The following is a 57671-nucleotide window of genomic DNA, read 5'->3' on the forward strand; positions in this document are numbered from 1 at the left end:
GTGCCGAGACCACGGAGTACAGCCGCCGCTTCGCGACCCCGGTGCGCGAGTACGTGCTCCAGGTGCACTTCGACCCGGCGAAGGTGCCGGCGCACTGCGAGCGGTACGACCGCGACCCGGGTGCGGACGTCGACCGCCGCCGCGAGCAGCTCTGGATCGGCGCGTCGGCCAGCGCCCACGTGCTCGCCCCCGACCAGCAGCCGGGCCACATCGGCATCCGCTGGGAGTGGGAGTAGCCCCTCCGCCGCCGCCCGGCGCCGACTGCCCGCTCCACCCGACCCCTCTATTGTCATGGACCCGCCATGGCCGCCACGCCTAACCACTTCACCTCCCGATACCGGTTGACGACCTCCAGTCTAACCATTACTGTCGTTCACAACGGTTAGCCAGTGGCGCCCCAAGGCGCCCTGACCAGGGGAGTCAGGCATGTCCGGCACCATCAGCAGCACCCTTCAGACCGGCCACGTGGGCCTGAACGTCACCGACCTCGTCCGCTCGACGGCCTTCTACCGGCGCGTGCTCGGCCTGGAGCTGCTCAAGGAGGGCACCGACCCCGAGCAGCGCTTCGCCTTCCTCGGCCGCGACGGCCGCCCCGTGCTCACCCTCTGGCAGCAGAGCGAGGGCACCTTCGCCACCGCCGCCCCCGGCCTGCACCACCTCTCCTTCCAGGTCGACTCGCTGGACGAGGTCCGTGCCGCCGAGGCACTGCTGCACGAGCTGGACGCCTCCTTCGCCTACGACGGCGTCGTCCCGCACGGCGAGGGCGCGGCCTCCGGCGGGATCTTCTTCACCGACCCGGACGGCATCCGACTGGAGATCTACACCCCGCAGGGCGTCGACGGAACGGGCGCCGAGGCCCCCGCCAAGTCCGCCCCGACCTGCGGCTTCTTCTAGACCGGACGAGCACCGGGAGGCGCGCCATGACCACCGCCACGCCCTACCACCCCGGCGAACGGGCCGCCCAGGCCCGGGCCGGCCGGCTGGACCGGGCCGACCACTCCGGACGCGCCATCGGCAGCACGATCCCGGCCGTGGCCGCCCGCTTCCTGACCGAGCGGCGGATGCTGGTGGTCGGCGCCGCCGACGCCGACGGCCGGCTCTGGGCCACCCAGCTCAGCGGCGCACCGGGCTTCCTCCGGGCCGCCGGCGAGCAGACCCTGACGGTGGCCGCCCGCCCGGCCGACGACGACCCGCTGGCCGCCGCCCTGGCCGGCCCCGCCGAGGTCGGCACCATCGCACTGGACCCGGCCGCCCGGCGCCGGATGCGGCTCAACGGCCGCTCCGCACCGGACGGCCGGGGCGGCCTGGTGATCACCGCCGACCAGGTCTACGCCAACTGCCCGAAGTACATCCAGCGCCGCAGCCCGGTGGACCGCCCGGACGCCGGCGCCCCCCGCCGGGTCGCCGCCGGCTCCGCGCTGAGCACCGCCCAGCAGCTGCTGGCCTCCACCGCCGACACCTTCTTCGTCACCACCGCCGGCCCGGACGGCCGGGTCGACGCCTCCCACCGGGGCGGCGACCCGGGCTTCCTCCGGGTGCTCGGACCGGACCGGCTGCGCTGGCCCGACTACGCGGGCAACAGCATGTTCATGACCCTGGGCAACCTGGAGCTCGACCCGCGCGCCGGACTGCTGATCCCGGACTGGGAGACCGGCGGGTCGCTGCTGGTCACCGGCGAGGCCCGGACCGACTGGTCCGACCCCGCCCGGGCCGGCCTGCCGGGCGCCGAGAGGGTGGTCGACCTGACCGTCACCGGCGTCCTCGAACTGGCCGACGCCACGCCGCTGACCTGGACCGACCCCGAGTACTCGCCGGCCAATCCGCGGGCCGGGAGCCGGCTCCCCGAAGGCTGACCGACCGTCGGGTCGTACCGGCACTACCGCCTCCCGCACCCCCGCGCCACGCCCGGGCCGCCGAACGGTCGTCACCCGGTCGGCGCAGCCCGCCGCGCCGACCGGCCGCCCGATTTGGGACTTTGGTCCCGATGACACGCGCTGTCGCCCTGGGAAGGACCGTCCTGTCACGCCGTCAGCGGTGACAGCCTGACCAGGAGAAAGAGGCGGAGTATGAGCCTGACCGACCGACCGGCCGCGTTGCTGGAGTTCGACGAGGTCGAACCGGACGACGACTGCATATGCGGGGGCTGCGCCGCCCGCCGCCGCGCCCGGCTGCACGCCGCACCGGTGCACGAGGGCGGACACGCCGCAGCCCGCAGCGTCCGCCGCCGGGCCGCCGTACTGATGGCCGCCGTCGGCACCGCCCTCGGCGGCGGCGCGGCCGGCGCCGCCGCGGCCCCCGCGCCGGGCCCCACCCCCGGCGGCTCCACCACCGCCCAGCCGAAGACCCCGCAGGGCGAGGTCGGCGGCCTCCACGGCACCTCGCCGTCCGCCCGCGGCCCCGCCTCCCCGCGCGCCGCCGCCCAGCCGCCCACCCGGGCGCAGATCATCGAGCGGGCGCAGCGCTGGGTCGACCAGAAGGTGCCGTACAGCATGAGCCGGTACTGGTCGGACGGCTACCGCCAGGACTGCTCCGGCTTCGTCTCGATGGCCTGGGGCCTGGGCAGCAGCCAGACCACCTGGACGCTGCCGGACTTCGCCGACCGGATCACCAAGGCCGACCTCCAGCCCGGCGACATCCTCGTCCACAACAACCCTGCGGACCCGCAGGCCGGTTCGCACGTCACCGTCTTCGGCGGCTGGACCGACTCCACCCGCACCCGCTACCTGGCGTACGAGCAGACCTCACCGGGCACCACCAAGCGGTCCACCCCGTACGCCTACTGGAACAACTCCGGCTCGTACGTCCCGTACCGCCACAAGGCGCTCTCCCCCGGCGGGAACGGCGGCGGGACCACCGGCGGCGGCAGCAGCGACGGCTCCTCCTCGACGGCCTTCCCCGGGGCCGACAAGTTCGGCCCCGGCGCGGACAACGCCTACGTCACCAAGCTCGGTCAGATGCTGGTGCAGCGCGGCGGCGGCCGGTTCTACAGCACGGGCCCCGGCCCGCGCTGGAGCGAGTCCGACCGGCGGGCCACCGAGGCGTTCCAGCTCGCCCAGGGCTGGCGCGGCAGCGAGGCGGACGGCATCCCCGGCAAGGACACCTGGGACCACCTGGTCAACGGCAAGGGCCGGAACATCGACGGCGGGACCCCGCTCCCGCCGCCCCCGGTCGGCCCGGGCACCGGTACCGGCACCGGGGTGCCGCCCTTCCCCGGCCGGGCCGCGTTCGGCGCGGGCGCCGTCAACGACGGCGTCCGGCAGCTCGGCGAGCAGCTGGTCCGCAAGGGCTACGGCCGCCACTACACGCAGGGCCCCGGCCCGCGCTGGACCGAGTCCGACCGGCGCAACGTCCAGGCCTTCCAGGAGGCCCAGGGCTGGCGCGGCGCCGAGGCGGACGGCTACCCGGGCCCGGACACCTGGAAGCGGCTCTTCTCCTAGGGCCCCGCCCTGGCCGGGGCGGGGCCCCACCGGGGCACGTCCCGGCTAGGGCACGTCCGGGCGCCCGCCCGGCAGGGGATCACCGGGCGGGCGCCCCGACATCCAGTGGAAGAGCCCCATCGCCACGCTGGTCGCCAGGTTGAAGCTGGAGACCCCGGGCCGCATCGGCACCGCGACCAGCCGGTCGGCGCGCGCCTTCAGCTCCGCCGAGACGCCGTGCCGCTCGGTGCCGAAGGCGAGCACCGCGTCGTCCGGGAAGGCGGTCGCCCGGATGTCCGCGCCCTCCGGGTCCAGCACGTACAGCGGGCCCGCGGGCAGCTCCGGCAGGGCCAGCCGCTCGACCGCGGTGGCGAAGTGCAGGCCGGCGCTACCCCGGAGCACGTTCGGGTGCCAGGGGTCGAGGTCCCCGGTGGTCACCACGCCGGCCGCGCCGAAGCCGGCCGCCAGCCGGATCACCGCGCCGACGTTGCCCAGGTTGCGCGGGTCCTCCAGCAGCACGACCGGCGCCGACCGCGGCCGGCGGGCCAGCGCGGCCCGGTTGGCCTCGGCGGTCGGCCGGGCGGCCAGCGCGATCACGCCGGTCGGGTGGAGCCGGGGCGCGAGCGTGCGCAGCGCCTTCTCCGGCAGTTCGGCGGCCAGTTCCTCCAGCGCGGGCGCGACGTCCGGGGCCAGCTCGGCGGCGAGCGCCAGCAGCCCGGCCCGGTCGGCGGTCAGCACCTGCCGGACGGCGCCGCCGAACCGCAGCGCGTGCTTCAGCGGGTGGAACCCGTCCAGCAGGACCGTCCCCGGCTCGTCGGCTCCGGCCCGCCAGGCGCGCAGCAGTTCCTCGTTCACGCCGCCCACTCTGCCACCCCGGGTTCGCCCGGCCGGCCGGGGCCGCAGGACACGCCCTACCGGCCCGTCGGCTCCGGTTCGCGCTGTGCGGCCGAGGTCGCCGTGCCGCCGCCGCGCAGCGCCCGCTCCAGGTCCTTCAGTGCCTGGAGCAGCAGCCGGGCCCCGGTCCGCAGCACGTCCCGCTGCACCCCGGCCGGCTCCTCCGCGAGCCGCCGCTCCAGCCGCTCCCGCGCCTCCCGGACGGCACCGAACTCCACCGGCTGCCCGGTCAGCAGCGCGCCCGCCGCCAGCGCCGTCGCCAGCCGCAGCTCGTCGGCGAACTCGATCGCCCCCGGTACCGGCTCGGCGTCGTCCGCGGGCAGGTGCGCCTCCAGCAGTACCGCGACCCGCCCGAGGTGGCCGACCGCCGCCCGGGCCCGGTCCAGCTGGCGGCGGCTCACCCCGGGCAGCCCGGAGGCGTGCCGGCCCGGTTCGGCGTCGGCCCGCTGCATCGCCTGGAGCAGCTCGGAGCGCGCCTCCCGGGAGTCCAGCAGCGCCGCCCGGACCGCCCGTCCGCGCGGCGCAGCCGGGCGCTCGTAGACCGCGATCACCTCGGCCGCGTACCGGCCGGCGGCGGCCAGCCACTCGGCCAGCCGTTCGCCGAGCCGGGCGGTCTGCCAGGTCGGGAAGAGCGCGTAGACGAACAGCGCGACCGACCCGCCGAGCAGGGTCAGCCCGACCCGTTCGAACGCGGTCGCCAGCGGGTTCCCGGCCTGCAGCCCCAGCAGGAAGACCACGTACGAGGAGATGCAGGCCGTGATGACCGCGTAGCCGGTGCGCAGGGTCAGGTAGGCGCCGCCGATGCTGAGCACCGCGAGGGCGGCGAGCACCCATTCGCCGGGCCTCGCCAGCTGCACCACGAGGGTGGAGACGGCGACCCCGGCCATGGTTCCGACCAGCCGGGCGACCCCCCGGCTGTAGGTCTGCGCGAAGTCCGGCCGCATCACCATCGCGGCGGTCATCGGCGCCCAGTAGCCGTGCTCGAAGCCGGCCAGCCGGGCCAGCAGGTAGGCGGCGGTGACCACCCCGGTCAGCCGGACGGCGTGCTGGAACACCGCCGAGCGCGGCTGGAACTGCCGCCGGACGGCGCGCAGCGCGGTGGGCAGCATCCGGAACAGCGGCGGCTTGCGCAGCGCCCCGCCGGCCTGCACCACGGGGGTGTCGATGGTGTCCTCGGCACCCCGGTCCAGCGCGTCGGCGGCCTTGCGGAGCAGCCCGGCCAGCCGGCGGGCGGAGCGCCGGGCGGCGCCGCGCAGCTCGGGGCCCTCGGTCCGGGCGGCGAGGGTGAGCGCGGGCGCCGAGCGCGGGAGCTGCAGCGGGTCGCCGGTGCGGATCGCCCGGGCCAGCGCGTCCATCGCCTCCGCGGCGGCGGCCAGCACCTCCCGGGCCCGGTCGCGTTCCGGTCCCTCCTCGGGGGCGCCGACCTTGGGGTCGGCGATCGCGGCCAGGGTCGGCCGGATCCGTTCGGCGAGGCCGCGCAGGCCCCGCAGCTCGGGCGGCCGGTTCCGGTCCTGCCAGGGGGTCAGCGCGGCGGCGTGCCGGGCGGTCATGAACGGCTCCGGGTCGACGTGCGCGGTCGGGTCCTGGCGCAGCCGGCGGGCGTAGTCGGCGAGTTCGGCGTAGGTGTCGGCGAGCGCCTCCCGCTGCACGGTCCAGCTGCCGATCGGCCAGACGGTGATGACCAGGGCCTGGACGGCGCCGCCGAGGGCGCAGACCAGCCCGTGCCCGAGCGCGGTGAGCGGGCTGACCGGCAGCTGGACGACGACCAGCATCACCGAGACGGTGTTGGCGGCGACGACCCCGGCGGTCGGGCCGATCGCCCAGGCCAGTCCGGCGCCGAAGGCCCAGACCGCCAGCAGGACCGGGAACAGGCCGGTCACGCCGGCCGCCAGGTAGCCGAGGAAGGTGCTGACGCCGAGTCCGATCCCGGCGGCGACGGCGAGCGTCGCCCGGGGCCGGAAGCTGCGCTGGAAGGTGGCCGTCCCGGCGATGAACGCGCCCATCGCGGCCGAGGTGGCCAGCTCCGGCCCGCCCAGTGCGAGGGTGGGGAAGAGCACCGCCGCCACCGCGACCGCACCGCGCAGCGCCCGCTTGGGGTCGGTCAGCGCCCGGTCGATGGTCAGTCCGGTCCGCGCGGTGTCTCGAAGGGCGGCGAACCAGGACATAACGGTCAGCTTAGGGGAGTGCTGCCCCGCTCCCCGCCAGGGACCCGGCCCGCCCGGCCGGCCCGGCGGACCGGCCGGCCCACCCGTTCCCCCACCCAGCGCAGCGCCGCCGTCGGCAGGAAGACCGCGTCCGCCGCGATCATCGCCAGCGAGAACACCGGCAGCCCGAGCAGCACCGCGATCCCCAGGTGCTCGGCCATCATCACCACCAGCAGGGCGTTCTTGACCCGCCGGCTGACCAGCGTGAACGGGAACGCCACCTGGAGCAGCACCGTCCCGTAGGTGATCAGGAAGACCGGCAGCAGCATCGAGCCGACCAGCCCGGACAGCCCCGGCCAGGGCGTGAAGTAGTCCAGGTGGAGCGGGTAGTAGAGCGCGGTGCCGTCCTGCCAGCGCGAGCCCTGCACCTTGTACCAGCCGGCGGTGGCGTAGATCAGCACCACCTCGGCGGCGATCACCAGCATCGCGCAGTTGTGCACCATGGTCGCCAGCGCGTCCAGCACCGCCCGCGTCTCGCCGTCCGGCGCCAGCCGCCCGGCCAGCCACCAGAGGCCGGCCACCGCCCAGAGCGCCCAGAACACCGGGCCCCACCCGAGGTACGGGAACGTCCCGCTCGTCCAGGCCAGGCTCTCCCCGGAGAAGCCGCCCAGCTGGCAGACCAGCAGCACGGCGCCGAGCAGCGTCCAGAGCGGTACCCCGGTCCGCCCGGACCCGGTCCGCCGGGCGTCCAGCGACCAGACCTCCGCGCACCGGGTGAAGACCAGGTAGACCGCCATCAGGTGGACGACGTTGTCACCGCCGTCGCCGAGGAACACGTTGCGGTTCTGCAGCGAGAGCACGGTGACCAGGAACAGCACCGTGGCCGCCCTGGTCCGCCAGCCGAGCAGGACCGCCAGCGCGGCCAGCAGCGCCAGGTGGTAGACCAGCTCGAACCAGGGCCGCCCGCCGAACCAGGGCAGCACGGTCAGCGCCCCGTTGTCGGCCAGCAGCCGCTCCGCCAGCTCCGTCGACCAGGGCGAGGTGTCGCCGTACAGCAGCCGCCGGTTGGGCCACTCCCGGAGCAGGTACACCAGCCAGACCAGCCCGAAGCCGATCCGCACCGTCGCCGCCTGGTACCGCCCGAGCACCCGCCCGGTGAACACCGCGAACGCCCGGGCGGCGAGGTCCGCCGGGCGGCTCCGGCGCGGCTCCGGCGCGGCGCCCGGCGGCGTACCGGGCTGCCGGGGGATCCCGTCGAGCAGCCGCTCCCCGGCCTCGGCCGGCGTGGCCCCGCTCACCCGAGCCCCCGGAGGTCCCCGTCGGCCACCGGCCACCAGGGCAGCTCCCGGACCTTCGGCGCGGGCGGCGCCGCCTCGTCGCTCCACTCCGGCGGCGGGACGGTCGTCGTGGTCACCCGCAGTTCGACCTCCAACACCGGCCGCCCGTCCACGCTCCCGCCGAGCCGCTGCAGCACGATCCGCTTCAGGTACTCCTCGGCGAGGCGGCCGCGCGGATTGACGAGCGACTCGTCCTGGGCGCTGTGCGAGCCGTCGTAGAAGTCCCAGGCCCGGCGGAGCAGGTTCTGGTCGGCGTGGCTGGGTGCCGGGTTGCCCCGTATCGCGGCGAGGTCCCGGGCGGTCAGCCCGACCCAGTCGTGGGTCCGGACGCCGCCGTCCTCCGTGGCCGTGCGCACCCGGGCGTCCACCGCGACGTTCTGCTGCAGCGGGTTGGGCGCGAACAGCTTCCAGTTCTGCTCGAACTCCGGGTAGACCAGGCCGTCGACCTGCTCCCGGTACTCGCGGGAGAGCGAGTTGGCCGGCGCCACGTGCAGGAAGACCGCGCCCAGGAAGAGCCCGGTGACGGCCGTCAGCACCACGGCGGCCACCCCCAGGACGGTCCGCGCGGGCGCCGACCAGGTCCGGCGGACGGGCGGCGGATCCGTGCTCGCGGCGCTCTCGGCGCTCGCGGCACTCTCGGCGCTCTCGGCCATGAACTCCCCCGGGGAAGGGTGGGGCCGGCACGTCACCGGCCCGGTCGCGCGCCCATCCTGCCCTACTCCCCGGAACGGCGGGATCCGTCCGGGCCCCCGAAAATCAGCGGAGCACGTCCGGCGCCGGCGGCGGGGCGAGCGGCGGCGCCCCCGGTCGACCGCTACAGGACGAAGGCCTGCTGCCCGCCGCTGCTCACCATCGGACGGCCCGCGCCGTCCCAGGCGTACATGCCGCCGTCGACGTTGACCGCGTCCCGGCCGTTCTGCACCAGGTACTGGACGACCTGCGCGGAGCGCCCGCCGACCCGGCAGAGCACGTACAGCTTCGCGTCCGGCAGCTCGCCGATCCGCGCCACCACCTCGCCGATCGGGATGTGCTGCGCGCCGTCCACGTGCCCGGCGTCCCACTCGTCCTGCTCGCGGACGTCCAGCAGGGCGGCGTCGGCGGGCACGGCGGCGGCGTCGATGGTGGGGATCTGCGCGAACATCGTCTGGTTCTCCTGGGCTTCGGGATCGGCTCCGCCATTGTCCCCCACCGGCGGCCGGCCGCCGAGCAGCCGCTCCAGCTCGGCCTGCTGGGCGGCGGCCTTGCCCAGCAGCTGCTCGGCCAGCTCCTCCAGCAGCCGGTCCGGGTCCTGCGGGGCGAGCGCCAGCAGCTCGCCCATCGCGGTCCGCTCCAGCCGGACCTGCTCGGCGGCGAGCTCGCCGATCCGGCCGGTGAGCCACTCCAGCCGGCGGCGGAGCCAGCCGAGCCGGTCGGGGGAGTCGAGGGCCGGCGCCGCCTCGGGGGCGGTGGACCACTCGGCGGCCAGCGTCTCCAGCGCACCGGTGTCGCCGTACGCGTACGCCTCGTTGACCCGGACCAGGAAGGCGGCCCGGCGCTCCTGCTCGGCCGGGTCGGTGGTGAGGTCCGGGTGGGCCCGGCGGACGAGCTCCCGGTAGATCCGCTGGGCGTCCCGGCCGGGCCGCACCCGGGCCGGTGCCGCGGGCGGCGGCGGGGCGTCCTCCTGCTCCCGGACGGTGTCGAACAGCGCGTCCAGGTCGGGGAGTTCGTCCACCCGCCGACGCGCCTCGGCGGCCTTCCGGAGGTCCTCCGGGTGCCCGGTGAGGGCGGCCGCGGCCTCGGCGACCAGGGCGTCGAGCTCGTCCAGCCGGGCGTACAGCGGGCCGAGCAGCTGGTGGTGGATCAGCGCGAAGTTGTCGATCTCGACGCGCAGGGTCTGCACGTCGACGTCCATGGTCAGCCAGGCGAGTTCGGCGGCGGCGACCCGCTCCTCCAGCTCCTGCTGCTCCGGATCCGTCCAGCGGACGGGGCTCTGCGCGGTCACTTCTCGCCTCTGTCTCGTCCTGGGTGGTCCCGGTCCCGTCCTGCGACCCTACCCCCCGCGCACGCCGTACCGGCGGGGTGGACGGGGAGTGCGAACCGGCGCACGCCCCGTGACACGCAACTGATACCGAGGAATCTCCCCGTTTCGCTATCGACTCGCGGCCCGTCCGTGCTTCGCTGGTATCCGCACAGCATGCCTTCCTCCGGAGAATCGGCCGTCTCCAGGCGTGGCGGCCAGGCGGGAGCAGACCGAATCCATGGTGGACGAGCCCAACTCCACATCGCGTCCGGCGGGCACCGAAACGGGGCCCGGCACCGCACCGGGTGACCAGCCGTCAGGCGTGGTCGCCCTGGTCCGGCTCGCCCTCGTGCTGGTCGACCGGAGCGGCCGGGTCACCCAGTGGAGCCGGGCCGCCGAAGAGCTGTTCGGACACCGCGCGGAGGTCGTCCACGACCGCCCCGCCTCCGGCCTGCTGCCCGCCGCCGAACCCCGCAGCGTCCCCGGTCCCGCCGGGGCCGGTGCCCCCGCGTCCCGCCGCCGGGACGCCTTCGACACCCTCGCCGAGCTGACCGCCGCCGGGGCCGCCTGGGCCGGACAGCTGCCCGTGGTCGACCGCGAGGAGCGGCTGCGCGACGTGCTCTGGTGGGCCTACCCCGTCGACGGGCCCGCCGGCGGACTGCTGGCCCTGGCCGCCGACGCCCGCCCGCTGCGCTCGGCGGGCCCCCGGCTGGCGCTCGGCGAGCGCCTGCTGCCGTTCGCCGCCGCCCCCGGCGCCCGCGGCGGGTTCCACCGGCTCTCCGCCGCGCTGACCACCCCCGGCCGGCCCGTCCCCGAACCGTTCACCGCGCTGCTGCCCGGATCGGCCGAGCGGCGCGGGCAGCTGCTGGACGCCCTGTCCCGGGGCGGCCTGCCCGCCCTGCGGCCGGACCCGACCAGCGTGCTGCCGGTCCGGCCCGCCGACCCGGCGACCGGCACCGCGCACGCCGCCGCCGGGATCGGCCGGCGCTACCCGACCGCACAGCAGCGCGCCACCCGGCTCGGCCCGCCGCCGCAGCCCGAGCAGACCGCCCCCGGCCGCCGCCCGGCCGGCCCGCTGCCCGGTCAGCGCGAGGCCGCCGGCGCCGCCACGGCCGCTGCCGCCCAGACCACCGCCGCCCAGACCACCGCCGTGCCGGCCGCCGGCACCACCGTCCCGGCACCGCCGAGAGGAGGCACCGCCATCGAGCAGACCGCCGTCGAGCAGACCGCCGTCGAGTCGTCCGCCAACGGACGCCGGCTCCACCCGGACGAGCCCGCCGCACCCGTACCGGTCCCCGCGCCCCTGTCCGTGTCCGCCCCCGCGGCCCCGGCCGGCCGGTTCGGCCCGTTCCTCACCAACGGCCACGCCGGCGAGCAGCTGGCCCTGCTCAACGAGGTCGGCGGCAAGGTCGGCACCACCCTCGACCTCGGCTTCACCGCCCACGAGCTCTGCCAGGTACTGGTCCCCCGGGTCGCCGACTTCGCCTGCGTCGACCTGGTCGACGGGCTGATCTCCGACTCCGAGCTGCCCGCGGCCCGCCCCGACGACGACACGATGCTCCGCCGGGTCGCGCTGGCCTGCAACGAGTCCGTCGGCCAGTGGGACCACGTGCTCGCCGAGGGCTCGCTGGTCGCGATGCCCCGCCGCACCCCGCCCGGCATGGCCCTCCAGCTCAACCAGCCCGTCCTGGTCCCGGTGGTCACCCGCGACGTCGCGGTCGACTACGCCGCCGCGCTCGGCGGCCCCAGGCTCGCCTCGGTGGTCTCCGGCCGCTCCATGCTGGTGGTGCCGCTCTCCGCCCGGGGCACCGTGCTCGGCATCCTCAAGCTGCTCCGGCTGCCCGACCGCGACCCCTTCGACGAGGGGGACGCCGCCACCCTCAAGGAGCTGGCCGCCCGGGCCGCGCTCTCGCTCGACAACGCCCGGCTGCACCGGGCCGAGTCCCGGGTCGCCACCACCCTCCAGCGGTCGATGATCCCGACCCGCCCGCCGCAGATCCCCGGCGTCCAGATCGCCCACCGCTACCTGCCCGGCGACTCCCGGGCCGAGGTCGGCGGCGACTGGTTCGACGCGATCCAGCTGCCCGGCAGCCGGGTCGCCCTGGTGGTCGGCGACGTGATGGGCCACGGCCTGCACTCGGCCGCCGCGATGGGCCGCTTCCGCACCGCGATGCAGACCCTGGCCGCCCTCGACCTGCCGCCCGGCCAGTTGCTGCGGCACCTGGACAACCTGGCCCACAAGCTCGGCGACGACCACCTCGCCACCTGCCTGTACGCGGTCTACGACCCGATCAACCGGACCTGCGAACTGGCCAGCGCCGGCCACGTCCCGCCCGTCCTGGTCCACCCGGACGGCACCGGCGAGCTGCTGGAGATCCCGGCCGGCGCCCCGATCGGGGTCGGCGGCGTGCCCTTCGTCGCCAAGACCATCGACGTCTCGGACGGCTCCATGCTGGTGCTCTGCACCGACGGGCTGGTCGAGGTCCGGGGCGGCGACATAGGGGCCGGACTGGCCGCGCTCTGCGGCAACCTGATCGACCCCCGGCAGAGCCCCGAGCAGGCCTGCGACGTGGTGCTGGACCGGCTGCACTCGGACGACCGGAAGGACGACGTCGCCCTGCTGGTGGCCCGCTTCGACGGGGTCGCCCCGACCGAGGTCGCCACCTGGGACCTCACCGTCGACCAGCGCGAGGTCCGCCGGGCCCGTGCGCTGGTCCGCGAGCAGCTGGCCGGCTGGCACCTGGAAGCGCTCAGCGACACCACCGAACTGCTGGTCAGCGAGCTGGTGACCAACGCCGTCCGGGTCGCCCGGGACCGCGTCCAGCTCCAGCTGATCCGGGTGGACAAGCTGCTGGTCGAGGTCAGCGACGACAACCACAACCTGCCCTCGCTGGAGCCCGCCGAACAGCTCGGCGAGACCGGCCGCGGGCTGACCCTGGTGACCAAACTCGCCGAACGCTGGGGCACCGCCCGCAAGGCGGTCGGCAAGGTCGTCTGGTTCGAACTCCCCCTGCCGCCGCCCCGCTGAGGCCCGCCCGCCCCCGGGCCGGCGGGTCTACGGCACGGCCCGGACCGGCGTCCGGCGCCGGGCCTCCGTGGCGACCTCGATCGAGGCGGCCGCGGCCACCGCGGCCGCCGCCCCGACCCCGGCCAGCACCCGCGGCCAGAAGTCCCCGAAGACCTCCACCGAGACGGCGATGAGCAGCGCCGCGATCACCGCGACCACGTGCTCCAGGCCCGCCAGGTTCGGCAGGACGACCGCCTCGCCGACCATCAGCGCCACCACCAGACCGGCGGTGAACCAGGCCCGGCTGCGGAACGCGATGCAGATCGCCAGCGCCACCACGGCCGCCGACGGACCGGTGTCCCGCACGTGCGCGACCCACTTCGGGAAGCCGAAGACGTGGTCCGGCCCGATCGCCACCCCGACCCGGGCGAACAGCGTCCCGGCCAGGGTGCAGGTGTAGGCCACCACCAGGGTCAGCCGCCGGCCGAGCACGATCTCGGCGATGCCGAAGACCACGAAGACCTGCGCCAGCGCCCCCCACACCGGCAGGTCCAGGGCCGGCACGTACAGCGACAGCGGCGTGCGCAGCAGCGAGACCTCCAGCGGCAGCGCGGCCTTCACCACCCCGATCTGGGTGACGAACCGCTCGCCTCCCGGGAGGTGCTGGACGACGCTGAACATCAGGATCAGGCAGGTCGCCGCGGTGGCCAGCGGGACGGCTGCGAACTTCTTCCGCGCCACCCGCTCCCGGACAATCCGGAACAGTGTTCCCCACTCGGCGACAGCGGCCTCTCTGGCAATTGCCACCGGCCCCTTTCGCACGCCCCCCGCGTGGGTCCTCTGATTCACAGCCGTCTCTCCAAATCCCCGTAGCCGCGAACGCTTTCCCGGCTACCCCAACATTAGAAGCCGGTCCGGGAATCCACATCGGCATAGATGTGGATCGAGGTCATCCTCAGGGGGGAGAGCTCACCCCGAAATCCCCCCATCCGGACGCCCGGTTCCCTCCGCCCCCCGGCGGAGGGACTACCCCTTCCCGTCCCGCGCCGCCACCGGGACCCTGGGCTCCGCGACGGCGGTCCCCACGTGCCGGCGACGGAACAGGGCGGGCAGACTCGGTGCGGTGATGAAGCCCTCGGCCCGGGCGCTGGCGATGCCGATCCGCGGAATCTCGCTGCTCTTCTCGAACAGCAGATAACGCGGCTCCCAGATCGGCCGGTACTTGGCGTTGGCCCGGTACAGGGATTCGATCTGCCACCAGCGCGAGAAGAAGCCCAGAACGGAGCGCCAGAGCCGCAGCACCGGCCCGGCGCCGAGCTTCGAACCCCGCTCGAAAACGGAACGGAACATCGCGAAGTTCAGCGAGACCCGGGCCAGATTCACCTCGCGGGCGCGCTGCAGGAGTTCGATCACCATGAACTCCATCAGGCCGTTCTCGGTGTCCCGGGCCCGGCGCATCAGGTCCAGCGAGAGCCCGTCCGCACCCCACGGCACGAAGCTCAGCAGCGCCTTCAGCTCACCGTCGCCGTCGTGGCACTCCAGCATCACGCAGCGGCCGTCGCCCGGATCCCCCAGCCGGCCCAGCGCCATCGAGAAGCCGCGCTCCGTCGCACCGTCCCGCCACTGGTCGGCCTTGGCGACCAGCTCGGCCATCTCCGACTCGGGGATCTCCTCGTGCCGACGGATCCGGACGGTGTACCCGGCCCGCTTGACCCGGTTGTACGCCTGCCGCACCACCCGCATCGCACGGCCGTCCAGCGAGAACTCGTCGAGCTCGACGATCGCCTCGTCGCCCAGCTCCAGCGCGTCCAGCCCGTGCCGGGCGTAGATCACCCCGGCCTCCTCGGAGGCGCCCATCACGGCGGGTGCCCAGGCGTGCTCGCGGGCCTCGGACAGCCAGGCGTCGATCGCCCCCGGCCAGGCCTCGGGGTCGCCGATCGGGTCGCCGGAGGCCAGCGAGACCCCGCCGACCACCCGGTAGGTGACCGCCGCCTTGCCGCTCGGCGAGAACACCACCGCCTTGTCGCGGCGCAGCGCGAAGTAGCCCAGCGAGTCCCGGTCGCCCTGCCGGTCCAGCAGGCCCCGCAGCCGCTCCTCGTCCTCGGCGGTCAGCAGCTCCTTGTTCCGGGGGCTGCGGAAGGCGACGTAGAGCACCAGCAGGAAGAGCAGCGCGCCCATCGCGTTGATGACCGCGTTCACCCAGGTCGGGGCGTCGATCACGGAGCGCAGGTGCTCGGACGGCGTGACGGTGACCATCCGGCCGACCGAGTAGCGGAACATGTCCCAGAAGCCGGCGCCGTCGAGGTCGTTGGTCATCGCGACCAGCGCCGCGCCGACCACCCCGCCGAAGCCCAGGCCGGCCACGAAGGTGGCCGCCGCCGTCTTCGGGTTGGAGCGGTCGCCCTTGGAGGTGAACTCCTTCCGGCCGACCAGCAGCGCCAGCACGAACAGGCAGGTAAGCACGGTGGAGACGTAGTTCAGCGGGTGCTCGTTGAACCCCTCGCCGGGCAGTGCCATGGCGATCAGGTAGAGCAGCGCGAACAGTCCGGCGAGCGCGGTGTTGAAGATCCACGCGGCCCGCTTGCGGCGCCGCATCGCGATCGCCAGGAAGGCCGACAGCACCGCGCTGCTCAGGCCGGCCGTCATCAGGTACGGGGTGAAGTACTCACCCTCGTTGTGCGTCTCGACCTGGTCCCGGAACGGCACCAGCAGTACGGTGACCAGGTTCAGCAGGGTCAGCAGGCGCAGGTACCAGACGGTCGCCGCGGCGGCCCGCGGGCGCCAGCGCTCCAGCAGGCCCGGCCGGGACCCGGAGGAGGACGTGGACGGCTCCGGCTTCAGAGTGGACGACACAGCTCAATTCCAAACGATCAGATGGTGGGGCGCATCCGCACACGGCCCGACGCCGGGCACCCGCACAGGCCCGACGGACTCACCGGCCGCCCGCCTGGGCCGGCAGACCGATGGAGCGGCAGCCAACTCAATGGTTCCCCACCGCGGGTGAGAATCGCGTGAACCAGGTAGGCGATTCACACCCCCGCCGAACGGCGGGGGTGCCGCGACCAGGCCGAACCGCCGGTCCCGGCTCCCCAGGCCCTACCCTCGAATCCAGTCATGCGGACCGGCCCGGCCCCGTCCGCCGAACCGAGGAGGGACCATCACCACCACCCGCGTGCTGATCGTGGACGACGAGATCCTGGTCAGGTCCGGCCTGGGCCTGATCGTCGGCTCCGCCCCCGACCTGGAGGTGGTCGGCGACTGCTCCGGCGGACAGGCCGAGGAGTACGTCCACCGGCTGCGCCCGCACGTGGTGCTGCTCGACATCCGGATGCCCGACCTGGACGGCATCTCGGTGCTCCGCCGGCTGCGGGCGCTGCCCGACCCGCCGGCCGTGGCGATGCTCACCACCTTCGACACCGACGAGTACATCGGCACCGCGCTGCGGGCCGGCGCGTCCGGCTTCCTGCTCAAGGACACCGCCCCGGACCAGCTGGTGCACGCCGTCCGGGTGCTCGCGGCGGGCGGCAACATCCTCTCCCCGACCGTGACCCGCACGGTGATCGGCGGCTACGTCGACGGCGGCGGCCCGGACGCCGAGGCGGCGACCCTGGCCCGCACCCTCACCGGCCGCGAGCTGGACGTGCTGGCACTGCTCGGCGAGGGCCTGTCCAACGCCGAGATCGCCGACCGGCTCTTCCTCGGCACCGGCACGGTGAAGGACCACATCAGCGCGATCCTCGGCAAGCTCAGCGCCGCCAACCGGGTCCAGGCCGCCGTCATCGCCCACCGGGCGGGCCTGGTCCGGCCCAAGCCGAGCGACGGGGCATGAGCGACCCCTCCCCCGGCAGACGGCTCCCGGCCCGCTTCACCGCGCCCTGGCTGATGCTCCTGCTGCCGGCGCTCTACTCCCTCGTCGACGCCGCCCTGGTGGCCCGGGGAGCGCCCCTGTGGCAGACCCTGCTCTCGGTGCTGGCCGCCGTCGCACTGCTCTGGCGGCGGCGCTTCCCGGTCACCGTCCTGCTGCTGGTCATGCCCGGCAGCTACCTCGACGACATCTGGCTCGCCCCGATAACGGCCGTCTACACGGTGGCGGCCGAGCGCCCCAGCCCCCGGGTGGTGGTGCCCTGCGCCTCCCTGTTCGCCCTCGTCGAGTTCTTCCACTGGCCGGTCTACGAGCAGACCTTCGAGCTGAGCCGGGACACCGCGCTGTACGCGATCCAGTCGGTGATGCTGGCCGCCGGCCCGGCCGCCACCGGCCTGCTCTCCCGCACCAGGCGCGAGCTGGCCGCCCGGCTGGACGAGCTGACCCGGGGCCAGGAGCGGGAGAGCCGGCTGCTCGCCGAACGGGTGCTGAGCGACGAGCGCGGGCGGCTCGCCCGGGAGATGCACGACGTCGTCTCGCACCAGGTCAGCCTGATCAGCATCCAGGCGGGCGCGCTCCAGGTCTCCACCCCCGACCAGGCCGCGGTGACCACCGCCCGGACCATCCGCGAGCTCTCCGTCCGCACCCTGGAGGAGCTGCGGCAGATGGTCGGGGTGCTGCGGGCCGGCGGCCCGCGGATGGACACCCCGCTGGCCCCGCAGCCCCGGCTGGCGGACCTGCCGCGGCTGATCGAGGAGAGCGGGCTGTCCGCCGACGCCGAACTGGCGCCCGGCGACCGCCCCTGGCCGGAGGCGGTCGAGCGGGCCGCCTACCGCACCGTCCAGGAGGCGCTCACCAACATCACCAAGTACGCGCCGGACGCCGCGGTGCACGTGCGGGTCAAGGCCCGGGGGCGCAGGCTACGGGTCGAGGTCCGCAACGAGGCCCCGCCGGTCCGTCCCACCCAGACCCTGCCGGGCGGCGGCCACGGCCTGGTCGGCCTGCGCGAGCGCGCCCAGCTGCTCGGCGGCTCGCTCGCCGCCGGCCCCACCGCGGACGGCGGCTTCGAGGTCCGGGCCGAGCTCCCCGCCAGCCGGAACTGACCGGCCGGGGACTCCGGGGCTCCGGGCCTCTGAGCCGAAGGGGCGCGCCGGTGCCGAGAGGGAGAAGCGAGGAGGACCCGAGGAACGAGGGGCCTTGGAGCGCCGACCGTCGGCACCGGGTCGGAGCGCTCCGGAGGCGAAGAGGCCCTAGAAGCAGCCCCGACAACGAGAAAGCCCCGCAGATCCGAAGATCTGCGGGGCTTCGCTGTGCGCGAGGGGGGAGTTGAACCCCCACGCCCTTTCGGGCACTGGAACCTGAATCCAGCGCGTCTGCCTATTCCGCCACCCGCGCATGGGTGTTTGTCGTGGTTGCCAGCCGATCAGCCGACCCGCTCGGTACCATGTGGCCCTTGCGGTTCTTCGATCCGGCCCCCTTGCGGGTGCCCCTTCCGACGTGGAAAACAGTAGCACGACCTGCGGGCCACCTCCGAATCCGTTCCCCGGGGAGGCCGGGCGCATCCGAACGGATGCCCGGCGAACAGGCGAGCGAGGGATGGCGGCCCCTTCCGGCGGGTAGCCCTGGCATGCTGCCGCCCGAATGCGTCACCCTGTGTGTCCGAGCCCACCCCCGGGCACCACGTGCTCCGGGAACCGTACGGATGGCCCCGGCGTGGATACGATCAGTACGGAAGTACCGCAAGTAGGCGCGACCGGCTCCCCGGAATCCGGTCGGCAGGCAGGCGAACGAACCCTGGAAGGGGGTGCCCCATGGGAGTGCTGAAGAAGTTCGAGCAGCGACTCGAGGGTCTCGTCAACGGCACCTTCGCCAAGGTGTTCAAATCCGAGGTCCAGCCCGTGGAGATCGCCGGAGCGCTGCAGCGCGAGTGCGACAACAACGCGAGCATCTGGAACCGCGAGCGCACCGTCGTGCCCAACGACTTCATCGTCGAGCTGAGTCCGCACGACTACGAGCGGCTGAGCCCCTACTCCGGGCAGCTGGGCACCGAGTTGTCCGGCATGGTCCGCGAGTACGCCGAGGCCCAGCGGTACAGCTTCATGGGCCCGCTCCAGGTGAACCTGGAGAAGGCCGACGACCTGGACACCGGCCTGTACCGGGTGCGCAGCCGCACCCTCGCGGCCGAGGAGCAGCCACCGCCGCAGCAGCAGGCGCCCGCGCAGCCCACCCAGCCCGGCTACGGGCGGCCGCCGGCCGCCCCGGCCCCCGGCGCACCGTGGCAGCAGCAGGGCGCCGCCCCGTACAGCGCGCCCCCGCCGCCGGCCGCGCCGCCCACCCAGCCCCCCGGGCCGCCCGCCCCCGGCGGCGGCAACGTGCGCCCGTTCCCGGGCGCCGGCCACGGCACGTCGGTGCGCCGCTGGATCGAGGTGAACGGTGCCCGGCACCAGATCACCGGGAACGTCTGCGTGCTCGGCCGCTCCACGGAGGCCGACGTCCGCATCGACGACCCCGGGGTCTCCCGGAAGCACGCCGAGATCCGGCCCGGCACCCCCTCGATGGTGCTCGACCTGGGGTCCACCAACGGCATCGTGGTGGACGGACAGCACACCCAGCGCGCTACGCTCCGCGACGGCTCTCGAATCGTCGTGGGCTCCACCACCATCGTCTACCGACAGGTCGAAGGGTAGTGTCCGATTTGTTCGCTCGCTTCGCTCACTCACGGGCGGGCCGGCCATGTCAGAACTGACCCTGACGGTCATGCGGCTGGGCTTCCTGGCCGTGCTGTGGCTGTTCGTCATCGTCGCGGTCCAGGTGATCCGCAGCGACCTGTTCGGGACCAGGGTGAACCCCCGCGCGTCCCGCCGGGGCGCCGCCGCACCCGCGGCCGGTGCCGCGGCCCCCGCGCCCGGGCGCCCCGCGCAGGCCCAGCCCTCCGCCGGTCCGCAGACCCAGGGCGGCGGGCGCCGTCGCGGCGCACCGACCCAGCTCGTCGTGGTCCAGGGCTCACTGGCCGGGACCACCGTCGCGCTCCAGGGCCAGACCATCACCCTGGGCCGGGCCCACGACTCCACCATCGTGCTGGACGACGACTACGCGTCCTCCCGGCATGCCAGGATCTATCCCGACCAGACTGGGCAGTGGACGGTCGAGGATCTAGGCTCCACCAACGGCACCTATCTGGACCGTCAGCGCCTGACCGCGCCGACCCCGCTCCAGCCGGGCATGCCGATCCGTATCGGCAGGACCGTCATCGAACTGCGGAAGTAGTAGCGCATGAGGGACAGCATCCCGTCCATGACCCAGAGGGGGGCACAGGTCGCATGACCCTGGTGCTGCGCTTCGCCGCCGGCTCCCACAAGGGACTGATCCGGGAGGGGAACGAGGACTCCGGCTATGCCGGCCCGCGGCTGCTGGCCGTGGCCGACGGCATGGGCGGCGCGGCGGCCGGCGAGGTCGCTTCCTCCGAGGTGCTCGGCTCGATCGTCCGGCTGGACGAGGACGTGCCCGGCGCCGATCTGCTGACCCTGCTCGGTGACGCGGTCCAGGGCGCCAACGACCGGCTCCGCCAGATGGTCGAGGAGGACCCGCAGCTCGAAGGCATGGGCTGCACCCTCACCGCGATGCTCTGGACCGGCCAGCGGATGGGCCTCGTCCACGTCGGCGACTCCCGCGCCTACCTGCTGCGCGACGGGTCGCTGGTGCAGATCACCCAGGACCACACCTGGGTGCAGCGGCTGGTCGACGAGGGCCGGATCACGCCCGAGGAGGCCGAGACCCACCCGCAGCGGTCGCTGCTGATGCGGGCGCTGGACGGCCGCGGCCAGGTCGAGCCGGACCTGTCGATCCGCGAGGTGCGGGCCGGCGACCGCTACCTGATCTGCTCCGACGGCCTCTCCGGCCCGGTCAGCCACCAGACCCTGCAGGACACGCTCGGCAGCTACTACTCGCCCGAGCAGACCGTGCAGGAGCTGATCCAGCTCGCCCTGCGCGGCGGCGGTCCGGACAACATCACCTGCATCGTGGCGGACGTCCTCGACGTCGGCGCCACGGACACCATGAGCGGCCAGTTCACCGACGTCCCGGTGGTGGTCGGCGCGGTCGCCGAGACCCCGCCGTCCTCGGCCGCCGCCGACCAGTCGATCCGCGACACCCCGGCCGGCCGCGCCGCCGGGCTCGGCCGCGGCCCGCAGGGCGCGTTCGGCCCGGCCGCGGGCTACGACGCCGGCTACCAGGGCGACGGCCAGAACGGCTTCGGCCCGGCCGAGGGCTACCCGGAGGGCTACGGCGCCGGCGAGCCGGCCGCGCACCCCGCCGAGGGCTTCGACGACGAGGAGCCGCGGCCGAAGCGGAAGAACCGCGCGCTGACGTTCTCGCTGATCGGCCTGGTCACCGTGGGCCTGCTCGGCGCGGGCGGCTTCTTCGGCTACCAGTGGACCCAGAGCCAGTACTACGTCGGCACCGAGGGCGACCACGTCGCGGTCTACCAGGGCGTCAACCAGAACCTGGCCGGACTGAACCTCTCCTCGGTGCACACGCCGTACAAGGAGATCGAACTCAAGTACCTGCCGAAGGACCAGCTCACCCACGTCACCAACACCATCTCGGCGAGCAGCCTCGGCGACGCCGACGACAAGGTGAAGAAGCTGGGCGAGCAGGCCGCGTTCTGCCGCAAGGTCGCCGACGCCCGGGCCGCCGCCGCCAACCCGACCGCTCCGGCGGCCCCGCCGGCGGTACCCGCGGCGCTCTCCGGCCTCACCGGCGGGACGGCCGTGCAGGCCGGGTTCGTGACGGCCACCACGCCGCCCAGCCCGTCCGCGAGCGGCCGGGCGCCCGCGGCGGGCGTACCCACGGCGAGCCCCACCCCGAGCACCCCGACCCCGAGCGCTCCGGCAGCCGGCACGCCCTCCGCGGTCGCGCCCAGCCAGAGCGCCGCCGCCCCGGCCGCCCCGCAGGGCGACCTGCCCGGCCTGAGCGACGAGGAGCGGCAGCGGGCCGACTCCTGCCCGAAGCCGTGACGGCCGCGACCCGACATAGGTCCGCCCCGCGCGGGCCCGCCGGCCGGCAGGGAGCGGCCACCACGTGAGCGAGCAGACCATCGAGAGGCGTGCCCGGGCGAATGCCCCTGCCGAGTGGACCGAGGCGGGAGCATGAGCACCTTCGACCTGAGCAGTGATGCGAACAACCGGTCCGACGGACACACGGCCGGCGGTGTACCCGCCGACCGCGCGTCCTCACGGCGCCGGGGCAACACCACGATCTCGCCGCAGGGCACGCCGAACCGGCGCAACACCGAGCTGGCGCTGCTGGCCTTCGCGGTGGTGCTGCCGGTCCTGGCCTACGCCAACGTGGGCCTGGCGATGGACGACAAGCTGCCCACCGGCATGCTCGGCTACGGCCTCGGCATGGGGGCGCTCGCACTGGTCGCCCACCTGCTGATGCGGAAGTTCGCGCCGTACGCGGACCCGCTGATGCTGCCCATCGCCACCCTGCTCAACGGGCTCGGACTGGTGATGATCTGGCGGCTCGACAAGGCCGGGCCGCTGCTGCACAAGAACTTCGCGGCGGCGCCCAACCAGCTCATGTGGTCGGGCCTCGGCGTCGCGTTCTTCATCGTGGTGATGGTGTTCCTGAAGGACCACCGCGTCCTCCAGCGCTACACCTACATCTCGATGGCGGTGGCCCTGGTGCTGCTCGCCGCGCCGGCCTTCTTCCCGGCGCGCAAGGAGGACTTCGGGGCCAAGATCTGGATCCGGATGGGCGCCTTCTCGATCCAGCCCGGCGAGTTCGCCAAGATCATCCTGACCGTCTTCTTCGCCGGCTACCTGATGGTCAAGCGGGACGCCCTGGCCCTGGCCAGCCGCCGCTTCATGGGCCTCTACCTGCCGCGCGGCCGCGACCTCGGTCCGATCATCGTGATCTGGCTGCTCAGCCTGCTGATCCTGGTCTTCGAGAACGACCTCGGCTCGTCCTTCCTGTACTTCGGCCTCTTCGTGGTGATGCTGTACGTCGCCACCGAGCGCACCAGCTGGATCATCTTCGGCCTGCTGATGTCGGTCGGCGGCGCCGTCGCGGTCGCCTCCACCACCAGCCACGTCAAGACCCGCATCGACGCCTGGCTCGACCCGATGGCCGCCTTCGCGCCCAAGCCACCGGACGGCGCGACCGAGCAGATCGGCCAGTCGCTGATGGCGCTCGGCTCCGGCGGGGTGACCGGCTCCGGCCTCGGCCAGGGGCGCTCCTGGCTGATCGACTTCGCCGCGAAGAGCGACTTCATCCTCGGCTCCTTCGGCGAGGAACTCGGCCTCACCGGCATGATGGCGATCTTCATGCTCTACGCCCTACTGATCCAGCGCGGCCTGCGCACCGCGATCGCCGCCCGCGACCCGTTCGGCAAGCTCTTCGCCGTCGGCCTCTCCTCGGCGATGGCGCTCCAGGTCTTCGTGGTGGCGGGCGGCGTCACCGGCCTGATCCCGCTGACCGGTATGACCATGCCGTTCCTCGCCCAGGGCGGGTCCTCGGTGGTCGCCAACTGGGCACTGGTCGCGATCCTCCTGAAGATCAGCGACAGTGCCCGCCGCCCGGGCGTGGAACCCGCGCCAGCCACCGAGCTCCAGGGGGGAGCAGCCGCGTGAACAAGCCGATCCGCCGGGTCTCGATCTTCTGCCTCGTCCTGATCCTGGCCCTCATGGTGCGCACCAACTGGGTGCAGGGCGTCCAGGCCGAGGCCTGGGCCACCAACAAGAACAACAAGCGCCAGGTCTACGACCGGTACGCCCACCCGCGCGGCAACATCATCGTCGACGGCCAGCCGGTCACCCAGTCCGCCTTCGTCAACGGCCTGCGCTACAAGTACAAGCGGTCCTGGGTGGACGGCCCGATGTACGCGCCCGTCACCGGCTACTCCTCGCAGGCCTTCGGGGCCAACCAGCTGGAGCAGCTGGAGGACGGCATCCTCTCCGGCAGCGACGACCGGCTCTTCTTCCGCAACACCCTGGACATGCTGACCGGGGAGCCGAAGAAGGGCGGCGACGTCGTCACCACCATCAACGCCAAGGCGCAGAAGGCCGCGTTCGACGGCCTCGGCAGCAAGAAGGGCGCGGTGGTCGCGCTCGACCCGCGCACCGGCGCGATCCTGGCCCTGGTCTCCACCCCGTCCTACGACCCCGGGGTCTTCGCCGGCAACGAGGCCGCCGACAGCAAGGCCTGGACCGACCTCAACGCCGACCCGAACAAGCCGATGCTCAACCGGGCGCTGCGCGAGACCTACCCGCCCGGCTCGACCTTCAAGCTGGTCACCGCGGCGGCGGCGTTCGAGAACGGCCTCTACCAGAACATCGACGACACCACCGAGACCCCGGACCCGTACATCCTGCCCGGCACCAAGACCGAGCTGAAGAACGAGTCCGAGTTCGAGAAGTGCGCGAACGCCACCCTGAAGTCCGGCATGGACCAGTCCTGCAACACGGTCTACGGCAAGATCGGCGCCGACCTGGGCAAGGACAAGATGCGGGCGCAGGCCGAGAAGTTCGGCTTCAACAGCACCGTCGACACCCCGGTCCGCTCCGAGAAGAGCGTCTTCCCGACCAACTCCACCCCGGACGGCACCGCCCTGGACTCCATCGGTCAGCACGACACCCGGGCCACCCCGCTGCAGATGGCCATGGTGTCGGCGGCGATCGCCAACAACGGCTCGCTGATGCAGCCCTACCTCGTCCAGCAGGAGCGCTCGGCCTCGCTGACCACCATCTCCCAGCACACCGAGAAGCAGTTCTCCCAGCCGATCAGCCCGGGCACCGCGGCGAAGCTGCAGGAGATGATGGTCTCGGTGGTCGAGAACGGCACCGGCAAGAACGCCCGGATCCCCGGCCTCACGGTCGGCGGCAAGACCGGTACCGCGCAGCACGGCGAGGACAACGCCGGCCTGCCGTTCGCCTGGTTCACCTCCTACGCCAAGGCGGCCGACGGCCGCTCGGTCGCGGTCGCGGTGGTGGTCGAGGACGGCTCCAACAACCGTGACGGCATCAGCGGCGGCCGGCTGGCCGCGCCCATCGCCAAGTCGGTGATGCAGGCGGTGCTCGGGAAGTGACCCGGCAGCTCCGGGGCCCGTCGGGCCCCGGACGGACGGGTGGTTCCGGCGGTCCGGGGAACGGGCGCCGGGGGTTCCGCGGGTGAGTGAAATGTCACGATCGGCACCCCTGTCCGGATACCGGTCTGATATCGGCCTGCGGTCGACTCGGGTCCGGCACGGTGCGACCGGTAGCGTATCCGCAGCAGCGGGTGTACCCGTTGCCGCCCGCGAGGCGCCGCACGGTCCTGAACGCAGAACCACCCGGGGCCCGGGCAGCGTCACACGGAGCGTGCGGGGACACCTACGTCACAACCTCACCGGCGGGTGAGGGAGAGGGTCGGAACTATGGAAGAGCCTCGTCGCCTAGGCGGCAGGTACGAGCTCGGCGGCGTCCTGGGACGCGGCGGCATGGCCGAGGTGTACCTCGCCCATGACACCCGGCTCGGCCGTTCCGTCGCCGTGAAGACGCTCCGGGCCGACATGGCCCGGGATCCGTCGTTCCAGGCCCGCTTCCGTCGTGAGGCACAGTCTGCGGCGTCACTCAACCACCCCGCCATCGTCGCCGTCTACGACACCGGCGAGGACTACATCGACGGCATCTCCATCCCGTACATCGTGATGGAGTACGTCGAGGGGTCCACGCTGCGCGAGCTGCTGCACTCCGGGCGCCGGCTGCTGCCGGAGCGCGCGCTGGAGATGACCATCGGCATCCTCCAGGCCCTGGAGTACTCGCACCGCGCCGGCATCGTGCACCGCGACATCAAGCCCGCCAACGTCATGCTGACCCGGCAGGGCAACGTCAAGGTCATGGACTTCGGCATCGCCCGCGCGATGGGCGACGCCGGCATGACGATGACGCAGACCTCCGCCGTCATCGGCACCGCCCAGTACCTCTCCCCGGAGCAGGCCAAGGGCGAGCAGGTGGACGCCCGGTCCGACCTCTACTCCACCGGCTGCCTGCTCTACGAGCTGCTGACCGTCCGCCCGCCGTTCGTGGGCGACTCCCCGGTCGCGGTCGCCTACCAGCACGTGCGGGAGGAGGCGCAGCCGCCGTCCGTCTTCGACCCCGAGGTCCGCCCCGAGGTCGACGCGATCGTGCTCAAGGCGCTCGCCAAGGACCGCGACTACCGCTACCAGAGCGCCGACGAGATGCGCGACGACATCGAGCGCTTCCTCGACGGCCTGCCGGTGGCCGCCGCCCAGCAGGCCGCCGCCTACGGCATGGGCGCCGCCGGGTACGGCTACGACCAGAACGGGTACCCGCAGCACGACCCGTACGGCCAGACCAACATGCTGCCGCAGCAGACCGCCGGCGGGCCGACCACGGTGCTGCCGCAGGCCGCCCCGGGCGGCTACCCGCACGCCCCCGCGCCCGGCTACGACGACGGCTACGGCCAGAACTACGCCGCGGCCCCGGGCAACGGCGGCAACGACGGCTACGACGACGGGTACGGCCGCGCCGGCCGGCGCGGCGAGGAGCCGCCGAAGAAGAGCAACACCTCCTGGATCGTGCTGGCGGTCGCCGCCGTGCTGGTCCTGGTCGGCACCTTCTTCGTCGCCCAGGCGATGTTCAGCAACAAGAAGTCCGACGACCCGAAGGAGGCACCGAAGATCGCGGTGCCGAACCTGGTCGGCAGGAGCCTGGCGGACGCCAAGACGCTCGCCTCCCAGGCCGGTCCCAAGCTGGTGGTCACCGAGGGCGAGAAGCTCGCCTGCCCGGACACCAACGTGAAGAAGGACCAGGTCTGCACCCAGACCCCGGCGGCCGGCGGCCAGCTCACGGAGGCCGGCACGATCACCGTGCAGCTCTCCTCCGGCCCGGCCAAGGCCACCGTGCCGAACGTGGTCGGCAAGACCAAGGAGCAGGCGACCAAGGCCCTGAACGACGCCGGGTTCACCAACGTCTCCGCCGACTACAAGGACGACGACAACGCTCCGCTGGAGCAGGTGATCACCCAGGACCCGCCCGCCAACGCGGGTGCCGACCCGGCCGCCCCGATCAAGCTGACGGTGTCGCAGGGCAAGGCCAAGGTCCCCGTGCCCAACGTGGTCGGCCAGCAGAAGGAGGCCGCGCAGTCCGCTCTGGAGGGCGCCGGGTTCCAGGTCGACGCCTCGAAGACCACGCCGACCAACGACCCGAGCAAGGTCAACACGGTCGCCTCGCAGACGCCCGCGGCGAACAGCAAGGTCGCGGCCAACACCAAGGTCCAGCTGACCGTCTACAAGGCGCCGGACAAGGTCTCGGTCCCGCCGCTGCAGAACGTCCTGCTCAAGGACGCCATCAAGCAGCTCCAGACCCTCGGCCTGCAGTACACGGTGGTGTCGGGCCCGCAGGACCCGAACTCGACGGTGACCTACTCGAACCCGCAGGCCGGAACGCAGGTCGACCCGAACAGCTCGGTCGGCCTGATGACCAAGCCGGCGGACCCGCCCAAAGGGAACGACACACCCACCGTTCCCACCGTCCCCGGGATCCCCACCCCCTCCAACACCAAAGGGGGACCCAACAACTAAGCCCTGGTTCCCCTGGTTCTGAGACCGGGCCGACCGGCTGAGTTGTTTCCGGGAACAGCGTACGAACGCCCGAGGGCCCGTCGACGGAGTGTCGACGGGCCCTCGGGCGTTCGTACGGCAGGGCGCGGGCAGCGCGCGGAGCGGGGCGCGGGGCGCGGGGCGCGGGGCGCGGGGCGCGGGGCGCGGGGCGCGGAGCGGCGGGCTTCAGGAGTGCCGCAGCTCCGGCGGCGGGGTGCGCTTGGCGTCCATGTCGTCCACCCGCACCAGACTCCCCCAGACCGCCATCCGGTAGCGCGAGGTGTACACCGGCGTGCAGGTGGTCAGCGTGATGTACCGGCCGGGCGCGGTGTAGCCGGAGCCCTTCGGCACGGGGGCGACGATGCCGGTGTCGTACTTGGACGTCTCCGGCAGGGTGCTGTCGACCCGGTAGACGTACCACTTGTCCCGCGTCTCGACGACTATCGCGTCGCCCTTGCCGACGGCGTCCAGGTCGTGGAACTTCGCCCCGTGGCCGTCCCGGTGGGCGGCGAGCGTGAAGTTGCCGGTGGCGTCCCAGGGCATCGCCGAGCGGTACGGCTGCTCGTACACCCCGGCGACGCCCTCGGACAGGGTGTCCGGGTCGGTGCCCATCCGGATCATCACCTGGCCCCGGCCCATCGCCGGGACGTGCAGGAAGCCGATCCCGTCGCCCGCCGCGTAGGAGGGCCCGGCGGCCGCCGGCGTGCCGGACGGCGCGGGGGCACCCGGGGTGGTGGGGGCGCCCGACGGGGGAGTGACCGACGGGGGAGTGACCGGGCCGGCCGCCCAGGACTCGCGCAGCTGGTCGGAGGCCGCGGCGGCGGAGCGGTCCGCCAGCACGTCGGTCCACCAGAGCGAGTAGGCGACGAAGAGGCCGAGCACCAGGCCCAGGGTGATCAGCAGCTCGCCGAAGACGCCGAGCGCGGCCAGTGCCCGCCCGCGGCGCCTCCGGCCGGCCGGCTCGCGGCCGCGGCCGCGGCGGCGGCCTGGCTCGGGCTCGGGCGGCGGAAAGGCCTCCTCGGCCACCGCCTCGGTCCCCTGGGTCACGTCTCTCCCCTTCCCGGACCGCCCTCGGGCCGCCCCGGGGCCGTCGTCAGCCCGCCGTGAGGGCGGCCGGCTTGCCCTGGCTGCGCGGCCGTTCGTCGATCATCTTGCCAAAGACGATCAGCCGGTACTTCGAGCTGAACTCCGGCGTACAGGTGGTCAGCGTGATGTAGCGGCCGGCCTGGCCGTAGCCGGCGCCGTTCGGGACCGGCTTGATCACGCTCACGTTGGACGGCGGGGTCTCCGGGATCCCGCCGGTGACCTCGTACGTGTAGTAGGCGGTCGCGGTCTCCACCACGATCTTGTCGCCCTTGCCGAGCTGGTTGATCCGCCGGAACGGCTCGCCGTGCGTGTTGCGGTGCGCGGCCAGCGCGAAGTTGCCCGCCTTGTCGGCCGGCATGCCGGTGCCGGTGTAGTGGCCCACCAGGCCCCTGTCCAGCACCGACCCCTTGGCGGTGCCCTCGGCGATCGGGAACTTCTGGCCCAGCTTCGGCAGGTGGATGATCGCGAAGCCCTTGCCGGGCTCGAAGGTCTCCGGCTTGGCCGGGTCCGGCGCCGGCTGGCCCGGGGCCGCCGGGGCCGGCTGCCCAGCGTCGAACTGCTCCTCCAACTGGTTGCGGGCCCCGGCGGCGGCCGCGTCGGCCTGCACGTTGGTCCACCAGAGCTGGTACGAGACGAAGAGCAGCATCACCAGGCCGAGGGTGATGCAGAGCTCGCCGAGGAAGCGGGCGGCGACCACCGCCGGCGACTCCTTGGCCCGGGGTCCGCCCGCGGCGGCCCGGCCCCCGGCCCGGCGGCGTCCGTGGCCCGAGCGCACCGAGGTCCGGCCCTGTGCGGCGCGGCGGCGCTCCGCCCGGCCGCCACCGGCCGGCGGTCCGTCGACCGGCGGTCCGTCGACCGGCTGTCCGTCGGCGCCGGCCACGGCGGCCATGGTGACCGTCTCGGCCGCCGCGAGTGCCGTGGCGGGGCTCCCCGGGGCGTCCGGGCCCTCCCGGCGCCGACGGCCCGTCGCCGCCGGCGGTGCGGGCGGTGCGGGCGCCGCGGCGGGCTCGTAGACGCCCCAGCCGTCCTCGGCCCCGCCCTGTGCCGGGTAGCCGTCCCGGCCGTGGCCCGGCTGGGCCTGCTGGGCGTCGTACTGCTGGTACTGGCCGTTCTGCTGGTGGCCGTTCTGCGGGTACGGGCCCTGCGGGTACGGCGCGGCCTGGTACGGACCCTGCTCGTACGGCGCCTGCGGGTACGGCGCCTGGTGGCCGTACTGCGGGTAGCCGTTCTGCTGGTACTGGTCCTGTCCCTGGTACGGGGGTTGCCCGTACTGCTCCTGCGGGTACTGCTCCGGGGGGTAGGGCTGCCGGTACGGGTCGTCGTGCTGCTGGTACGGGCCACCGCCCGGCTGCGCGGAACCGCCCTGCGGGTCCGCGTCCGACTGGTAGCGCCCCTCCGGACGCACCGCGGTCATGCGGCTCAGCCCCGGCCGATCACCGGGGCGAGCCCGGCCGAACGGTCCACGGCCAGCGGGTCGCCGCACTCGGCCAGCCAGTTGGCGAGCATCCGGTGGCCGCCCTCGGTGAGCACCGACTCGGGGTGGAACTGCACCCCCTCGACCGGGAGGTCCCGGTGCCGCAGCCCCATGATCACGCCGCTGCCGGTGCGCGCGGTGACCACCAGCTCGTCCGGCACGGTGGCCGGCTCGACGGCCAGCGAGTGGTACCGGGTCGCGGTGAGCGGCGAGGGCAGCCCCGCGAACACGCCGCCGTCCTCGTGCTCGACCGGCGAGGTCTTGCCGTGCAGCAGCTCGGGTGCCCGGTCGACCACCGCGCCGTACGCCACCGCGATCGACTGCAGCCCCAGGCAGACACCGAACACCGGCAGCCCGATCCGCGCGCAGTGGTGCACCATCTCGATGCAGACGCCGGCCTCCTCGGGGGCGCCCGGGCCGGGGGAGAGCAGCACCCCGTCGAAGCCGGTGTCCCCCTCGCGGCACACCGCGTGCCCGACCGTCACCTCGTCGTTGCGGACCACCTCGCAGGTGGCGCCGAGCTGGTAGAGGTACTGGACCAGGTTGAAGACGAAGCTGTCGTAGTTGTCCACGACCAGGATGCGGGGCGGGTTCGGCTGGGTGGTCATGCGCGCGCGTTCTCCGTGGGGTGCGGGGACTGGGACGAGGAGCGGTTCCGCCGGATCAGCCGACGGCACCGTCGTCGCCTCCGTCCACTGTGACGTCGCCGAAGGGGAGGAGTGGTTCCGCCCACGGGAAGACGTACGTGAAGAGGAGGTAGACCACTCCCAGGACGAGGAGGAGCGAAATGACGGCCTTGACCAGGGTGGGCCCCGGGAGGTGACGCCAGAACCAGCCGTACATGGTGCTCCCTCGACGTATCAGACTGGGGTCAAGACTAGACCCGCCCTCCTACTGCCCGGTCGCCGAGCGGAGGTCCGCCGTGCCCGTGTAGCCGGGCAGGCCGAGGTCCCCGCTCTCCTGCACCTTCCAGCCCAACCCGTAGGCCTGGACGTACTGCAGGTAGTTGCGGATCGTCGGGTCCGCCTCGACCGCCGAGCGCAGCGCGTCCGTCCTGCCGACCGCCTTGACCACGTAGGGCGGCGAGTAGACCCGGCCCTGCAGCAGCAGGGTGTTGCCGACGCAGCGGACGGCGCTGGTGGAGATCAGCCGCTGGTCCATCACCTGGACCCCCTCGGCGCCGCCCCGCCAGAGCGCGTTGACCACGGCCTGGATGTCCTGCTGGTGGATCACCAGGTCGTTGACGCCGGGCTCGGGCACTCCGGGGATGCGCGCGGTCGCGTTCGGCGGGGCGTCGTTGAGGGTGACGGTGAGGCCCGGGCCCTGGAGCGGGTCCAGCGCGGCCGCCTGTTCCAGGGTGGTCAGCCGGGCGGCGTCGGCGGGGCTGCGGCCCTGCTGGTCGGTGAGCTGCCGGGCCCGCTCCTGGAGGTCGGCGAGCTGGGTCTGGGACTGCTGGTTCTGCGCGCTGCGCTGCCGTATCACGTCGGAGAGGCTGAGCAGCGAGTTGTCGGTCCGCAGATCGGTGCCGCGGGCGGTCTGCGCGCTGATGTAGAACAGCAGTCCGGCGAGCGCGAAGACGGCGCAGGTCAGGGCACGTCCGACAATTCGGGTGCCGGTGGAGCCGGTACGAGGCGGCCGAGGGGGAATCGACAAATTAGGCACCGTACCCTTATCTCCTTCAGACCCGCCGAGCCACTACGCTAACGGACGCCGGTGGCATGCGCGGGGTCGGTCCCCTTAACGTTCTCCCCAACCGCCACCCGCCGGCCGCCTCGCCCCCGCTGAACCCCTGCGCGGTCACAGCGCATCGACAGGAGAGCTCCTCGTGCCGAAGTCCCGACTCCGCAAGAAGTCCGACTACACCCCGCCGACCACGGCCACGGTGAAGATCAGTTCGGGCCGCGGCTGGGTTGCACCGCTGATGCTGGCGCTGTTCCTGATCGGCCTGATCTGGATCGTCACCTACTACGTGACGAGCGGCAGCTGGCCGGTGGAGAGCTGGCGGAACTGGAACATCCTGGTGGGCTTCGGCTTCATCGCGGCGGGGTTCGGCGTCTCCACCCAGTGGAAGTGACGCCGGGGCTCCACCCCTGAGCGCATTCCGCCGCCCCGGGACGGCCGGTCCCCGGGGCGGCGTCGTCGCGCCCGGATTGTCGGGTGTGCGGCATATCCCCCGCCGGTTATCCCGCTTATCGCGTTTATCCACATGGTTATCCACACTGGGGAAAAGTCGCGCAAGCCTGTGGATAACTCACGCCGGGGGCGCTTTCCACACCCGCGCGCGCCCTCCCCCGAATGCCGAATACGCACAGCAGGACACGCGTAGAACAGGTATCCACACCCGGTGACCCGCACCGGCTGTGCACAACCACCCACCCGCTGTGGACAACCGTGCGGGAGGCGTCACCCGCCGTAGCTGGCCGTTCCGACCAGGACCATCAACAGCACCAGGCCGACCACCCCCGCCACCGTCAGCCCCTGCACGGCCGCCCGGTTCTCCCGCGGGGCGTACATCAGCCCCGCCGCGGTCAGCGTCCCGGCGATCAGGCCGCCGACGTGCGCCCGCCAGTCGATGCCGGGCACCGAGAAGGTGACGATCAGGTTGAACACCAGCAGCGCGGCCACCGGGCCGAGCGGCGCCCGGACCTTCCGGTACATCACGAGGGTCGCGCCGAGCAGGCCGAAGATCGCGCCCGAGGCGCCCAGCGACTTCATCCCGTCGCCGACCAGCAGGAAGGCGAACGCGCTGCCGGCCAGCGCGGAGACCAGGTAGAGCGCCAGGAAGCGGAGCCGGCCCAGCGCCGCCTCCAGCGCGGGGCCCATCACCCAGAGCATCAGCATGTTGGTGGCGATGTGCCAGGGCTCGGTGTGCAGGAAGGCCGCGGTCAGCAGCCGGTACCACTGCTCCGGGCCCTCGGCTACGCCGTACGGGAAGCCGGTGTAGCGCGAGTCGAAGCTGACCAGCATCAGGTCGTCGGCCAGCCACGGCTTGAGCACGTAGGCGGCCAGGACGAAGACCATCAGGTTGACGCCCATCAGCACCTTGGTGACCAGCGCGCCGTCACCGGCCAACTGCCCGCCGAACCGGGTCGTCGCCCGCCGGACCTCGCGGCCGCCCTCGCTGACGCACTCCGGGCAGTGGAAGCCCACCGAGGCGTTCACCATGCACTGCGGGCAGATCGGCCGGCCGCAGCGGGAGCAGCCGATGCCGGTCTCCTGCTCGGGGTGCCGGTAGCAACGGGACAGCCCGTTCCCGCCGCCCGGGCCGGGGATCCGGTCGGTCGGCGGCCTCGACTCGTCCGGGAGCATCGGATTTCCCCTTCTGCCACGACCTGCCACGACCTGCTGCGATGTGCCACGGTCTGCTGCGGTCTGCTGCGACGACGCGTACGCGGTCCCGGCGAACACCGCCGGAACCGCCAGCCTACTGGGGCCATACCCGCAGCCCCGCGACCCCACCCTCCCCGTACCCGGGCCTCCCCCGCACCTCCCCGGCCCGGCCCGCTCCGGCCCGTTCCGGCTCGTCTCCCCCCGCCCGCGCCGCGGGGCCGCGCCCCGCACGGCGCAGGGTCACACCCCGCGTACGGCCCACTCCGGAATGCCACCGGGCAAATCAGGATGCATGATCAGCATTCAGGTGGATATGTGCATAAAGGACGCCACCAGGAGGAGAGACTCGTGACCCGTTTGGACTCAGCTCGTGAGACGGCCGGCAACCTCGCGGACAGCGCCAAGCAGCGCCTGGGCCCCACCCTGGACGCACTGGGCCCGAAGGCCTCCCAGGCCGCCCACAGCGCGCGCGTCCAGTACGACCGGCACATCGCCCCGCAGATCGGTCACGCCTTCGCCAGTCTGCCGCCGGAAGCCCAGCAGAACGCCCTCAAGGCCTTCCACCGGGCCCAGGAGGCCGCCCTGGCCGCCCGTCTGGCCGCCGTGAAGGCCGCCGACCAGACCCGCGCCACCGTCGGCTCCAAGGTCGTCCAGGCGGTCGAGGAGGCCCGCGCCACCGTCACCCCGGTCGCGCTGGAGGCCCAGACCCGCGGCGCCGCCGCGCTGACCGCCCTGCACGGCAACGTCACCTCGGCCGAGATCAGCGACCTCGCCGCCCGGAACGCCAGGAAGGCCCACCGGAACAACTGGGCCACCGGCCTGGCCGTCGCGGGCGCCCTGGCGATCGGCAGCGGCATCGTGGCCTGGCAGTGGTGGCGCCACCACAGCAACCCGGAGTGGCTGGTCGAGCCGCCGACCGCCGCGTCCTCCGGCGCGGCCGCCCCGGCCGCCGCGCAGTCCACGGGCGCCCACGCCTCGGGCAGCGGCACGGCCGCCGCGGTGAACGGCTCCAAGGCCGACCAGGACGACGCCCCCGGAGCCGACGGCGGGACCGGGAACGGCGCCGCCTCCCCCGGGCCCGGCCCGGCGGCCGGCCGGCCCGACCAACCCGGGCCCCCGGCCGACACCTCGGCCGACAACGGCTCCGGACCGGGTCCGGACCACGACCGCCCCAAGCCGCACGACCCGCGGAAACCGCACTGAGAAAGCCGATCGGCCGCTGACCCTGGTTCAGGTCGGCGGCCGATCGGCTGCCCACGCGCGGTGGGCGACTGTGGAGCTTAGGAGACTCGAACTCCTGACATCTGCCTTGCAAAGGCAGCGCTCTACCAACTGAGCTAAAGCCCCGGGGCGGCACCGTGCGTACCGCCGGGCACTAGCGTACCCGGTCTCGGTGCGAATCCCACGCCCCGGCCCGGCAATCCTGCCGTGCGGGGCCGGGGAATCCGGTCGGCCCGGTCATCGGACCGGGCCGACCGGCCCGGGAGGCGCCGTGCGGCGCCTCCGAAGATCGTCGATCGTCAGATCGTCGGCGGCCTCAGCGGCCGGCCGGGACCGGGTCGGTGGCCTCGGTCCACAGGTCCTGCTCGGCGCGGTCCGCCTGGACCTGACGGTAGACAAAGAAGCCGCCGAGGGCGACCAGGGCGACCAGGAGAAGCTTCTTCACCGCGGGACCTCGTCCTTCTTGCGTTGGCGGACTCAGCAGCCGTGCACCGATCGGGTTCGATCGGGCCGACGAGTCCATGATTCCTTACGAGCACGAACGGGCGGTCGGGTTGCCAGACTGCCCTTGCGGCCGATGATACACACCGGTGTCCCAATCGTGACCAGCCACCGCTGCCTCCAACCGACCGGTCCGGTCGGAGGATTGACGCCACACCTCCTGTCGTACGGTCGGCCCGGCCCCGAACCGGCGCAGAGACCCCGCAGAGCCCCCGTGGAGCCCCCTCAGAGCCGTCACAAGCCCTGCTCACGCGAGGGCGGCACCACCACCGCCACACCGGCCGCCAGATCCACCCTGGTCCGGGGCGGCGCGCCCTCCCCCTCCTCGTCGCGCAGCATCAGCGCGCTCTGCCGCTCGTCCAGCTGGTGCTGCTTGCCGGCCGCGAACTGCGCGTGCAGCTGCTCGAAGCCGGTCGCCGACACCTGCCCCTCGCGGCCCGTCCCCCGCCAGGGCACCAGGCGCGACTTCCGCGCCCGCAGCGCCAGCTGGTCGACGAAGGCCAGCGCCACCAGGGCGCAGACCAGGCCGGGGATGCTCATCGCCCAGAACACCGCCATCACGCCACCGTCTCTCCACCGGATGCCGCCCGCCGACGGGCGGTCCCCACCGGTACAACCCCCGGGCGGCGCCCACGGTTCCGCTCCCGGGCCGCGGGAACGCCGAAGGGCCCGGAGCATTGCTCCGGGCCCTTCGCGGTGGTGGGGCTAACAGGACTTGAACCTGTGGCCTCTTCCTTATCAGGGAAGCGCTCTAACCGTCTGAGCTATAGCCCCTTGCCGCACTGAAAGATTAGCGGACCGATCGCCGATCTCCCAAATCCGATTCACCCGGGGCCGCGGCAGGGGCCTCCGGGACGGGCTGGTGGGGGGCCTTGCCGGGGGCTGTGCCGGGGACGCCGCCGGGGGCGCGCAGCCACTCCTCCCGGGTGGCCGCGAGACCGGCGGCACCGTCGGCGGCCGTGCGCACGGCGAGGATCTGGTTGACGCCGATCCGGTTCTCCTCGAAGGCCAGCGCGGAGGCCGCCATGTAGAGCCGCCAGACCCGGGCCCGGCCACGGCCCACCAGCCGGACCGCCTCCGTCCAGTGCGCCTCCAGGTTGGCCACCCACTCACGCAGGGTCAGCCCGTAGTGCTCGCGGAGCGACTCGACGTCGCGCACCTCGAACCCCGCCTCCTCCAGCCGGGAGACCGTGGAGCCGACCGGCGACAGCTCGCCGTCGGGGAAGACGTAGCGGTCGATGAACGGGCTCGGGCGGTACGGCTCACCGGGGTGGTCGGGACGCCGGGCGATCTGGTGGTTCAGCAGCCTGCCGCCGGGCACCAGCAGCCGGTACAGGCCCTCGGCGTAGACCCGGTACTGCGCGGAGCCGACGTGCTCGGCCATGCCGACGCTGGAGATCGCGTCGAACGGGCCGTCCGGGACCTCCCGGTAGTCCTGCAGCCGGATCTCCACCCGGTCCGCCAGCCCCGCCTCCTCGACCCGCCGCCGGGCCAGCGCGACCTGCTCGGCGGAGATGGAGACGCCGACCGCCGTCACGCCGTAGTGCCGGGCCGCGTGCAGCACCAGGGAGCCCCAGCCGGAGCCGACGTCCAGCAGCCGCATCCCGGGCCGCAGGCCGAGCTTGCGGCAGATGAGGTCCAGCTTGGCCTCCTGGGCCGCCTCCAGGCTCCTGGCGGCGGGCTCCCAGTACGCGCAGGAGTACACCATCGACGGGCCCAGGACCAGGGCGTAGAAGTCGTTGCCGACGTCGTAGTGGTGGCTGATCGCCGCCCGGTCCCGGCTGCGGCTGTGCAGCCGCCCGGCTGGGCGGGCCTCCTCCGCCGGCGGCGCGGGACGGGGGCCCAGCGCGCCGGCCCGCAGCAGGGCGCCGGCCGCCCGGCGGCCCCGGGGGCCCAGCACCTCGGCCGGGCCGAGTTCGAGCCGGCGGATCTCCGGGCGCTCGACGAAGTGCGCGACCGCCCGGAGCACGTCGTAGAGGTCGGTGCCGGGGGCGACCTCGATGTCCCCCGAGACGTAGGCGCGGGCCAGGCCCAGCTCGCCCGGCTGCCAGAGCAGGTGGCGCAGCGCCCGCCGGTTGCGCAGCACCAGCGTGGGCGCCCCCGGTGGCCCCGCGGCACTGCCGTCCCAGGCCTGCAGCCTCAGCGGCACGGAAACCCCCAGCAGCCCGTCCAGGGCCTCGACCAGTCGCCGTGCGAGCTCCGCCATCGTGTGCCTCCGTCCTGCCGTACCTGCGCAGTCGTACCGGACCCGGCCGGTGGGACCGGGGAGGCCTGTGGCGGTCGGGGGCTCGGAACGAACCCGCCCAGCTAAGCCCACCGCGGCGGAGGCCGATTCGGGCGGCACGCCGCGGGGACCGGCTGTCACCCGAATGCCGACGGGCCCCGCAGGCTGCAACAGCCTGCGGGGCCCGTTCATTCCGTCTGCGGACGAAGACCCGTCCGTACGGGGGCAACTGACCCGGGATCACGCCCGGAGGGTCAGTCCTCCTCGGCGAGCGTGAGCTCGATGCCGCCGGTGAAGCCGGCCGCCGCGTTGTAGATGAACGCCGAGAGGGTGGACAGCGCGGTCAGCAGCACCACGTCGACCACCGCGATCAGCGAGGTGAAGGTCATCACCTTGCCGAAGCCGACGTAGTCCATCAGGATCAGGCCGCCGCCGTTGGTGTCCGAGGCGGTGATGTCCTTCAGGGTCTTGGCCAGCGAGTCGAAGACGCCCAGCGAATCCAGCGTCATCCACAGCACGGCCGCGGCCACGATGATGATGATCCCGACCGCCAGCGACAGCAGGAAGCTCACCTTCATCACCGACCACGGGTCGGCCTTGGTCACCCGCAGCCGGGCCTTCCTGGTCCGGCCCAGGCCCGCGGCCGGCGCCGCCGGGGCGGCGGGTCGGCGGGGACCCGCGGCGGGCGTCCCGCCGGGCGGCGTGTGGCCGCCGACCCGGGTGCCCCGGGGCGGGGTCGGCTGCCCCTTGGCGTAGGTGGTCGGCTGCGAGAACCCGCCCGAGCCCGGCGCCGGAGCACCGGGCGGCGGCGGGGGCGCCGACTGGCCGCCGTAGGTCGCCCCGCCCTGTCCCGCCGCGCCGACCGGGGGCATCAGCGAGGTGGACGCGGCCGGGTGTTCGGCCGGCGGCTGCGGCACCCCGTAGCCCCCGCCGCCCTGTGCTGCGCCCGGACGGCCGCCGGTGGCTCCTCCCGCAGCACCCGTGGCTCCACTCACTGGTCCTCCCGCACTTCCCACCAGGGCGGTGGCACCGCCCTGCGTCGTCACTCGTCATCCAGCGCCCGGCGGGATTGCCCGGTACTGGTCGGCGGCCGGTACCCACGCGCCGTGTACGGACGCGACGGTACCGGCCGACACGGCACGAGGTCAGGCCTGGGCGGTCTCCCCGCCCGGCGCCGTCTCCGTACCTTCGGCCACCTCGGTGGACTCGATGGCCGCCACCTCGTCCTCCGCCGACTCATCGTCCTCGGCCTCCGCTTCCGCGTTGCGGGCCATGCCCACCACCGCGTCGCGCTTTCCGAGGTTGATCAGTTGGACGCCCATGGTGTCACGTCCGGTTTCACGAACCTCGGAAACCCTCGTGCGGATCACTCCACCGGACAGCGTGATCGCCATGATCTCGTCGGTCTCGTCGACGACCAGGGCGCCGACCAGCGAGCCCCGTCCCTCGACGATCTTCGCCGCCTTGGTGCCGTAGCCGCCGCGTCCCTGGACACGGTACTCGTCCACCGCGGTCCGCTTGGCGTACCCGCCGTCGGTGGCGGTGAACACGTACGTCCCGGGCCGCACGACGTTCATCGAGAGCAGTTCGTCGCCCTCGCGGAAGGCCATGCCCTTGACGCCGGAGGTGGCGCGGCCGGTGGACCGCAGGGCGTCGTCGGTGGCGGTGAACCGGATCGACTGGGCCTTCTTGGAGACCAGCAGCAGGTCGTCCTCGGCGGAGACCAGCTCGGCGCCGATCAGCTCGTCGTCCCGGCCCTCGTCGTCCTGGCGCAGGTTGATCGCGATCAGGCCGCCGGAGCGCGGGGAGTCGTAGTCCTTCAGCAGGGTCTTCTTCACCAGGCCGGCCCGGGTGGCGAGGACCAGGTACGGCTTGTCCTCGTAGGTGCGGACGGCCATCACCTGGGCGATGTGCTCGTCCGGCTGGAAGGCCAGCAGGTTGGCCACGTGCTGGCCGCGGGCGTCGCGCCCGGCGTCCGGCAGCTCGTAGCCCTTGGCGCGGTAGACCCGGCCCTTGTTGGTGAAGAACAGGATCCAGTTGTGGGTCGTCGTCACGAAGAAGTGGTCGACGATGTCGTCCTGCTTCAGCTGGGCACCGCGGACGCCCTTGCCGCCGCGCTTCTGCGAGCGGTAGAGGTCGGAGCGGGTCCGCTTGACGTAGCCGCCCCGGGTGATCGTGACGACGATGTCCTCCTCGGCGATGAGGTCCTCGATGGAGAGGTCGCCGTCGGAGGGGATGAGGGTGGAGCGCCGCTCGTCGCCGTACTTCTCGACGATCGCGGTGAGCTCCTCCGAGATGATCTCGCGCTGACGGGTCGGCGAGGCCAGGATCGCGTTGTACTCGTCGATCTTGCGCTGCAGCTCGTCGTGCTCGTCCATGATCCGGCGGCGCTCCAGGGCGGCCAGCCGGCGGAGCTGCATCTCCAGGATGGCGTTGGCCTGGAGCTCGTCGATGTCGAGCAGGCCCATCAGGCCGCTGCGGGCGGCGTCGGCGCTCTCCGAGGCCCGGATGAGCGCGATGACCTCGTCGATCATGTCCAGGGCCCGGAGCAGGGCGCGCAGGATGTGGGCGCGCTCCTCGGCCTTGCGCAGCCGGAAGGTGGTGCGCCGGACGATGACGTCGACCTGGTGGTTGACCCAGTGCCGGATGAAGGCGTCGAGCGACAGCGTGCGCGGCACGCCGTCGACCAGGGCCAGCATGTTGGCGCCGAAGTTGGTCTGCAGGTCGGTGTGCTTGTAGAGGTTGTTCAGCACGACCTTGGCGACGGCGTCGCGCTTGAGCACGATGACCAGGCGCTGGCCGGTGCGCGAGGAGGACTCGTCGCGGACGTCGGCGATGCCGGCTACCCTGCCGTCCTTGACCAGGTCGGCGATCTTCAGCGCGAGGTTGTCCGGGTTGACCTGGTACGGCAGCTCGGTGATCACCAGGCACTGGCGGCCCTGGATCTCCTCGACCTCGACCACGGCGCGCATGGTGATCGAGCCGCGACCGGTGCGGTACGCCTCCTCGATGCCGCGGCGGCCGACGATCAGGGCGCCGGTCGGGAAGTCCGGGCCCTTGATCCGCTCGATCAGCGCTTCCAGCAGCTCCTCGTTGGAGGCGTCCGGGTGCTCAAGCGCCCAGAGCGCGCCGGAGGCCACCTCGCGGAGGTTGTGCGGCGGGATGTTGGTGGCCATGCCGACCGCGATGCCGGTGGCACCGTTGACCAGCAGGTTGGGGATGCGCGCGGGCAGGACGGTCGGCTCCTGCGAGCGGCCGTCGTAGTTGGCGGCGAAGTCGACGGTCTCCTCGTCGATGTCGCGCATCATCTCCATGGCCAGCGGCATCATCTTGCACTCGGTGTAGCGCATGGCCGCGGCCGGGTCGTTGCCCGGGGAGCCGAAGTTGCCGTTGCCGTCCACCAGCGGCATCCGCAGCGACCACGGCTGGGCCAGGCGGACCACGGTGTCGTAGATCGAGGTGTCACCGTGCGGGTGGTAGTTGCCCATGACGTCGCCGACGACGCGGGCGCACTTGTAGTAGCCCTTCTCGGGGCGGTACCCGCCGTCGTACATCGCGTAGAGCACGCGGCGGTGCACCGGCTTGAGGCCGTCGCGCACCTCGGGCAGCGCGCGGCTCACGATGACGCTCATCGCGTAGTCGAGGTAGGAGCGCTGCATCTCGGTCTCGAGCTCGACGGGCTCGATCCGCAGGGTGATCCCCGAGGCGGCCTCGGGGGTCTCGGGCTGCTCGCCTTCGGGACGGTTGTCGTCGACCACTGGTGGTCAGTTTCCTTTCACGCGGACTGGTACGTGCGGGGCCTGGGTGCAGGCGTCACACGTCCAGGAAGCGGACGTCCTTGGCGTTGCGCTGGATGAAGGAGCGGCGGGCCTCGACGTCCTCGCCCATCAGGACGGAGAACAGCTCGTCGGCGCGGGCGGCGTCCTCCAGGGTGACCTGGAGCAGCAGGCGGTGGGCCTGGTCCATGGTGGTGACCCGGAGCTCCTCGGCGTTCATCTCGCCGAGACCCTTGAACCGCTGGATCGCGTCGTCCTTCGGCAGGCGGCGGCCGGCGGCCACGCCCGCGGCGATCACGGCGTCGCGCTCGCGGTCCGAGTAGACGTACTCGAAGTCGTCCTTGCCCCACTTGATCTTGTACAGCGGCGGCATCGCCAGGTAGACGTAGCCGGACTCGACCAGCGGCCGCATGAAGCGGAACAGCAGGGTGAGCAGCAGCGTCCGGATGTGCTGACCGTCGACGTCGGCGTCCGCCATCAGCACGATCTTGTGGTACCGGAGCTTGGACTCGTCGTAGTCCTCCTGGATGCCGCAGCCGAAGGCCGAGATCAGCGCCTGGACCTCGGTGTTCTGCAGCACCTTGTCGATCCGGGCCTTCTCGACGTTCAGGATCTTGCCGCGGATCGGCAGGATGGCCTGGATCCGCGGGTCGCGGCCCTGCTTGGCCGAGCCGCCGGCGGAGTCACCCTCGACGATGAAGATCTCGCACTCGGCCGGGTCCTTGGACTGGCAGTCGCTCAGCTTGCCGGGCAGCGAGGCGGACTCCAGCAGGCCCTTGCGGCGGGTGAGGTCGCGCGCCTTGCGGGCGGCGACGCGCGCCGTGGCGGCCTGGATGGACTTGCGGATGATGTCCGAGGCCTCGTTGGGGTTGCGGTCCAGCCAGTCGTTGAGGTGCTCGTGGACCACCTTCTGGACGAAGGTCTTCGCCTCGGTGTTGCCCAGCTTGTCCTTGGTCTGGCCCTCGAACTGCGGCTCGCCGAGCTTGACCGAGATGATCGCGGTCAGGCCCTCGCGGATGTCCTCGCCGGAGAGGTTGTCGTCCTTCTCGCGGAGCAGCTTCTTGTCCCGCGCGTAGCGGTTGACCAGGCCGGTCAGCGCCGCGCGGAAGCCCTCCTCGTGGGTGCCGCCGCCGTGGGTGTGGATCGTGTTGGCGAAGGAGTAGACCCCCTCGGTGTACGAGGAGTTCCACTGCATGGCGATCTCCACCGAGATCGTCTTGTCCTTGTCCTCCGCCTCGAAGTCGATCACCGAGGGGTGGATCACGTCGCCCTTGCGGGAGTTGAGGTGGGCGACGAAGTCGGCGATGCCGCCGTCGTACTTGTACGTGACGGAGAGCGGCTTGCCCTCCTCGTCCACGTGCTCGGGGCGCTCGTCGGTGAGCGAGATGGTCAGGCCCTTGTTGAGGAACGCCATCTCCTGGAACCGCCGGGAGAGCGTCTCGAAGGAGTAGACCGTGGTCTCGAAGATGTCCGGGTCCGCCCAGAAGGTGACCGTGGTGCCGGTGCGCTCGGTGGCTTCGCCCTTGACCAGCGCGGCGGTCGGGGCACCCATCTTGTAGTCCTGGGTCCAGCGGTGGCCGTCCCGGTCGATCTCCACCGCGAGCCGGGTGGAGAGCGCGTTCACCACGGAGACGCCGACGCCGTGCAGACCGCCGGAGACCGCGTAGCCGCCGCCGCCGAACTTGCCGCCCGCGTGCAGCACGGTGAGCACGACCTCGACGGCCGGCTTCTCCTGCCCGGGGACGATGTCCACCGGGATGCCCCGGCCGTTGTCGACCACCCGGACCGCGCCGTCGGCGAGGAGCGTGACGTCGATGGTGTCGGCGTACCCGGCCATCGCCTCGTCGACGGAGTTGTCCACGACCTCCTGCACCAGGTGGTGCAGGCCGCGCTCACCGGTCGAGCCGATGTACATGCCGGGACGCTTGCGGACGGCGTCGAGGCCCTCCAGCACCTGGATGTTGCTGCCGGTGTAGGAAGCCTGGTCGGTCTGGTCTGGGGTCTGGCTGGGGTTGCCGGAATCGGCCACGAAGCGCCCTCTCTGGCACAGCTCGGGCCGCATCCCCGCCCCGTGCGGGCGGGCGTGCGACCACGGCGTTTCGACTCGGTTGCCACTAGCAACAGTGTTTGGCTCTCAGTCTACCGGTACGACTGACAGAGATGGGCGTTTGGCAGCCTCTGAGGGCAGATACGCCGCCCTGAATCCCCTCTGCACATGTCCCGATACTCGCCCCGGGGGCTCAGAGCGCCTGGAAGGGCCGTCAGGGGTTCCGGAAGATCCGGGTCCGCTCGGCGCCGGGCCGGCCGGGGTCAGCCCCAGGTGTCGCCCGGGCCCTTGCTGCCCGGGGCGCGCAGCCGGCCGTAGCCCCGGACCGGGGCGGCCGGCCCCAGCACCTTGATGGTCCGGACCGTCCCGTGGCCCAGCTCGTGGTTCAGACGGGCCACCAACTGCCGCGCCAGCCACCGGAGTTGGGTCGCCCATGCGGTGGAGTCGCACTGCACGGTGAGCACTGCGGCCTCGTCGTCGTAGGACGTGGGGGTGCAGTGCGCGGCGATGTCCGGGCCGACGATCTGGGGCCAGCGGCCCATCACGCCGCCGACCGCCGCCGAGGACTCCCAGCCGCGCTCGGTCAGCAGCCGGTTCAGCGCCGCCCCCAGCGGCACCGGGTCGCGGCCGTCCGAACGGGCCCCGCTGCGCAGACCGTGCCGCTTCGCCTCGCGCTTCTCCCGGACCTGTTCGCCGCGCTGGCGGGCCTGCGCCCGCGCCGCCCGCAGCGCCGAGCGGGCCAGGTCGGCGCCGGTCAGCTCGGCGCCGCCCGACTGCGGGGAGTCCTCCGCCGGCTCGCTCACGGCGATCTCCTATCCCCAGCCTGTGGACAACGGTGAGCCGTCCAGCGTACGGGAGCGGGAGGGGTGCGCGCGGCGCCCCCGGCCGCGGCGGGTGGGGGGATCGGGTGGGGGAACGGTGCCGGTGTTCGGCCGGCGGTCAGTGGGCGACCAGCGGGCGGTCAGCCGGTGACGCGCTGGACGGCGCCGTCGGCGACCGTGAACCGGACCCCGGCCAGCGCCTTCGGAACGTCCTCGGCGACCGCCGCGGTGACCAGCACCTGCTCGCCGCCGGCCACCAGCTCGGCCAGCCGGTCGCGGCGGGCGGCGTCCAGCTCGGCGAAGACGTCGTCCAGGATCAGCACCGGCTCGCCGCCGTCGGCGCGCAGCAGCTCGTACGAGGCCAGCCGGAGCGCCAGCGCGAACGACCAGGACTCGCCGTGGCTGGCGTAGCCCTTGGCGGGCAGCGGGCCGAGCCTGAGCACCAGCTCGTCGCGGTGCGGACCGACCAGGGTGATCCCCCGCTCGATCTCCTGCTTGCGGACCGTCCGGAGGGCCTCCAGCAACTGCTCCTCGGCCTGCTCCCGGCTGCCCGGCAGCTCGCCCTCGAAGGAGCTGCGGTACTCCAGGACGGTCTCGCCGCCGGCCGGTGCGAGCTGCGCGTAGGCAGCGGTCACCAGCGGCTGGAGGGCCGCCACCAGCTGGATCCGGAAGGCGGTCAGCTCGGCACCGGCGCGGGCCAGGTGGCCGTCCCAGACCTCCAGGGTGGAGAGGTCGGCGCCCTTGCCGCCGCCGGCGCGGCGGGCCATCGCGGCGGTCTTCAGCAGGGCGTTCCGCTGCTTGAGCACCCGCTCGTAGTCCTGCCGGACCCCGGCCAGCCGGGGCGCGCGGGCGGTCAGCAGCTCGTCCAGGAACCGCCGGCGCTCCCCCGGGTCGCCCTTGACCAGGGCGAGGTCCTCGGGGGCGAAGAGCACGGTGCGCAGCACGCCCAGCACGTCGCGCGGGCGGACGTTGTCCGAGCGGTTGATCCGGGCCCGGTTGGCCTTGCCGGGGGTGATCTCCAGCTCGACCAGGGTGGTGCGGGTGCCGGCGGCCACGGAGGCGCGGACCACCGCGCGCTCGGCGCCCAGCCGGACCAGCGGGGCGTCGGTGGCGACCCGGTGGCTGCCGAGGGTGGCGACGTAGCCGACCGCCTCGACCAGGTTGGTCTTGCCCTGGCCGTTGGGCCCGACGAACGCCGTCACGCCCGGGTCGAGGGGAACCTCGGCCCGGGCGTAGGAACGGAAGTCGGCGAGCGACAGATGCGCGACGTGCATGGCTGTGGACTGCGCTCGCCTTCTGTGGAGAACCCGGTGGGACCTACCCGGGTGGGGACTGCGGGACTACTTGGACTCCACCGCGTGGCCGCCGAACTGGTTGCGCAGCGCGGCGATCATCTTCATCTGCGGCGAGTCGTCCTGGCGGGAGGCGAAGCGCGCGAACAGCGAGGCGGTGATGGCCGGCAGCGGCACGGCGTGGTCGATCGCGGCCTCGACGGTCCAGCGGCCCTCGCCCGAGTCGGCGGCCCAGCCCTTGAGCTTGGCCAGGTGCTCGTCGTCGTCGAGCGCGCGGACGGCCAGGTCCAGCAGCCAGGACCGGATCACGGTGCCCTCCTGCCAGCTGCGGAAGACCTCGCGGACGTCGGTGACCTCGGGGGCCGCCTCCAGCAGCTCCCAGCCCTCGGCGAAGGCCTGCATCATCGCGTACTCGATGCCGTTGTGGACCATCTTGGCGAAGTGACCGGCGCCGACCGCGCCCGCGTGCACCGAGCCGAAGTCGCCCTCGGGCTTGAGCGCGTCGAAGACCGGCTGGACCTTGGCGACGTGCTCGGCGTCGCCGCCGTACATCAGCGCGTAGCCGTTCTCCAGGCCCCAGACACCGCCGGAGACGCCGCAGTCGACGAAGCCGATGCCCTTGGCCGCCAGCGCCTCGGCGTGCTTGATGTCGTCGGTCCAGCGGGAGTTGCCGCCGTCGACCACCACGTCGCCGGGGGAGAGCAGCTCGGCCAGCTCGTCCACGGTGGCCTGGGTCGCGGCACCCGCCGGGACCATGACCCAGACGACGCGCGGGCCCTGGAGCTTGGAGACCAGCTCCTGAAGGCTCTCGACGTCGGAGATGTCGGGGTTGCGGTCGTAGCCGATGACGGTGTGGCCGGCGCGGCGGATCCGCTCGCGCATGTTGCCGCCCATCTTGCCGAGACCGATGAGGCCGAGCTCCATGACCTAATCCTTACCTGTGGTGACGTCCCTGCGGGCGGCGCCGTTGCCGCGCTTCCCCGAGCCTACGTGCTGAAGCGGAAAGGCCTCCCCGCGGTCGGGCCGACCGGGGGAGACTTCCACAGGTTTGTGCACAGGGCTGTGGGTGACGGCCCGCTGCGCCGGGGCGTCAGCCGGAGAGGCGGACCGGCATGATCAGGTACTGGTACGCCTCGTCGGCCTCCGCGTCCACCGAGGCCTTGCCGCTGAGCAGCGCGGGCTTGGTCGGCGTGGTGAAGCTCAGCTGGGCGTAGGCGGAGTCGATGGCCTTGAGGCCCTCCTCCAGGTAGCCCGGGTTGAAGGCGATCGAGATGGCGTCGCCCTCCAGCGAGGCGTCGATGCGCTCGGTGGCCTGGGCGTCGTCGCCCGAACCGGCCTCCAGGGTGAGCACGCCCTCCTCGAAGTTCAGCCGGACCGGGGTGTTGCGCTCGGCGACCAGCGAGACGCGCTTGAGCGCCTCCAGGAAGGGCTGGGTCTGGATCGCCGCGATCGCGTTGAACTCGGTAGGGAAGAGGCTGCGGTACTTCGGGAACTCGCCCTCCAGCAGGCGGGTCGTGGTCCGCCGGCCGGCGCCCTCGAAGCCGATCAGGCCCTCGCCCGCGCCGCCCGAGGAGAGCGCGATCGAGACCGTGTCGCCGCTGCCCAGGGACTTGGCGATGTCCTGCAGGGTCTTGGCCGGCACCAGGGCGACCGCGGAGATGTCGGCCTGCTCGGGCTTCCACAGCAGCTCGCGGACGGCGAAGCGGTAGCGGTCGGTGGCGGCCAGGGTGATCCGGTCGCCCTCGATCTCCACCCGCACGCCGGTGAGCACCGGGAGGGTGTCGTCGCGGCCCGCGGCCACGGCGGCCTGGCTGACCGCGGAGGCGAAGACGTCGCCGGAGACGGTGCCGGTCGCGGTCGGCATCTGGGGCAGGGCCGGGTACTCGTCCACCGGGAGGGTGGGCAGGGTGAACCGGGAGCTGCCGCAGACCACGCTGACCCGCTGGCCGTCGGTGGAGATCTCCACAGGCCTGTTGGGAAGGTTCCGCGAGATGTCGTTCAGCAGCCGGCCGGAGACCAGCACGGTGCCGGCCTCCTCGATGTCGGCCTCCAGCTCGACCCGGGCCGAGACCTCGTAGTCGAAGCCGGACAGGGCCAGGCTGCCGTCCTGCGCCGTCAGCAGCAGGCCCGCCAGCACCGGCACCGGCGGCCGTGCCGGGAGGCTGCGGGCAGCCCAGGCCACCGCCTCCGCGAGGACGTCACGCTCCACCCGGAACTTCACCGGTAACCGCCTCCTGGATCGAGCGCTCCCGCTCGCACGTCTGGTTCTTCTGATCTTGGTCGTCGGTGCGACCGGCCGCCGAGCTCTGCCGCTCCGTGTCCAGTCGCCGAGGACAGTCTGACGTACTCCACCGACAGACGGGGCAGACGGGCGGAAGCAAGTCGAACGGATGTCGGTGGGCGGTTGTCCACAGATTTCGGCCCCACCCGCTTTTGAGCTCATCGAACGGTCTATAGGTGTAGTGGTAGTAGTAGGGCCTGTGGAAACCGTGGATAACCCCGTTTGCGCAGGTCAGGCCCGGTTTTTTGTCCACAGGACATGTGGATGGGGGCTGTGGACGAGCAGGCTCCGCTGTGGACGGCGGAGCGTTACCCACAGGGCACGCTGAGTATCCACAGGTTATCCCCAGCGCTGTCCCCAGATCCGGGCCCGGTTATCCACGGGCGCCGGTCAACATTTCGTGACGCCTTTCACACCTGGGCATGAACGCCTGCGGAAGCTTGTCGAACTGTGGACGCAGCTGTGGACAACCTGGGGATAACCGGGGCTCTCCTGGGGACAACCGGTGGACAACCCGGATGGCCTACTGACGGGCCGCCAATTGTCCACAGCCTGTGGACAACGGTTGTGCACAAGTCCACAGGCAGCTGACCTGCGCGGAAGAGCGTAGCGGTGGCGGCCCTGTGGAGGAATTCTGGATAACTCACGGCCCGGTGGCCTGTGGACGACGGAGAACCGGCCCGGCCTGTGGATTCCGGCCCTGCGCGCCCGGGGAGTTCGAATCCCTGGTCAGGTGTTCGGCGCGGGCTGTGGACTGGCGGGGCGTCCGTCGCAGGGAACCCTGCCCAGCGGGACGGCGGCGCACACCTGTGGATATGCGGAAAGGGCGTCAGGATCGCTCCTGACGCCCTCTTCCGGCCATCTGCGGCCGTACCCCGAGCCTGGCCCGCACCCGGCCCGCACCCGGCCCGCACCCGGCCCCCGAGGGGTGCACGGACCGGCCCCGGCTAGCTCTTGATGCGGTTGGTGAGCTCGGTGACCTGGTTGTAGATCGAGCGCCGCTCGGCCATCAGTGACCGGATCTTGCGGTCGGCGTGCATCACCGTGGTGTGGTCCCGGCCGCCGAACTGTGCGCCGATCTTCGGTAGCGAGAGGTCGGTGAGCTCCCGGCACAGGTACATCGCGATCTGGCGCGCCGTCACCAGCACGCGGCTGCGCGAGGATCCGCAGAGGTCGTCCACACCCAGCCCGAAGTAGGCCGCGGTCTGCTGCATGATGACCTGCGCCGTGATCTCCGGCCCCGCGTCCTCGTCGCCGCCCGGGATCAGGTCCTTGAGGACGATGCCGGCCAGCTCCAGGTCCACCGGTGCCCGGTTGAGGTTGGCGAAGGCGGTGACCCGGATCAGCGCGCCCTCCAACTCCCGGATGTTCCGGGTGATCCGGGACGCGATGAACTCCAACACGTCGGCGGGGGCGTTCAGTTGTTCCTGGATCGCCTTCTTGCGCAGGATCGCGATCCGGGTCTCCAGCTCCGGCGGGGTGACGTCGGTGATCAGTCCCCACTCGAAGCGGTTGCGCAGCCGGTCCTCCAGCGTGGTCAGCAGCTTGGGCGGCCGGTCCGAGGAGAGGACGATCTGCTTGTTGGCGTTGTGCAGGGTGTTGAAGGTGTGGAAGAACTCCTCCTGCGTGGACTCCTTGCTCGCCAGGAACTGCACGTCGTCCACGAGCAGGATGTCCATGTCCCGGTACCGCTTGCGGAAGGTGTCCGCCTTGCCGTCCCGGATCGAGTTGATGAACTCGTTGGTGAACTCCTCCGAGGACACGTAGCGCACCCGGGTACCCGGGAAGAGGCTGCGCGAGTAGTGCCCGATGGCGTGCAGCAGGTGGGTCTTGCCCAGCCCGGACTCGCCGTAGATGAAGAGCGGGTTGTACGCCTTGGCCGGGGCCTCGGCGACGGCCACCGCGGCCGCGTGCGCGAACCGGTTGCTCGCGCCGATGACGAAGGTGTCGAAGAGGTACTTGGGGTTCAGCCGGGCGGCCGGCTCGTCCTTGCGGGAGCCGCCGGCCGGGGGAGCGCCGGGCGGTGCCGGCACGCCGGGCACCGCCGGCCGGTCGGTGGCGCGCTCGGCCGGGGCCTTCTCCGTGGAGCGTCCGCCCGGCGGTCGGGCCGCGGGGGCGCGCCGGCCGGAGCCGGTCCGCGGGTGCTCCCCGGGGCCGGGGCCGTACGCACCGCCGAAGAGGTCGCCCTGGGTGGTCGAGGGCGGTCCGGGGACGGCCGACCGGGGCGCGGGGCGCGGGGCGTCCTGCTCGCGGTAGTCGTCCCGGTACTCGTCGCGGTACTCCGGGGACGGCTCGGAGTAGCCGGAGCGGCTCGCGTCCTCGTCCCAGGGCGGCTGCCGGTCGGGCGGGCCGTACCCGCCCGCGCCGCCGTACGGGGGCGCCGGGTGCTCGGGGTAGCCGCCGCCGTACTGGTCGTGGCCGTGCTGCTCGCGGCCGTACTGGTCGCGGCCGTGGTCCGACTCGTAGGGGCGCTCGTAGGCGGGCGGCCCGTAGTCGGGGCCACCGGTCTGCGGCGGGTAGGGCTCGGCGGCCGGCGGCTCCGCCGGCGCGGGGGAGGGGGCCACGGCGTTGGCGTCGACCATCACGGCGATCCGGACCGGACGGCTGAGCTCGCGGCTGAGGGCCTCGGTCAGCTGCGGGAGCAGCCGGCCCTCCAGCACCTGCTTGGCCCGCTCGTTGGGGGTCGCCAGCAGGGCGGTGTCGTGCATCATCCACATCGGCTGGGTGCGCTGCACCCACTGCTTGTCCATCTCCCCGACGTCCGGGTCGCCGACCAGCCGCTCGACGACCCTTGCCCAGACAGGGACGAGGTCGCTGTTGACATCAGCCACTGGTGCACGCTTTCTCGGTTCCCCGCGGCTCCAGCAGGGGTGGTGGATCAAGATTCTGTGGATCGTGGTCCGTTACCGAAGAACAAACCAGACAAGTCCTGCAACGGTAGTCAGCGAACAGAGCCGGATCAAGTCGTTGTCCACAGGCTGTGGGCGAAGGGCGGGGCCGGCGCTCCGGGAGGGGCTCGGACAAGAGGCCGGTTTGACCCTCGTGCCCCGTCCCGCGTACCGTAACCAGGTCGAGTTGTCGATGGCCGCTGCCGCATGTCCGCGGGTCCGCCCGCTCCATAAGGCGCGCAGCACGGGCGCCGTGGATTGCCTCAAACCCCAGCCGAACTGGGGTGATGGGCCGGATTTCCGTATCAGGGGAGATCACGCGGACGCACGGTGACGGCCAAGCGACCTCCCGTCATCCTACGATTCACCTCAGGAGCCCCCGAGTGAGCAAGCGCACCTTCCAGCCGAACAACCGTCGTCGCGCCAAGACCCACGGCTTCCGGCTTCGGATGCGTACCCGCGCCGGCCGCGCCATCCTGGCTGCCCGCCGTGGCAAGGGCCGTTCCAGCCTGTCCGCCTGATCCGCACCAGAGTCTGCCGTGCTGCCCTCCGAGAATCGGCTGCGGCGGCGCCAGGACTTCGCGACCGCAGTCAAACGCGGTCGCCGGGCCGGTAGGCCCCTGCTGGTCGTCCATCTCGCAAGAGAGGACGCCCCAGGGGGCCGGACCGACCGGGCCAGCGACTCCCGCCCGCACGTCGCCGAGGGGACTCCTTCGGCGCGTGCGGGTTTCGTCGTGAGCAAGGCCGTTGGTCCGGCGGTCATCCGCAACCTGGTCAAGCGCCGGCTTCGCCACCTCGTCCGTGATCGTCTGTCCCGGCTGCCCGCCGGTAGCCTGATAGTGGTGCGTGCGCTGCCCCAGGCCGCGTCCGCCTCGTACCAGGAGCTCGAAAGAGACCTGGACGCGGCGCTCAAGCGGCTGCTCAAGGCCGAGCACGCCGTTGCGGCGCCGACGGGAGCAGGGCGATGAAGTACCTGCTGATGGGTTTGATCAGGGTCTACCAGTGGACCATCAGCCCACTGCTCGGTCCGGTGTGCCGCTATTACCCCTCCTGTTCGCACTACGGCTACGAGGCCGTGAAGGTGCACGGGGCGGTGAAGGGCGGTGGCCTGACCGCCTGGCGAATCCTGCGTTGCAATCCGTGGACGCCCGGTGGGGTCGACCATGTTCCGCCGCGCAAGCATCCGGTATGGCACCGCCGGTTGCGCGACCTGCTGAAGAGCCGGTCCGCCGCAGACCAGCCGGTGATCATGCCCCCCGCCGGTCCGGACCCCGAGGGCCCGGCGACCATTGGCCCCGTGGGGCCAATCCCAATGTCCAAGGAGCCTGACCGGTGACCTTCTCCTTCCTCAACCCCCTGTACACAGCGGTGTCCTGGATCATCGTCCAGTTCCACTCGCTGTACAGCCACGTCTTCGACCCGAACGGTGGCTGGGCCTGGGGGCTGGCCATCGCCTCGATGGTGGTCGTCATCCGGATCTGCCTGATCCCGCTCTTCGTGAAGCAGATCAAGGCGACCCGGGCCATGCAGGCGATCCAGCCGAAGATGAAGGCCATCCAGGAGCGGTACAAGAACGACCGCCAGCGCCAGTCCGAAGAGATGATGAAGCTGTACAAGGAGGCGGGTACCAACCCGTTCTCCAGCTGCCTTCCCATCCTCGTGCAGGCGCCGTTCTTCACCGCGCTCTACGGCGTGCTCGCCAAGGTCGCCGACGGCAAGCCGATCGGTGTCATCGACGGCACCCTGCTCGACAGCGCCCAGCAGGCCCACATCTTCGGTGCCCCGCTCTCGGCCACCTTCGTCGGCAGCACCGACGTCAGCGTCAAGATCGTCGTCGCGGTGATGATCATCCTGATGTCGCTGTCGCAGTTCATCACCCAGCGCCAGCTGATGACGAAGAACATGGACCTCACGGTCAAGACGCCGTTCATGCAGCAGCAGAAGATGCTGATGTACGTCTTCCCGATCATGTTCGCCGTGATGGGCATCAACTTCCCGGTCGGTGTCCTGGTCTACTGGCTGACCACCAACGTCTGGTCGATGGGCCAGCAGCTGATCGTCATCCGGAACAACCCGACGCCGGGCAGCAAGGCCTGGGACGAGCGCCAGGACCGGCTCAAGAAGGCGGGTCGGCTGAACCCGGACGGCTCGGTCATCACCGGTCCCCTGTGGGGCCTGCTGCCGGCGAAGAAGTCCGCCGCCACCGCCGAGACCGTGGTCGAGGAGTCGGTGCAGGTGCGCCGCCAGCAGCCGCGGAAGCAGACCAAGTCGCAGCGCCAGCACGGCACCGCCCAGGCGACCAGCCTGACCAAGGACACCCCCGCCGAGACGCCGGCCCAGGAGCCCGCGGACGCCGTCCCGGCCGAGTCCACCGGCACCGCCAAGCAGACCGCGTCCCGGCCCGCCGGCACCAAGCCGGGCCCCGCCCGGCCGCAGGGTGGCCGGCAGCAGCCGAAGCGCGGTGGCGGCGGGCAGCGGCCGAAGAAGAAGTCCTGATCCGTCCGGCCCCGGCCCGCCCCAGCGGCCCCCCGAACCTCGTTACCGGCCCACCACCCGGGCCCATCTCCGAAGGAGTCCATCAGTGACGGAAGGCACCACCTCCGCCGTCGAGGCCGAGGCCGTCGCCAGCACCGACGAGAGCCTCATCGCCCGGCTGGAGCAGGAGGGCGACATCGCGGCGGACTACCTGGAGGGTCTGCTCGACATCGCCGACCTCGACGGTGACATCGACATGGACGTCGAGGGCGACCGCGCCCTGGTGTCCATCGTCGGCGACGGCAACGACCGGACCCTGCAGCGCCTGGTCGGCCAGGACGGCGAGGTGCTGGAGGCCCTGCAGGAGCTGACCCGGTTGGCTGTCCACCGGGAGACCGGCGAGCGCAGCCGTCTCATGCTGGACATTGCCGGCTTCCGCGCCCGCAAGCGCGAGGAGCTGGCCGAGCTCGGGGCCAAGGCCGCGGAGCAGGTGAAGGGCTCGGGGGAGCAGGTCAAGCTGCGTCCCATGACGCCGTTCGAGCGCAAGGTCGTCCACGACGCGGTCGCCGCGGCCGGTCTGCGCAGCGAGTCCGAGGGCGAAGAGCCCCAGCGGTGCGTGGTCGTGCTGCCGGTCTGACCGGCAGGTCGACGACCGGCCGTCACGGCGGCCGGAACGCTGCAGAGGACTCGACCCCGTCCGCGGTGCGCGGACGGGGTCGTCGTCCCTTCGCGGGGCGCTGGTCCGGCGAGAGACGTTTCACGTGAAACAGTGCGGAGAGCGGGTCGGTGGATCCGGGGAGCGGAGAGGTCGAGATGGACACGGAGAGCGCGGCTGCCGACGGGCCGGAGACGGGTGCCGGCACGCCGGGTGCCGAGGGCGCGGCCGGTGGGGAGCGTCCGGCGCCCGAGGCACCCCCCGCGCCGCCGGCCGTGGCCCGGGAGGTCTTCGGCGAGCGGTACGACGCCGCGGTCCGCTACACCGAGCTGCTGGCCACCGCGGGCGTCACCCGCGGGCTGATCGGCCCGCGTGAGGTGCCCCGGCTCTGGGACCGCCACGTGCTGAACTGCGCCGTCCTCGCCGAGCTGCTGCCGGGCGGGACGACGCTCTGCGACGTCGGCTCCGGCGCCGGCCTGCCGGGCATTCCGGTGGCGCTCGCCCGCCCGGACGTCTCGGTCACGCTGCTGGAGCCGCTGCTCCGCCGGACCACCTTCCTGGAGGAGGTCGTCCGGGAGCTGGGCCTGGAGAACGTCACCGTGCTGCGCGGCCGGGCCGAGGAGATGGTCGGCAAGCTCGCGGTGGACGTGGTGACCGCCCGTGCCGTGGCCCCGCTGGAGCGGCTGGCCGGCTGGGGACTGCCGCTGCTCCGCCCGCACGGCCAGATGCTGGCGCTCAAGGGCGACAGCGCCGAGCAGGAGCTGGCGGACTCGCGGGCCGGGCTGGCCAGGCTCGGCGCGGTCGAGTGGTCGGTGATCTCGGTCGGCGAGGGCACCCTGGAGACCTCGACCCGGGTGGTCCAGGTCAAGGCCGGGGAGAGCCCGGGCGGCGTGCGGGCGGCGACCCGTCGGGCCAAGGCGGCGGCCCGGGCCGGGCGCGCCGGCGGCGGCGCGGCACGGACCGGCGAACGGCCCCGGGGCGGTCGGCGCCGGAGTCGCTGACCCCGGAGTGATGCTCGACACGGGCGGGTGGTCCTCGGACCACCCGCCCGTCCTGCTTCCCGGTGACGGCCGGGCGGACGGCAGGAGACCGTCGGATCACCGGAGTGTCGCACCGTCAGAATTCCGACATTGCGGGCATGGTGTTTCACGTGAAACGTCGCTCTCTCCTCTCGGGAATCCTCTCTCGCAGCCGGGCGGCGACTGTTGCCGCTCCGGTTTCACGTGAAACACTGACCCCCATGCAGGACTCGGAGACCATCGACCAGATCGATGACACGCCCATCGCGCGTGCTGCCCAGGCTGCGGTCCAGGCCATCGGCCGGGCGGGGGAGGGGCTGCCCAGGCCCGCCGCCACCCGGGTGATGGTGGTGGCCAACCAGAAGGGCGGGGTCGGCAAGACCACCACCACCGTCAACCTCGCGGCCTCGCTGGCCATGCACGGCCTGCGCGTCCTGGTGATCGACCTCGACCCGCAGGGCAACGCGTCCACCGCCCTCGGCATCGACCACCACGCCGAGGTGCCGTCGATCTACGACGTGCTGGTGGAGGGCAAGCCGCTGGCCGACGTGGTGCAGCCGGTGGTCGAGGTCGAGGGGCTGTTCTGCGTCCCCGCCACCATCGACCTGGCCGGCGCCGAGATCGAACTGGTCTCGCTGGTGGCCCGCGAGAGCCGGCTGCAGCGCGCCATCGCCGCGTACGAGCAGCCGCTCGACTACATCCTGATCGACTGCCCGCCCTCGCTGGGCCTGCTGACCGTCAACGCCATGGTCGCGGGCCAGGAGGTGCTGATCCCGATCCAGTGCGAGTACTACGCGCTGGAGGGCCTCGGCCAGCTGCTGCGCAACGTCGAACTGGTCCGGGCGCACCTCAACCCGGTGCTGCACGTCTCCACCATCCTGCTCACCATGTACGACGCCCGGACCAGGCTGGCCGCGCAGGTGGCGGAGGAGGTCCGGACGCACTTCCCGCAGGAGGTCCTGCACACCGCGATCCCGCGCTCGGTCCGCATCTCGGAGGCGCCCAGCTACGGTCAGACGGTGCTCACGTACGATCCGGGTTCCACCGGCGCGCTCTCCTACCTGGAGGCGGCCCGGGAGCTGGCGCTGCGGGCGGTGTCCGCAGGGGGCAACGGCTCGTTGGTGGGCCAGCAGCGGGACGGTCAGCAGCGGAACGGCCAACAGCAGGACGGCCAGCCGGGGCAGGTCGCCCCGTTGGCACAGCACGGTACGACGGAGGGCAATCGGTGAGTGGTCGCAGGGGTCTGGGACGAGGACTCGGGGCGCTGATCCCGGCTGCCACGCCGGCGGCCGGGGCCGTGGCACAGCCCGTGGCGACCGCGCCCGCGCCGACCTCGGTGGTGCCCACCGGGACGGTCTCGCCGGCCGCGGTGCCGGTGCTGCCGACCGGCCGCGGCACGGTGGCCGCCAAGGCGGCCGCCGAGAGCCTGCGGGAGCAGACCGACCGGGAGCGCACGCCCGCCGGCCCGGAGCTCGCGGAGGTGAACGGCGCCCGCTTCGCGGAGCTGCCGCTGGACGCGATCACCCCCAACCCGCGCCAGCCGCGCGAGGTCTTCGACGAGGACAAGCTGGTCGAGCTGGTCGTCTCCATCAAGGAGGTGGGCCTGCTCCAGCCGGTGGTGGTGCGCCAGGTGGGGCCCGAGCGCTTCGAGCTCATCATGGGCGAGCGCCGCTGGCGGGCCTCCCGGGAGGCCGGGCTGGAGCAGATCCCGGCGATCATCCGGGCCACCGAGGACGACAAGCTGCTGCTGGACGCCCTGCTGGAGAACCTCCACCGGGCCGAGCTGAACGCGCTGGAGGAGGCGGCCGCCTACGACCAGCTGCTCCGGGACTTCTCCTGCACCCACGACGAGCTGGCCGACCGGATCGGCCGCTCGCGCCCGCACGTCTCCAACATGCTGCGCCTGCTCAAGCTCCCGCCGGGGGTCCAGCGGCGCCTGGCGGCCGGGACGCTGACGGCCGGGCACGCCCGGGCGCTGCTCAGGCTGACGGAGGCCGATCGGCAGGAGGAGCTGGCCAAGCGGATCATCGCGGAGGGGCTCACGGTGCGGAACGCCGAGGAGCTGGCCACGCTGATGCTCGGCGAGGAGTCGAAGTCCAAGCGCTCGGCCGGCCCCAAGGCGGGCAAGCTGCTGTCGCCGGCCTTCAACGACCTGGCGAGCCGGCTCTCCGACCGCTTCGACACCCGGGTCAAGGTCGAGGTCTCGCAGCGCGGCGGCAAGCTGGGCAAGGGCAAGGTCGTCCTGGAGTTCGGCTCGGTGGAGGACCTGAACCGGATCCTGGACAGCCTGGCGCCGGGCGAGGACGGACTGCGGCTGTCGCAGGGCTGAGCCGCGTCGAGAGCGGCACGCGATGGGTGCATGGTTCACGTGAGCGGTGTTTCACGTGAAACATGCACCCATCGGCGTTCGGGGGAATGCTCGACTGTGGAGTGGACGAGGAGGTGCGGGGCATGGGACGCCGGATCGTTCCGCTGACACTGGACAACCTCGCGGACCTGCCGACGACCTGCCGCTCCTGCGTGTTCTGGGAGCTGGACCCGGTCAGCGGGCGGGCGGCGGTCGAGTCCGGCAAGCCGGAACTGGAGAAGGAGGGCTGGATCTCCGCCGTGCTGCTGGAGTGGGGCTCCTGCGGCCGGATCGTCTACGTGGACGACCAGCCCGCCGGGTTCGTGCTCTACGCCCCGCCCGCCTACGTCCCGCGCTCGCAGTCCTTCCCGACCAGCCCGGTCGCCTCGGACGCCGTCCAGCTGATGGTCAGCCGGGTGCTGCCGGGCTACCAGCGGCAGGGGTTGGGCCGGGTGCTGGTGCAGACGGTGGCCAAGGACCTGCTGGGGCGGGGGTTCCGGGCGATCGAGGCGTTCGGTGCGGTGGGCCGGCAACCGACCAGCTGCGTGCTGCCGGCCGAGCACCTGTTGGCGGTGGGCTTCAAGACGGTCCGGCCGCACCACCGCTATCCGCGGCTCCGGCTGGAGGCGCGGACCACGCTCTCCTGGCGGGGTGACGTGGAGGGCGCGCTGGAGCGGCTGCTGGGCGGTGGACGGAAGGAGCCGGCGCTGCGGCCGTTCTGAGCGCCGCCGCGGCCGTCCGCGGCGGCGAGCGGTCGGCGCGGTGGAACGACGGACGGACGAGACGGACCGACGAACGACGAGGGCGGGGCTCCCCTCCGTGGGGGAGCCCCGCCCTCGTGGCGTCCGGTGGGACGGGACCTAGATCAGGCCGTCCAGCTCACGCAGCAGCGCGGCCTTCGGACGGGCACCGGTGATCTGCTTCACCGGCTCGCCGCCCTTGTAGAGGATCAGGGTCGGGATCGAGATGACGCCG

Annotated in this window: 49 protein-coding genes and 3 tRNA genes (2 of these 52 running past the window's edge); 24 read left to right on the top strand and 28 right to left on the bottom strand. The window is 72.8% G+C overall.

What is annotated here, in order from left to right; all coding sequences use genetic code 11:
* From AC067J_RS09560 to AC067J_RS09575, 4 genes are all read left to right on the top strand, one after another.
* On the top strand, positions 1-236 hold the end of the coding sequence (locus AC067J_RS09560) for a hypothetical protein (protein ID WP_478297327.1). 781 nt of this gene lie to the left of the window's left edge; only the last 236 of its 1017 coding nucleotides appear in the window; its start codon lies beyond the left edge, outside the window; its stop codon occupies positions 234-236.
* Between the two features lie 190 nt (positions 237-426).
* The gene (locus AC067J_RS09565; RefSeq protein ID WP_478297328.1) at positions 427-894 is read left to right on the top strand and encodes a VOC family protein; all 468 of its coding nucleotides are present in this window, start codon (positions 427-429) and stop codon (positions 892-894) included.
* A 26-nt stretch (positions 895-920) separates the two neighbouring features.
* Positions 921-1853 (top strand): pyridoxamine 5'-phosphate oxidase family protein, encoded by a 933-nt coding sequence (locus AC067J_RS09570; RefSeq protein WP_478297329.1) that lies wholly within the window; start codon positions 921-923, stop codon positions 1851-1853.
* Between the two features lie 213 nt (positions 1854-2066).
* The gene (locus AC067J_RS09575) at positions 2067-3437 is read left to right on the top strand and encodes a peptidoglycan-binding protein (protein WP_478297330.1); all 1371 of its coding nucleotides are present in this window, start codon (positions 2067-2069) and stop codon (positions 3435-3437) included.
* 45 nt (positions 3438-3482) lie between these two features.
* On the opposite strand, the gene AC067J_RS09580 is transcribed toward AC067J_RS09575, so the two are convergent.
* The 5 genes from AC067J_RS09580 to AC067J_RS09600 form a co-directional block, all read right to left on the bottom strand.
* Positions 3483-4271: a TrmH family RNA methyltransferase gene (locus AC067J_RS09580; protein ID WP_478297331.1), complete on the bottom strand. Its 789-nt coding sequence runs from the start codon at positions 4269-4271 to the stop codon at positions 3483-3485.
* A gap of 56 nt (positions 4272-4327) precedes the next feature.
* Positions 4328-6475, bottom strand: a complete 2148-nt coding sequence (locus AC067J_RS09585; protein ID WP_478297332.1) for an FUSC family protein — start codon at positions 6473-6475, stop codon at positions 4328-4330.
* A gap of 5 nt (positions 6476-6480) precedes the next feature.
* On the bottom strand, positions 6481-7752 hold the full coding sequence (locus AC067J_RS09590; protein WP_478297333.1) for an HTTM domain-containing protein: 1272 nt from the start codon (positions 7750-7752) through the stop codon (positions 6481-6483).
* A complete protein-coding gene (locus tag AC067J_RS09595) occupies positions 7749-8444 on the bottom strand; it encodes a DUF5819 family protein (RefSeq protein WP_478297334.1) in 696 nt (231 codons plus the stop codon). The genes AC067J_RS09590 and AC067J_RS09595 overlap by 4 nt, the downstream gene beginning before the upstream one ends.
* Positions 8445-8605: 161 nt before the next feature.
* Complete coding sequence (locus AC067J_RS09600) at positions 8606-9772, bottom strand: rhodanese-like domain-containing protein (protein WP_478297335.1); 1167 nt, start codon at positions 9770-9772, stop codon at positions 8606-8608.
* Between the two features lie 256 nt (positions 9773-10028).
* Between AC067J_RS09600 and AC067J_RS09605 the strand changes: the two genes are divergently transcribed.
* The gene (locus tag AC067J_RS09605) at positions 10029-12818 is read left to right on the top strand and encodes a SpoIIE family protein phosphatase (RefSeq protein ID WP_478297336.1); all 2790 of its coding nucleotides are present in this window, start codon (positions 10029-10031) and stop codon (positions 12816-12818) included.
* Positions 12819-12845: 27 nt separating this feature from the next.
* Here AC067J_RS09605 and AC067J_RS09610 read toward each other — a convergent pair whose 3' ends face one another.
* Positions 12846-13604 carry a hypothetical protein gene (locus AC067J_RS09610; RefSeq protein WP_478297337.1) on the bottom strand — a complete coding sequence of 253 codons (759 nt, stop codon included), beginning with the start codon at positions 13602-13604 and terminating at the stop codon, positions 12846-12848.
* Positions 13605-13823: 219 nt separating this feature from the next.
* Positions 13824-15650, bottom strand: a complete 1827-nt coding sequence (locus AC067J_RS09615) for a phosphatidylglycerol lysyltransferase domain-containing protein (RefSeq protein WP_478297338.1) — start codon at positions 15648-15650, stop codon at positions 13824-13826.
* Positions 15651-15972: 322 nt separating this feature from the next.
* Between AC067J_RS09615 and AC067J_RS09620 the strand changes: the two genes are divergently transcribed.
* Positions 15973-16626, top strand: a complete 654-nt coding sequence (locus AC067J_RS09620) for a response regulator (protein WP_478297383.1) — start codon at positions 15973-15975, stop codon at positions 16624-16626.
* Positions 16623-17762, top strand: coding sequence for a sensor histidine kinase (locus AC067J_RS09625; protein WP_478297339.1), 1140 nt, complete (start codon positions 16623-16625; stop codon positions 17760-17762). The genes AC067J_RS09620 and AC067J_RS09625 overlap by 4 nt, the downstream gene beginning before the upstream one ends.
* A 208-nt stretch (positions 17763-17970) precedes the next feature.
* Here AC067J_RS09625 and AC067J_RS09630 read toward each other — a convergent pair.
* Positions 17971-18054 (bottom strand) — tRNA-Leu (locus tag AC067J_RS09630).
* Positions 18055-18470: 416 nt separating this feature from the next.
* Between AC067J_RS09630 and AC067J_RS09635 the strand changes: the two genes are divergently transcribed.
* The 6 genes from AC067J_RS09635 to pknB all read left to right on the top strand — a co-directional run bounded on the left by AC067J_RS09635 (position 18471) and on the right by pknB (position 27241).
* On the top strand, positions 18471-19346 hold the full coding sequence (locus tag AC067J_RS09635) for an FhaA domain-containing protein (RefSeq protein ID WP_478297340.1): 876 nt from the start codon (positions 18471-18473) through the stop codon (positions 19344-19346).
* 46 nt (positions 19347-19392) lie between these two features.
* A complete protein-coding gene (locus tag AC067J_RS09640) occupies positions 19393-19926 on the top strand; it encodes an FHA domain-containing protein FhaB/FipA (protein WP_478297341.1) in 534 nt (177 codons plus the stop codon).
* A 53-nt stretch (positions 19927-19979) separates the two neighbouring features.
* The gene (locus AC067J_RS09645; RefSeq protein ID WP_478297342.1) at positions 19980-21674 is read left to right on the top strand and encodes a PP2C family protein-serine/threonine phosphatase; all 1695 of its coding nucleotides are present in this window, start codon (positions 19980-19982) and stop codon (positions 21672-21674) included.
* A 132-nt stretch (positions 21675-21806) separates the two neighbouring features.
* Positions 21807-23291: an FtsW/RodA/SpoVE family cell cycle protein gene (locus AC067J_RS09650; protein ID WP_478297343.1), complete on the top strand. Its 1485-nt coding sequence runs from the start codon at positions 21807-21809 to the stop codon at positions 23289-23291.
* Positions 23288-24745 carry a peptidoglycan D,D-transpeptidase FtsI family protein gene (locus AC067J_RS09655; RefSeq protein ID WP_478297344.1) on the top strand — a complete coding sequence of 486 codons (1458 nt, stop codon included), beginning with the start codon at positions 23288-23290 and terminating at the stop codon, positions 24743-24745. The genes AC067J_RS09650 and AC067J_RS09655 overlap by 4 nt, the downstream gene beginning before the upstream one ends.
* A 327-nt stretch (positions 24746-25072) precedes the next feature.
* Entirely contained in the window at positions 25073-27241 is a 2169-nt protein-coding gene (gene pknB, locus AC067J_RS09660) for a Stk1 family PASTA domain-containing Ser/Thr kinase (RefSeq protein ID WP_478297345.1), read from the top strand.
* A 204-nt stretch (positions 27242-27445) separates the two neighbouring features.
* Here pknB and AC067J_RS09665 read toward each other — a convergent pair whose 3' ends face one another.
* From AC067J_RS09665 to AC067J_RS09685, 5 genes are read right to left on the bottom strand one after another with little or no spacing between them, the layout of a single operon-like run.
* Entirely contained in the window at positions 27446-28306 is an 861-nt protein-coding gene (locus AC067J_RS09665) for a class E sortase (RefSeq protein WP_478297346.1), read from the bottom strand.
* 46 nt (positions 28307-28352) lie between these two features.
* Positions 28353-29759, bottom strand: a complete 1407-nt coding sequence (locus AC067J_RS09670; RefSeq protein ID WP_478297347.1) for a class E sortase — start codon at positions 29757-29759, stop codon at positions 28353-28355.
* A 5-nt stretch (positions 29760-29764) separates the two neighbouring features.
* Positions 29765-30427, bottom strand: a complete 663-nt coding sequence (locus AC067J_RS09675) for an aminodeoxychorismate/anthranilate synthase component II (RefSeq protein ID WP_478297348.1) — start codon at positions 30425-30427, stop codon at positions 29765-29767.
* A gap of 55 nt (positions 30428-30482) precedes the next feature.
* Complete coding sequence (locus tag AC067J_RS09680) at positions 30483-30662, bottom strand: hypothetical protein (RefSeq protein ID WP_478297349.1); 180 nt, start codon at positions 30660-30662, stop codon at positions 30483-30485.
* A 48-nt stretch (positions 30663-30710) separates the two neighbouring features.
* Positions 30711-31466 (bottom strand): DUF881 domain-containing protein, encoded by a 756-nt coding sequence (locus tag AC067J_RS09685; RefSeq protein ID WP_478297384.1) that lies wholly within the window; start codon positions 31464-31466, stop codon positions 30711-30713.
* A gap of 178 nt (positions 31467-31644) precedes the next feature.
* Between AC067J_RS09685 and crgA the strand changes: the two genes are divergently transcribed.
* The gene (gene crgA / locus AC067J_RS09690; RefSeq protein WP_478297350.1) at positions 31645-31893 is read left to right on the top strand and encodes a cell division protein CrgA; all 249 of its coding nucleotides are present in this window, start codon (positions 31645-31647) and stop codon (positions 31891-31893) included.
* Between the two features lie 329 nt (positions 31894-32222).
* Here the strand turns inward: crgA and AC067J_RS09695 are convergent, their stop codons facing one another.
* Positions 32223-33128 carry a rhomboid family intramembrane serine protease gene (locus tag AC067J_RS09695; RefSeq protein WP_478297351.1) on the bottom strand — a complete coding sequence of 302 codons (906 nt, stop codon included), beginning with the start codon at positions 33126-33128 and terminating at the stop codon, positions 32223-32225.
* A gap of 309 nt (positions 33129-33437) precedes the next feature.
* Between AC067J_RS09695 and AC067J_RS09700 the strand changes: the two genes are divergently transcribed.
* Entirely contained in the window at positions 33438-34352 is a 915-nt protein-coding gene (locus AC067J_RS09700) for a DUF5324 family protein (protein WP_478297352.1), read from the top strand.
* A gap of 71 nt (positions 34353-34423) precedes the next feature.
* Here the strand turns inward: AC067J_RS09700 and AC067J_RS09705 are convergent.
* The 13 genes from AC067J_RS09705 to dnaA form a co-directional block, all read right to left on the bottom strand.
* A tRNA-Ala gene (locus AC067J_RS09705) sits at positions 34424-34496 on the bottom strand.
* 190 nt (positions 34497-34686) lie between these two features.
* Entirely contained in the window at positions 34687-34815 is a 129-nt protein-coding gene (locus AC067J_RS09710) for a DLW-39 family protein (RefSeq protein ID WP_014137031.1), read from the bottom strand.
* Between the two features lie 290 nt (positions 34816-35105).
* The gene (locus AC067J_RS09715; RefSeq protein WP_478297353.1) at positions 35106-35429 is read right to left on the bottom strand and encodes a DUF6191 domain-containing protein; all 324 of its coding nucleotides are present in this window, start codon (positions 35427-35429) and stop codon (positions 35106-35108) included.
* Between the two features lie 139 nt (positions 35430-35568).
* A tRNA-Ile gene (locus AC067J_RS09720) sits at positions 35569-35645 on the bottom strand.
* A gap of 16 nt (positions 35646-35661) precedes the next feature.
* Positions 35662-37077, bottom strand: coding sequence for a class I SAM-dependent methyltransferase (locus tag AC067J_RS09725; RefSeq protein ID WP_478297354.1), 1416 nt, complete (start codon positions 37075-37077; stop codon positions 35662-35664).
* Positions 37078-37349: 272 nt separating this feature from the next.
* A complete protein-coding gene (locus AC067J_RS09730; protein WP_478297355.1) occupies positions 37350-38090 on the bottom strand; it encodes a DUF3566 domain-containing protein in 741 nt (246 codons plus the stop codon).
* Positions 38091-38240: 150 nt separating this feature from the next.
* On the bottom strand, positions 38241-40853 hold the full coding sequence (gene gyrA, locus AC067J_RS09735) for a DNA gyrase subunit A (RefSeq protein ID WP_478297356.1): 2613 nt from the start codon (positions 40851-40853) through the stop codon (positions 38241-38243).
* A 55-nt stretch (positions 40854-40908) separates the two neighbouring features.
* Complete coding sequence (gene gyrB, locus AC067J_RS09740; RefSeq protein ID WP_478297357.1) at positions 40909-42933, bottom strand: DNA topoisomerase (ATP-hydrolyzing) subunit B; 2025 nt, start codon at positions 42931-42933, stop codon at positions 40909-40911.
* Positions 42934-43181: 248 nt separating this feature from the next.
* A complete protein-coding gene (locus AC067J_RS09745) occupies positions 43182-43721 on the bottom strand; it encodes a DciA family protein (protein ID WP_327679063.1) in 540 nt (179 codons plus the stop codon).
* A 158-nt stretch (positions 43722-43879) separates the two neighbouring features.
* Positions 43880-45013 carry a DNA replication/repair protein RecF gene (gene recF, locus AC067J_RS09750; protein ID WP_478297358.1) on the bottom strand — a complete coding sequence of 378 codons (1134 nt, stop codon included), beginning with the start codon at positions 45011-45013 and terminating at the stop codon, positions 43880-43882.
* 66 nt (positions 45014-45079) lie between these two features.
* On the bottom strand, positions 45080-45955 hold the full coding sequence (gene gnd, locus AC067J_RS09755) for a phosphogluconate dehydrogenase (NAD(+)-dependent, decarboxylating) (protein WP_478297359.1): 876 nt from the start codon (positions 45953-45955) through the stop codon (positions 45080-45082).
* A 166-nt stretch (positions 45956-46121) separates the two neighbouring features.
* Positions 46122-47252 (bottom strand): DNA polymerase III subunit beta, encoded by a 1131-nt coding sequence (gene dnaN, locus AC067J_RS09760; RefSeq protein ID WP_327679057.1) that lies wholly within the window; start codon positions 47250-47252, stop codon positions 46122-46124.
* A 1007-nt stretch (positions 47253-48259) separates the two neighbouring features.
* Positions 48260-50143: a chromosomal replication initiator protein DnaA gene (dnaA, locus tag AC067J_RS09765; protein ID WP_478297360.1), complete on the bottom strand. Its 1884-nt coding sequence runs from the start codon at positions 50141-50143 to the stop codon at positions 48260-48262.
* A 440-nt stretch (positions 50144-50583) separates the two neighbouring features.
* On the opposite strand from dnaA, the gene rpmH reads away from it, so the two are divergent.
* The 9 genes from rpmH to AC067J_RS09810 all read left to right on the top strand — a co-directional run bounded on the left by rpmH (position 50584) and on the right by AC067J_RS09810 (position 57418).
* Positions 50584-50721, top strand: coding sequence for a 50S ribosomal protein L34 (gene rpmH, locus AC067J_RS09770; RefSeq protein ID WP_030305394.1), 138 nt, complete (start codon positions 50584-50586; stop codon positions 50719-50721).
* Between the two features lie 18 nt (positions 50722-50739).
* Entirely contained in the window at positions 50740-51168 is a 429-nt protein-coding gene (gene rnpA, locus AC067J_RS09775; protein ID WP_478297361.1) for a ribonuclease P protein component, read from the top strand.
* Positions 51165-51536, top strand: coding sequence for a membrane protein insertion efficiency factor YidD (yidD, locus tag AC067J_RS09780; protein ID WP_478297362.1), 372 nt, complete (start codon positions 51165-51167; stop codon positions 51534-51536). Before rnpA ends, yidD begins: the two co-directional genes overlap by 4 nt.
* Positions 51533-52696: a membrane protein insertase YidC gene (yidC, locus tag AC067J_RS09785; RefSeq protein ID WP_478297363.1), complete on the top strand. Its 1164-nt coding sequence runs from the start codon at positions 51533-51535 to the stop codon at positions 52694-52696. Before yidD ends, yidC begins: the two co-directional genes overlap by 4 nt.
* 85 nt (positions 52697-52781) lie before the next feature.
* Positions 52782-53312 (top strand): Jag family protein, encoded by a 531-nt coding sequence (locus AC067J_RS09790; protein ID WP_478297364.1) that lies wholly within the window; start codon positions 52782-52784, stop codon positions 53310-53312.
* A gap of 176 nt (positions 53313-53488) precedes the next feature.
* Complete coding sequence (rsmG, locus tag AC067J_RS09795; RefSeq protein WP_478297365.1) at positions 53489-54331, top strand: 16S rRNA (guanine(527)-N(7))-methyltransferase RsmG; 843 nt, start codon at positions 53489-53491, stop codon at positions 54329-54331.
* A 239-nt stretch (positions 54332-54570) separates the two neighbouring features.
* The gene (locus AC067J_RS09800) at positions 54571-55578 is read left to right on the top strand and encodes a ParA family protein (RefSeq protein ID WP_478297366.1); all 1008 of its coding nucleotides are present in this window, start codon (positions 54571-54573) and stop codon (positions 55576-55578) included.
* Positions 55575-56678 carry a ParB/RepB/Spo0J family partition protein gene (locus tag AC067J_RS09805; protein WP_478297367.1) on the top strand — a complete coding sequence of 368 codons (1104 nt, stop codon included), beginning with the start codon at positions 55575-55577 and terminating at the stop codon, positions 56676-56678. The genes AC067J_RS09800 and AC067J_RS09805 overlap by 4 nt, the downstream gene beginning before the upstream one ends.
* 122 nt (positions 56679-56800) lie before the next feature.
* Positions 56801-57418, top strand: a complete 618-nt coding sequence (locus tag AC067J_RS09810) for a GNAT family N-acetyltransferase (protein WP_478297368.1) — start codon at positions 56801-56803, stop codon at positions 57416-57418.
* 138 nt (positions 57419-57556) lie between these two features.
* Here the strand turns inward: AC067J_RS09810 and trxA are convergent, their stop codons facing one another.
* Positions 57557-57671: the final stretch of a thioredoxin gene (trxA, locus tag AC067J_RS09815; protein WP_327679037.1), read on the bottom strand. 212 nt of this gene lie beyond the right edge of the window; only the last 115 of its 327 coding nucleotides appear in the window; its start codon lies beyond the right edge, outside the window — the gene reads right to left on this strand; its stop codon occupies positions 57557-57559.

The sequence above is a fragment of the Kitasatospora sp. NPDC042419 genome (genome assembly GCF_056437345.1).

Excerpts from the sequence above, each read along its gene's own strand:
- AC067J_RS09640 (WP_478297341.1), top strand. The coding sequence starts at position 19,393 with ATGTCAGAACTGACCCTGACGGTCATGCGGCTGGGCTTCCTGGCCGTG.
- AC067J_RS09635 (WP_478297340.1), top strand. The coding sequence starts at position 18,471 with ATGGGAGTGCTGAAGAAGTTCGAGCAGCGACTCGAGGGTCTCGTCAAC.
- recF (WP_478297358.1), bottom strand. The coding sequence starts at position 45,013 with ATGCACGTCGCGCATCTGTCGCTCGCCGACTTCCGTTCCTACGCCCGG.
- AC067J_RS09650 (WP_478297343.1), top strand. The coding sequence starts at position 21,807 with ATGAGCACCTTCGACCTGAGCAGTGATGCGAACAACCGGTCCGACGGA.
- rsmG (WP_478297365.1), top strand. The coding sequence starts at position 53,489 with ATGGACACGGAGAGCGCGGCTGCCGACGGGCCGGAGACGGGTGCCGGC.
- AC067J_RS09725 (WP_478297354.1), bottom strand. The coding sequence starts at position 37,077 with ATGGCGGAGCTCGCACGGCGACTGGTCGAGGCCCTGGACGGGCTGCTG.
- AC067J_RS09800 (WP_478297366.1), top strand. The coding sequence starts at position 54,571 with ATGCAGGACTCGGAGACCATCGACCAGATCGATGACACGCCCATCGCG.
- yidD (WP_478297362.1), top strand. The coding sequence starts at position 51,165 with ATGAAGTACCTGCTGATGGGTTTGATCAGGGTCTACCAGTGGACCATC.
- pknB (WP_478297345.1), top strand. The coding sequence starts at position 25,073 with ATGGAAGAGCCTCGTCGCCTAGGCGGCAGGTACGAGCTCGGCGGCGTC.
- AC067J_RS09570 (WP_478297329.1), top strand. The coding sequence starts at position 921 with ATGACCACCGCCACGCCCTACCACCCCGGCGAACGGGCCGCCCAGGCC.
- gnd (WP_478297359.1), bottom strand. The coding sequence starts at position 45,955 with ATGGAGCTCGGCCTCATCGGTCTCGGCAAGATGGGCGGCAACATGCGC.
- AC067J_RS09670 (WP_478297347.1), bottom strand. The coding sequence starts at position 29,759 with ATGACCGCGGTGCGTCCGGAGGGGCGCTACCAGTCGGACGCGGACCCG.
- AC067J_RS09595 (WP_478297334.1), bottom strand. The coding sequence starts at position 8,444 with ATGGCCGAGAGCGCCGAGAGTGCCGCGAGCGCCGAGAGCGCCGCGAGC.
- AC067J_RS09810 (WP_478297368.1), top strand. The coding sequence starts at position 56,801 with ATGGGACGCCGGATCGTTCCGCTGACACTGGACAACCTCGCGGACCTG.
- AC067J_RS09695 (WP_478297351.1), bottom strand. The coding sequence starts at position 33,128 with ATGCTCCCGGACGAGTCGAGGCCGCCGACCGACCGGATCCCCGGCCCG.
- AC067J_RS09575 (WP_478297330.1), top strand. The coding sequence starts at position 2,067 with ATGAGCCTGACCGACCGACCGGCCGCGTTGCTGGAGTTCGACGAGGTC.
- AC067J_RS09715 (WP_478297353.1), bottom strand. The coding sequence starts at position 35,429 with ATGGCGGTGTTCTGGGCGATGAGCATCCCCGGCCTGGTCTGCGCCCTG.
- AC067J_RS09680 (WP_478297349.1), bottom strand. The coding sequence starts at position 30,662 with ATGTACGGCTGGTTCTGGCGTCACCTCCCGGGGCCCACCCTGGTCAAG.
- AC067J_RS09585 (WP_478297332.1), bottom strand. The coding sequence starts at position 6,475 with ATGTCCTGGTTCGCCGCCCTTCGAGACACCGCGCGGACCGGACTGACC.
- gyrB (WP_478297357.1), bottom strand. The coding sequence starts at position 42,933 with ATGCGGCCCGAGCTGTGCCAGAGAGGGCGCTTCGTGGCCGATTCCGGC.
- AC067J_RS09700 (WP_478297352.1), top strand. The coding sequence starts at position 33,438 with ATGCATGATCAGCATTCAGGTGGATATGTGCATAAAGGACGCCACCAG.
- AC067J_RS09625 (WP_478297339.1), top strand. The coding sequence starts at position 16,623 with ATGAGCGACCCCTCCCCCGGCAGACGGCTCCCGGCCCGCTTCACCGCG.
- AC067J_RS09675 (WP_478297348.1), bottom strand. The coding sequence starts at position 30,427 with ATGACCACCCAGCCGAACCCGCCCCGCATCCTGGTCGTGGACAACTAC.
- AC067J_RS09645 (WP_478297342.1), top strand. The coding sequence starts at position 19,980 with ATGACCCTGGTGCTGCGCTTCGCCGCCGGCTCCCACAAGGGACTGATC.
- AC067J_RS09565 (WP_478297328.1), top strand. The coding sequence starts at position 427 with ATGTCCGGCACCATCAGCAGCACCCTTCAGACCGGCCACGTGGGCCTG.
- AC067J_RS09605 (WP_478297336.1), top strand. The coding sequence starts at position 10,029 with ATGGTGGACGAGCCCAACTCCACATCGCGTCCGGCGGGCACCGAAACG.